This window comes from Streptomyces sp. NPDC058864 (genome assembly GCF_042742985.1).
Classification (GTDB): domain Bacteria; phylum Actinomycetota; class Actinomycetes; order Streptomycetales; family Streptomycetaceae; genus Actinacidiphila.
In genome coordinates this window covers 1-55,300 of the sequence record NZ_JBHYMQ010000014.1, presented here as the reverse complement: position 1 = coordinate 55,300, position 55,300 = coordinate 1, and the positions used below count along the sequence as shown (strand labels likewise).

Below are 55,300 nucleotides of genomic sequence, written 5' to 3'. Positions count from 1 at the left end.
AAGAAGCTCGTCTACCTGGACAACGCCGCGACCTCGCAGAAGCCGCGCCAGGTCCTCGACGCCCTCAGCGAGTACTACGAGCGCTACAACGCCAACGTCCACCGCGGTGTGCACACGCTCGCCGAGGAGGCCACGGCGCTGTACGAGGGCGCCCGCGACAAGATCGCGACCTTCGTCAACGCGCCGAGCCGCGACGAGGTGATATTCACCAAGAACGCCTCCGAGTCGCTGAACCTGGTCGCCAACATGCTGGGCTGGGCCGACGAGCCCTACCGGGTGGACGCCGACACCGAGATCGTCATCACGGAGATGGAGCACCACTCCAACATCGTCCCGTGGCAGCTGCTCTCGCAGCGCACCGGCGCGAAGCTGAAGTGGTTCGGCCTGACCGACGACGGCCGGCTCGACCTGAGCGACATCGAGCAGGTCATCACCGAGAAGACGAAGATCGTCTCCTTCACGCTCGTCTCCAACATCCTGGGCACGGTCAACCCGGTCGAGACCATCGTGCGCCGTGCGCAGGAGGTCGGCGCCCTGGTGCTGATCGACGCCTCGCAGGCCGCGCCGCATATGGTGCTGGACGTGCAGGCGCTGCAGGCGGACTTCGTGGCCTTCACCGGCCACAAGATGCTCGGCCCGACCGGTATCGGCGTGCTGTGGGGCCGCCAGGAGCTGCTGGAGGACCTCCCGCCGTTCCTGGGCGGCGGCGAGATGATCGAGACCGTCTCCATGCACGAGTCGACGTACGCGCCCGCGCCGCACAAGTTCGAGGCGGGTACGCCGCCGATCGCCCAGGCCGTCGGCCTCGGCGCGGCAGTGGACTACCTGAGCGCCATCGGCATGGACAAGATCGCCGCGCACGAGCACGCGATCACCGAGTACGCGCTGAAGCGGCTGAAGGAGGTGCCCGAGCTGAAGATCATCGGCCCGGACACGCCCGAGGGACGCGGCTCGGCGATCTCCTTCACCCTGGGCGACATCCACCCGCACGACGTGGGCCAGGTCCTCGACGAGCAGGGCATCGCCGTGCGCGTCGGCCACCACTGCGCGCGGCCGGTCTGCCTGCGGTACGGAATTCCCGCGACCACGCGAGCGTCGTTCTATCTGTACTCCACTCCGGCCGAGGTCGACGCCTTGGTCGAGGGCCTGGAGCACGTACGGAACTTCTTCGGCTGAGGGACGGACGGCGAAGCCTGTGAAGCTGGATTCGATGTACCAGGAAGTCATCCTGGACCACTACAAGAACCCGCACGGCCGCGGCCTGCGCGACGGTGACGTCGAGGTGCACCACGTCAATCCGACGTGTGGCGACGAGATCACCTTGCGCGTCAAGCTCGACGGCACGTCCATCCAGGACATCAGCTACGAGGGTCAGGGCTGCTCCATCAGCCAGGCCAGCGCCTCCGTGCTCAATGAACTGCTCGTCGGCCGCCAGGTCGACGAGGCCGTGAAGGTCCAGGAGGTCTTCCTGGAGCTGATGCAGTCCAAGGGCAAGCTGGAGCCCGACGACGCGATGGAGGACGTCCTGGAGGACGCGGTCGCGTTCGCCGGCGTCTCCAAGTACCCGGCACGCGTCAAGTGCGCGTTGCTGAGCTGGATGGCGTGGAAGGACGCCACCGCCCAGGCGCTGGGCGATGGCGCGGTCAGGGAGTCCGCATGAGCGACAACGCAGAAGTGACGACGACGAAGCCGGCGAGCGAGGAGGAGATCCGTGAGGCCCTCTACGACGTCGTTGACCCCGAACTGGGCATCGACGTCGTCAACCTCGGCCTGATCTACGGCATCCACATCGACGACACCAACGTCGTCACCCTCGACATGACGCTCACCTCGGCGGCCTGCCCGCTGACCGACGTCATCGAGGACCAGGCGAAGTCGGCCACCGACGGGATCGTCAGCGACCTGAAGATCAACTGGGTCTGGATGCCGCCGTGGGGCCCCGACAAGATCACCGACGAGGGCCGCGACCAGCTGCGCGCGCTCGGTTTCAACGTCTGACCCGCCCTGGGACCACGACCGCGGGACGCCGCTCCGGACAGGAGCCGCGTCCCGCGGTCGTATTTTCGTTTGCGCGTCTTCCCCCGGGTCGGCGAGTCTTCCGCGCATGAGCAGTCATTTCGCCGCCATCGGACTCGGCGTGACCGACCAGGACTCCTTCCGCGCGCTTGTGGCCGGGCTTCTCGAACGCGCCGACACACAGCAGGTCGAGGGTGAGCTGAGGCGGCACGTGTGGACGGGCGGTGGTGGCGCCCGGCTCGTCGTCGAGACGCACGGGCGCTCGATCGCCCAGGTGCTGCCCTGCCTGGAGCCCGCAGGTGAGCCGGTGCCGGTGGCCCGCGTGGCGATGGTGGACGAGGAGACCGCCCGGCTCGAGCTGCTGGACCGGCCCGGCGGGACGATGCTGTGCCCGCTCGCGGTGGAGCTGGAGGACCGCGCCGTGCTGCGCTCCCGGGGCGGTACGGCCTCCGAGGGCGAACTGCGGCTCGCCGCGCTGGCGGAGCGGCTCACCCTCCACACCGGGGGCAGGCAGGCGTACGACGCCGCGCAGGAGGAGGGCGAGATCGGTTTCGCGCCCGACTACCTCATTCCCTTCGGCCTGTTCGCGCCGGAGGGGGCGGGAGAGGACTGGGTGCCCTCGGCGCACGCGGCGTTCGCCGGGGAGGTCCTGCTGGCCGAGGTCCACGAGGGCGAGGCCGGGGGCGGCCGCTTCCACCGGCTGCGGGTGCGCACCATCGGCGGCCACGAGGTCGATGTCGCCGTGGCCGGCGAGGAGTTGACGGACACCCCGGCCCCGGGGCACTGGGTGGACGGGGAGTTCTTCCTGACGGGTTCGCTGGGCCTGGCCCCGGCGGCGTCGCCGGCGGCCGCCGCCCGGAAGCGTTGGTGGCCGCGCCGGTCCTGAGGGGGCCGCCATGCGTACGGGCGTACACATCGATGTGTACGCTTGTACGCATGGCATACGCATTGCTGGGCGGGGCGATCCTCGCCGAAGTGCTCGGTACGACGTCCATGAAGTACAGCGACGGCTTCACCCGGCTGTGGCCCTCCCTCGGCACCGCCGCCGGCTACCTCATCGCCTTCGCGCTGCTCGCGCAGACCCTCAAGTCGATGTCCGTGGGCACCGCCTACGCGATATGGGCCGGGGTCGGCACCGCCGCGATCGCCGCCATCGGCATGGTCTTCCTCGGCGAGGCGGCCACCGCGGCCAAGCTGACGGGGATACTCCTGGTCATCGCCGGGGTGGTCGTCCTCAACCTCGGCGGCTCCCACTGATGGCCCGCCGGTACGACCCCGAGCGGCGGCAGCGCATCATCGACGCCGCGATCCGCGTCGTCGGCGAGCGCGGCATCGCCGGCCTGAGCCACCGGGCGGTGGCCGCGGCGGCCGACGTCCCGCTCGGCTCGACCACGTACCACTTCGCCACCCTGGACGACCTCCTGGTGGCCGCCCTGCGGCAGTGCAACGAGGCCTTCTTCCGGGAGGTCGGGGAGCGCGCCCTGCTCGGCGCGCCCGGCGCCGACCTCGCCACGGAACTGGCCCGGTTCGTCGAGGAGACGGTCTCCCGGGACCGCCCCCGTGCGCAGCTGGAGTACGAGCTCTACCTGGCCGCGCTGCGGCACGAAGCCGTACGACCGGTCGCCGCGGAGTGGGTGGACCACATGGCCGACCTGCTCACCCGGTGGACCGACCCGGTCACCGCCCGTGCGCTGGCCGCCCTCACCGACGGGATGTGCCTGCAGGCCCTGCTGACCGGCCGCGACATCGACCGGGAGGCGGCCCGCGAGGTCTTCGCGCGGATCATCGGCGAACCCGGGCGGGACCGCTGACCTATACCGGCCGCGACCTGATCCGGCATCCTCACGCGCCGCATTCACGCCTTCACGTGATCGATTCTTGTAGAGCGTCGATCGGAGGCCAGTAAATGAAACAGGCGATGAAGGACATACCGAGGGTGGTGTGGCTCCTCGCCACCGGCATGTTCTTCGTGGCGGCGGTGAGCTTCACCTTCGTCTACCTCTTCGTCTACCTGACCGGACCTCGTGGGCTCAGCACCTCCCAGGCGGGACTCATCGCCGGTGTGGGCGGCGTCGGCATGGTCGCCGGCAACTTCACCGGCGGCTGGTTCGGCGACCGCTTCGGGCACCGCCGCACCCTCATCACCGGCATGGTCGTGTCCGGTCTCGGCCTCGCCGCCCTGCCGCTGACGCCGACCGCCGCGCTCGCGGTGGTCTTCCCGGTCGCCCAGTACGCCACCGGCGTCACCCGGGCCTCCAACTCGGCGCTCATCGCCTTCTCCGTGCCCGAGGGTTCCCGCCGCCAGGGCTTCGCCCTGCTGCGCTTCATGGCGAACCTCGGCGTCACCGTGGGCCCGCCGCTGGGCGCGCTGATCGCCACCACGATCTCGTACGACTGGCTGTTCGTCGCCGACGGCCTGGGCATGCTCTTCTTCGGTGTCTACGCGCATTTCATCCTGCCGGCGAACGGCAACCACCGGCCCAAGGGCGACGTCTCGCCCGACGCGCCCGGCCTGTGGTCCGCGCTGCGCGCCCGGCCCGCCGTCCTGGTGCTGCTCGCCGCGATCCTGGTCGCCGACACCATCTACCGCCAGCAGTACTCCACCCTGCCCGTGTACCTGAAGGACCACGGCATCGGCACCGGCGTCTACGGAGCCCTCATCGCCATCAACGGCGCCCTGGTCATCCTCCTCGAACTCCCGGTCACCGTCGCCCTGCGCCGACGCGCCCCGCTGCCGATCATCGGCCTCGGCGTGATCCTGGTCGGGCTAGGCTTCGCCGCGCTGACCACCGGCCACTGGTACGTGGCGGCCGCCGTCGTGATGATGATCCTGCTGACCATCGGCGACATCCTCTACAAGTCGCCGTCCACCGCCTACGTCGCCGACAGCGCCCCCGACCACCTCCAGGGCCGCTTCCAGAGCATGTACGCGGGTGCCTCCATCAGCGGCGTGGTGCTGGCCGCCCCGCTCGGCGGAGTGCTCTACGAGAGCGCGCCGGGCGTGCTGTGGCCGCTGTGCGCCGTCCTCGGCGTGGCCGCCGGCGCGGCGGTGCTCGGCGCCCGGCGGCTGCCGGGCGTACGCGACGCGGTCGCCGAACCGGACGCGGTCAGGGCCGCGACGCAGTCCTGACCGCCCCGAGCGCCTCCGCCACGCTCGCCGTGATGTCCGTGACCGGGTAGAACACCCGCCGGACCACCCGGTCCGCGCCGACCACCAGGGTCAGCCGCTTCAGCCGCACCGCGCCGCCCGCCCGGAAGGTCGGCAGCCGCAACGCCGCGGACAGCGTCAGCTCCGCGTCCGACAGCAGGGGGAAGGGCAGCCGCTCCCGCTCGGCGAACTCCGCCTGCTCGTCCGGGCGCTGGGCGCTCACCCCGTGCACGGCCGCGCCCTCCGCGGTGAACTCCGCCAGCCGGTCGCGATAGGTGCAGGACTCCAGCGTGCAGCCCGCCGCCCCCGGGATGTCGCCCCAGCCCGGTGGATAGGACGCGGGCCGCGCGTAGGCGCCGGGGAAGCAGTAGAGGACGGTGAACGGGCGGTCCGCGTCCACCGGGTCGCGCAGTCCCCCGTCCGGGCCCGCGGGCAGCAGCAGTTCGGGCACCCGGGTCCCGGTCAGCGCGTGGACGCGCTCCGCCTCCCGCGAGCCGTCCGCCGCGGTGCCGGTGGTCGTGCCGTCGCCCAGCACCCACTGGTCGCCCCAGTCCTGGAGGGCGATCAGCACCGGCAGCAGCGCCCGGCCGCGGGGGGTGAGCCGGTACGCGTACCGCACCGGGCGCTCCTGGTAGGGCTCGCGGGCCAGCACGTCCGCGTCGACCAGCAGGCGCAGCCGTTCGGCCAGCACCTTGCGGGAGACGCCGAGTTCGCGCTGCAGGTCGTCGAAGCGTTCCACGCCGCGGGCGGCGTCCCGCACGATCAGCAGCGTCCACCAGTCGCCGACCACGTCGAGGGCCTGGGCGATGGAGCAGTTCGCGTCACCTAGTTCTGTGCGGCGGGCCATGCCGCTATCCTGCCAGCCATAAGTGGGTTTCCAAAAGGAACTCACTAGGGCGGAGAAGGGGGTCGGGTATGCGCGAGGTGCCCAGGGTCGTCTGGTCGCTGGCCGCGGGGGTCTTCACGAACGCGGTCGTGAGCTTCACCTTCGTCTACCTCTTCGTCTGGCTGACCGCGGTACGGGACCTGCCCGTCGCGCAGGCCGGGCTGATCGCCGGCACGGGCGGGGTGGGCCTGGTCGCCGGCAACTTCACCGGCGGCTGGTTCGGCGACCACCTCGGCCACCGCCGCGTCCTGCTGGCCGGATCCGCCGTCTCGGGCGCCGGACTCGTCCTGCTGCCCGCCCTGCCCACCACCGCGCTGCTGCCCGTCCTGCTGCTCGCGCAGTACGCGGCCGGCACCGTGCGCGCCGCCAACTCCGCGCTCGTCGCCGTCTCCGTGCCCGAGGGCGCGCGCCGCCAGGGCTTCGCCGTGCTGCGCTTCGCCTCCAACGCGGGCTTCACCGTGGGGCCGCCGCTCGGCGCGCTGCTGGCCGCTCACACCTCGTACACCTGGCTCTTCGTCGCCGACGGCCTCGGCACCCTGCTCTTCGCCGGCTACGCCGCCCTCGCGCTGCCCGCCCAGGGCGTCCGCCGGGGCCGCGCCGCGCGCCCCGCCCGCACCGAGGGGCTGTGGGCGGCGCTGCGCGCCAGGCCCGCCGTCGTGGTGCTGCTGGCGACGATCCTCGTCACCGACACCGTCTACCGGCAGCAGTACTCCACCCTGCCCGTCTGGCTCGCCGACCACGGCATTGGCACCGCCGTGTACGGCCTGCTGATCGCCGTCAACGGCGGCGTCATCCTCTGCCTGGAGATCCCGGCCACCGTCGCCCTGCGCCGCCGCCCGCCCCTGCCGATCATCGGCACCGGGCTCGTGCTGGTCGGCGCCGGCTACGCGGCCCTGGCGGGCGGGCCGTACATCGCCACGGCGGTGACCATGATGCTCCTCCTCACGGCGGGGGAGATCCTCTACAAGACCACCGCCACCGCGTACGTGGCCGACAGCGCCCCGGACCACCTGCAGGGCCGCTTCCAGTCCCTGTACGCGGGGGCCTCCGTCAGCGGCACCGTCCTCGCCCCGCCCCTCGGCGGCGCCCTCTACGACGCCGCGCCGGGCGCGCTCTGGCCGGTGTGCGCGGTGCTGGCCGCGCTCAGCGGGGCGGTGCTGCTGGGCACTGCGGCGCGGTGGCGGCGCGGCGCGGGGGAGGCGGCCGCGGAGGCGGTGTCCGCCGGAGCCGTGCCGGGTGGGGCGGGTGCGACGCGGCGCCGTTCCGGATGGCGGGCCGGTTGGGCAAGCGCCGGGCGCAGCGACTAGCGTTCGACATATGACTGAAACGACCGCCACCTCTCGCGCCACCGGTGCCGTTGCCGCAGGCCTCGCCACGATCGCCGACGACGGCACCGTCCTCGACACCTGGTACCCCGCGCCCGAGCTCGTGGCGGCGCCCGGCCCCGCCGGGACGGAACGGCTCACCGCCGAACAGGCCGCCCAACTGCTGGGCGACGCGGCCCCCAAGGCCCTGGGGGCGGACCCGCGCCGCGGTGTCGAGGTCGTCGCCGTGCGCACCGTCATCGCCTCGACCGACGACAAGCCGCTCGACGCCCATGACGCCTACCTGCGCCTGCACCTGCTGAGCCACCGCCTGGTGAAGCCCAACGGCCAGAACCTGGACGGCATCTTCGGCCTCCTGGCCAACGTCGCCTGGACCTCCATCGGCCCCGTCCCCGCCGGGAACGTCGAGCGCGCCCGCCTCGCCGCCCGCGCCGAGGGCCTGCACCTGTCGGTCTACGGCGTCGACAAGTTCCCGCGCATGACGGACTACGTCGTCCCCTCCGGCGTCCGCATCGCCGATGCCGACCGCGTCCGCCTCGGCGCCCACCTCGCGTCCGGCACGACCGTGATGCACGAGGGCTTCTGCAACTTCAACGCCGGCACGCTGGGCACCTCCATGGTGGAGGGCCGCATCAGCCAGGGCGTCATCGTCGGCGACGGTTCCGACATCGGCGGCGGCGCCTCGATCATGGGCACCCTGTCCGGCGGCGGCAAGGCCGTCGTCTCCATCGGCGAACGCTGCCTCCTCGGCGCCGAGGCCGGCATCGGCATCTCCCTGGGCGACGACTGCGTCGTCGAGGCCGGCCTCTACGTCACGGCGGGCACCCGGGTCTGCCTCCCCGACGAGACCATCGTCAAGGCCAAGGAGCTCTCCGGCGCCAACAACCTCCTCTTCCGCCGCAACTCCATCACCGGCACGGTCGAGGTCCTCCAGCGCAAGGGCTCCTGGGGCGGGCTGAACGAGATCCTGCACAGCCACAACTGACCGCAGGCGGCCGTGACCTGCGGCCGCCACATCGATCATTGCTCTGACCTGCCGCCGAGCTGTCGGCAGTTGTCGGCGTTGGTCATCGTTGAGCGCCCTTCCACGGCCCCAGGACGGCCCGGGAGGGCGCTCGCGTGTTGGAGGACATCCGCCTTGTAAGCCTGGTGGTCAGTGTCATCGAGGGTGCACAGGTCAAGTCAGGTTTGTCGGGTCCGCAGCTCAGCGACGCATCTTGACTGCGGCGAACCATCGTTGACCGTGGCTTACCGCCTGATGTGGCACGGCTGTGGTACGCCGTCCTCCCGTCAGACCCATCCGTCATGCTCTGGATCGTGGATGAGAACGCCTTCTGGCAGTTGATCGAGGACTGCAAGCCGGAGCCACCGGACCCGGACGCGGAGCAACTCGTAGCTGCTCTGACGTCGCGCCTGGTCGCGGGCCCTTTGGGTACGGTCAAACAGTTCGCTGAACAGATGTCGTGGGCCCTCTACCGGTTGGATCGCAGAGAGTACGGGCTCAGCCTGTCGGGCGACGCCTTTCTGTACACCCGGACCGCTGTGGTTGCTGCGGGACGAGAGACGTACGACCGGGTCCTTCGGGATCCGGCGGAGTTCGTGCCGTTCGCCGCTGGTGGTGTTTGGGCCGAAAACTTGCTGTACGTTCCAGATCAGGCGTATGAGCGCATCACCGGCGAGGAGTGGGGACGCCGGACGCGCTACTCCTATGAGTCCTACTCCAACACCGCGGGCTGGGCCCGCTCCTAGAACCCGAACCCCAGCTCCGGTGCGCGTCGGCGCGAGTCCGGTTTCGATGAGGCGGCCGCCGGTGATGTCGCTGCGGTGCTGGATCTTTCGGAGTGCTGGACCACGGCGGATCACCGAACGCGGTACGCACGACCGACTGCTCGCCCTCGACGGCAGGTATGCGGCCCTGGTGCGTCGTGACACCGAACTCGCCCCTACGGCATGATCGTTTCCCAATGGGACCACTCGACGGTGCGGACCTGCCGGGCTACCGGCAGGTCGCCGAGCACGCCTGGACCGATGACCACGGCGATGTGATCAGCCTGCACTTCTTCGATCTGCCCCCGGACATACCGGCGCCCCTGGAGGAGCCGGACCGGCTCCGGCAGGCACTCGCCCGCTTCACGGCCGACGCGGGCGGCGGTCTCATCGAGGCCGACGTCGTCCGGGTCGCCGGACTGCCGGCGCTGCGCCAGGTACTCAAAGTGCCGCTGCCGGACCGGCCGAGAGGCCAGGCGTTCCTGGGCACTTACACCCTGCCGCGCGCGGCCTGCAGCGCGGTGGTCAAGGTGCAGGCCTTTGAAGACGGCGTCACAGGGATGCGCGAGGCCATGGTGCTCGCCGAACTCGGGCCCGAGCAGTACTTCCTGGAACATCCCTACGCGCCCGGGCTGCGCGGCGGGCTCCCCTTCCACCGCGCCGACGCCCAGGAGTACGACGCGCGCTTCCCCGGCCACCCGCTCACCCGGGTACGGACGGCGCTCGCCCACCTAGCCGGGACCCTGGGCGCCGAACCCGGCTTCGCGGAGCTCCCGCCCTTCACCGGGCCCGCCCGCCGCGGCCTCCTGGGACGGGTGAGCAAGCGCACACGCCGGGACCGGTGATCCGCCGCGCAGTGCCGGGGGTCGCCGCTACTGTCACGGTGCAGCTGGTGGACTCTGGCCGTCGACGCCTGCCTTGTAAGTTCGATCGCAGTTTCGCCCCGCCTGCAGAAATCCGCGGTCATCGGCGACATCAGGTCGTCCGGGCAGTTGATGCGATCCGTCGCCGTTCGGGTACGTTGATGTCACCCGTCGATGTCAGCCTTTGCCATCTTGCTCAAGCTCCCGTGCTTGCCGCCGCTTGGGCGAAGGGTGGGTGTGCTCCCAGAGCGAAAGGGCCGCGAGGATCAATCCCAGGAGCAGGACGGCGGCTGACTCCCCGTCGATGTCATCCATGGCGAGGCGGCGTTCGCCGAGACCGAGGACTGGGGATACGGCCCGCCTCGCTACCTACCCGCCGAGCGCGTCCGCCTGGGCGCAGAAATCCTTGCCCGTACGACGTACGACCAACTACTCGTTGGCCTCGACCCTCAGGAACTGAATAGGGCCGACGTGTACCCCCTGAGATGGGACACCCCGGACTCCCTGGAGTGGGGACGCGACTACTACGCCGGCCTGACCCGGTTCTTCGGTGCCGCGGCCCGAGACGGAGACGCGATTCTCGTTCGGGTCTACCGCTGACGGGAATCGAGGCTGCACTCTGAGCTTGGGAATCACCGGTCCTTATGGCTCCTGTCGTGCTCTCATTCAGGGCCTTCGGCGCCAGCCGAGCTGCGGGACCTCGTCCAGGTATGCAAGGTGTGTGGGATTCGTAGCCGCGACTTGGGCGTCTGTGTATCCAGGCTGATCGAACTCTTGATTGCGTAGATCCCGGATCGGATCAACTGTTGCGATAAGTGTGTCGCTCATGAAGATTCGACAAAAGGGGTTGTTGTACCAGCGCCATCCTCCGAAGGTGACTTCGGTCATTGGCGCAAGAACTTCTAGGAGAGTGTCGTCCGCCATAGTGCTCCACTGTCGGTACGGAGCGGTCCAAACAACTTCAAGTAGCGCGTTGTGGATAAGGACCTCCGAAAGGGACTCGGCGCTCCGCTCCCACTCCTCGTCGACCTCTCTCTCGTAGACGACATCAGGATCTTCCAAATCGAAAGCGGATTGCCAATCGCGGCTTCCGTCGCACAGGAAGATAGCTTTGCCGTACTTTGCGCTGATCCACTCAGGCGGAACCATGTTGTTGAGGCGCGTGAGTGGTTTGCTCCACCGGGAAAAGAGGGCATGGCATTCTTTTAGGGGGTCCGGAAGCCACTCACAGGCGGCAGGCAACTGCTTGGGTGGCCGATCAGGTATACCGTGCCAATTCGTAAGAAAACGGGGCAGATCAATCGCTGACGGGGAAGTCACGAGGTCATTCTCGTACCGGCCGCTCCCCTGGATCGTGCAACCTTAGCGATGCCCGCGCCTGAGCCGCGTCCTCAACTGATGGAAAATTGTCGGTCTCGGCGCTGCGTACGTTAAAGGCGTTGGGCCTGAGGCGGGTGGCCTAGAAGGGCGGGTCGTCGCTGAAGCCGGAGTGTTGGTCGTCGATGGAGGCCGCATCACCCCACGGCGATCCATCGTGTTCTGTCGGCCGGGGTGGACGGACGTCGGTGGGGCGCATGAGGTCTTCGTAGTGCTGGCCCCAGGCTTTGAGGCCGTCGATGGCGCTGTGTCGGTAGTACTGGGGGCGTTCGCAGGTCGTCAGCAGATCCCGGGCACGGATGGTCAGGTCAGGGCGGTGGCCTGTCAGGTCGGGGTGTTCGGAGAGGAAGACGGCTGTCACGAGGGCCGCGTGGCGCACAGCAGGCTTGCCGTCGTCCAGGAAGGGGGCGACTGCCTGGAAGAACAGTGGCCGCAAGGCCCGTACCGCCTCGATCTCCGGTGAGACTTCGCCCCGCCTCAGTAGCCTGCCGTACAACTCGTCGTCGGTGTCGTGGGCCAGCGACGCCAGCCATTCGAGCAGTTCCACACGGAGCAGGCTGCGCCGTTCCCCTCCGACTGGATGTTCCCAGGAGTAGTAGGTCCCTTCGACCTCGGTACTTGGCTCGGGAAGGATCGCGGCAATGAACAACGCCGCGGGCACCGTGGCCGGGGAGACGCTGTTTGAGTGGCGCAGGCAGTCGAGGTCCTTGTCCATGACGCGCGCGTGGACGACGGGATCGGTACCGCGCAGGGCCGCCAGCGAAGCGGGTATGTCGCTTGCGGGACCCCACAGGTGCTCCAGACCGGCCCAGTCGGTGTCGCGGAGTATCGCTTCCGGCTTGGGCAGATACCGCATCACCGCGGTCGTGGTGTGCTCTGGTTCGGTCGTCACCGGGACATGCTACGGAGGGCCATCCGACGGGATTCAGGTGCTTGCCATCGTGGCTCCGCACATGGGGAGCCTCGCCGTCGAGGGCGTCGAGCAGCCGGACCGCGAAGACTTCGGACATGCGCTCGGCGACTTCGTCGGGCGTGAGCCAGTCGACGGCTGTGGACTCGTCCGAGGTGCGTTCGGTGCCGCCGGCGGGCTTACAACGGAAGACCAGGGCAACGATGCCGCGGGTGGTGTTCTTGTAGACCCCCAGCGAGCCGGCCCTCTTCGACGTGGATGCCGGGTCCACCTGTCACGGCTTCACTGCTGTTCGTCAATGCGCGGAAGCAGTGGCTGCACCGGTTTCGCTTCAACCGCGCCGTGTGGCGTCCAGCGCTCGCCTCGGCCGGCATCGCCCTCGGACGGGAGAACGGCATGCATGCCCTACGGCATTTCTATGCCTCCGTGCTCCTGGACGCGGGGGAGAGCATCGAGGCGTTGACGTCTGACCTGCATCTCATAGAGCACAGCCACAACTGACCGCCGGCAGCCGTGACCTGGGGCCGTCTTGGCTCGCGCGGGAGCGCCCCGCAGCGCGTGGCTGCGGGGCACCCGGCGGGGGCTAGTCGACCATCTGCCCGTCGTACGTGCCGCCCTTGCAGGTGTTGGTCGCCCAATCGACCGTTCCGCCGCCCTGTTCGCACTCACCCGGGGTGGGGCTGGCGGTGGTGGCGGCGGGGGCGGCGGCGGTGGCGGTGGCTGCGCCCGCGAGGCCGAGTCCGGTGAGGGCTGCCGTGGCGATGGCGGCGGCGAGGATTCGTCGAATGCGCATGTGGTTCCCCTTTCACGCATTGCCGCAGTTGGGGCACTACTCAGCCTGATCTTCACCCATGTGGGTGGGCACGTCATGCTGCGCCATTCGGGTGACAGCGCTGTCGGGCGCGGGGCCGGTGACGCGGCCCGTCGGACAGGCCCTGGTGGGCGGTGTTGCGCGTGGCCACCTCGCGGTGAACAAGTTCAGTCGAGGGCTCGCGGGGGAGCCTGGGCTGCCTGCGATGTGGGGGTCTGGGTCCGGACCGCCGCCCGCGCCTCATGGCGTCGTACGGCTGGTGCCGGTGGGGTGAGCGGCGGATGACCGGGCGGGATCACCGCAGGCCGCACGGCTGGACTCGAACGTGTGCACGAATTCAAGCCGTCCCGTCCGTAGCTGCTGGCGGTTCGCGCGCCGGGTGATCGTGCCGCAGGTGACGGCCGCGCCCTGCGGCGGCCCTGATCCGCGGCCGCCCCGGCCGGACGTGACGAGCGCCTCACCCGGGGCCGGGCGGCCCGGGAGGGAGCTCGTGCGTTCGGTCCTCGTTCGGGCCGGAGGTCAAGTCGTACTCGTCGACGTCGAGTTCGGCACCGACTGCGGTGAGGAAGTCCATGGTCCCGCGGTCCAGGTGCCAACCGAAGAGGTTCGGGCCGTCCGGGACTCCGGGACGGTCCCCGGTCGCGTCGTCGAAGTAGCGCACCACCTGGGGCACGGCCCCGCCGCCTTCCGCAGCCAGGCGGCCGGCGAGTTCGGCCACGTCGTCGATGTGGGGCCGGAGCCTGTCGAGGACGCGGACGATCTGCTCGTCCACGTTCAAGTCCGGTTCCGAGCAGACGATCTCCCACGAGTGGTCGACCGGGACCACCGTCGGCCCGGTGCGGCGGCTGTCCCGGACCGACACCTTGTCAGGGCTGACGCCAAGCCGCCGGGTCATCTCGTCCGCCGGGGTGTGACGGCTGTACAAGGCGAAACAGACGTACTGACGCACCGGCATTCGCGAGATACTACCCCCGAGTTCGGGTGATGCCGTTGCCGGTCCCAGGGGAGGGCCGGCAGCGGGTGATCGCGCACGCCGGACGCTCCGCCGCCGCCTCAGCCGTGAGGAGCGTCGGCGGTCGCGGGCGGGAGGGGGAGCCGCAGGACGATCTCGCCGTCGTCGATGTCCCCGGTGGGCTCGAAGCCGAACTTCCGGTAGAAGGGCCAGGGCTCGCCGTCGCCGGGCTCGTAGCTGGTCAGCAGCTCCGTGGCGCCGTCCGCGCGGACCAGGTCGGCGATCTGCGTGAGCACCTCGCGGCCGATCCCGTGCCCCTGGTACCGCTTGTCGATCAGGAGGCGCCAGATGAAGTGCCGCCCCCGGTAGGGGCCGGACGGCGGTCTCCACGAGAGCATCACGAAGCCGACCGGCTCGTCGCCGCGGTACACGGCGCGGTACCAGGGGCCGGCGTCCGGCATCTTCGCGGCCTGCTTGAGGGACAGGGACACCGACGCGACGAACTGCTTCTGCTTGTGCCGGACGCGGAGGGCACGGACGGCTTCCCGGTTCTCGTCGGTGATCTCCCGGAGGTGCACGCCTGCGGACGTCATGCCACACCCTTTCCCGCCGGCAAGGTCGGACGTCTTCGCAGCGTATGCGGACCGGGCGGGACCGGCGCGGCGGGCACGAGCGTGGAGGCGGCACGCGGCGGTGCCGGCGGGCGGAACCGATGTCCGACCCCTGACGTTCACCGGCTGTCAGAGTCCGGCCCCGCCGGTTCCCGCCACCGTCCGATCGGACCGGGAAGGACAGCCATGGTCGAACTCGTACGAACCCTGGTCGAGGCACTCGCACAAGGGCTGCCGGGGCTCAGGGCGATTCGTGAGGAGAAGCGGCGTCGCAAGCTCGGTGCCGAGTTGTTCATCCTCTACGTGAGGCTCAACGAGGCGATGCTGGAGGCCGAAGGGATCGTCCGGAAACTGGAGGCCTACCAGGAGAGGATGGGCCGCCACCTCGAGCGTGGCGACGACGCCTACGCGCTGACCGCCGGGGACTGGGTCACCCGGGACGTGCAGCGGCAGATCGTGAACCTCACGCGGATCTCCGGTCTGATGAGCGACCGCGGTGTGGCGCTGCAGATCATCGATCCCGACGCCTACAACCGGCTTCAGCCGCTGCTCAGCGGGAAGTTCAACGCACTGCAACTGCTCCTCGCCGTCATGCGCTCCGGAGCCCTGCCGCTCGCCCCGACGCAGGAGGACCTCGCGAGGGCCATGGACGTCGGTCATCCCCGCAGCAGGGAGAGCCAGGACCGGATGATGGCCAATCTGCGGGAATTCTCGCCCCGGTGGTACGGCACCGCGCTGACCACGACGTCCGAATGGGGACCGGAGACCTACGAGTGCGTGGTCCGGTACCTGAGGGAGCGCAGGCCGCGCGAGCAGCTGGCCGAGATCCGAGCCGCGCTGGCGGCGCTGCGGAGCGCCCTCGAAGAGCACTTCACGATCTCCGACGTACTGCTGGAGGTCGGGGACGAGCGCCTGGGGACGCGGGGCGGCAGTTTCGTGGGCTGACGTCCCCGGGACGCTTGGGCGGAACCGGTCGCCTAGGGCACCATGTGATCCGCGGGGTTCGTGGTGCGGGCGGCCGGGGGGCCGCCGGGGAGGGAGCGTGTCATGGGTGGGGCGGAGCGGGACGGGTCGGGCTCGGGGGCGGTACGCGCCTCCGTACGCCCCGAGGAGATGATCGCGGAGGCGCGGAAGGCGTTCTTCGTGGTGTTCGGCTTCCTTGTGGTCGTCTGGCTGCTGCAGGTGGCCAACTACGCCGGCCACTACGCGCTGTCGCGGGACTACGGGGTGGTCTCCAGCGACGTCGGCTCCCTGCCGAACGTCCTGACCGCGCCCTTCCTCCACTGGAGCTGGGCGCACATCGAGAGCAACTCCGGTCCGCTGTTCGTGTTCGGCTTCCTCGCCGCGTACCGCGGGGTGGGCCGGTTCCTCGCGCTGAGCCTGCTCGTTGCCGTGACCAGCGGCCTCGCGGTCTGGTTCTTTGAGCAGGGCAACGCCGACACGGTCGGCGCCAGCGGCCTGATCTTCGGCTACTTCGGCTACGTCGTGGTGCGCGGGCTGTTCGACCGGCACCTGATCGACACCCTCATCGGCATCGTGATGGCGGCGTCCTTCGCCTACATGCTGACGGTGGCCGTACCCGGGACGCCCGGCGTGAGCTGGCTGGGCCACCTCGGCGGACTGGCCGGCGGCCTGGTGGGGGCCTGGCTCTTCCGCGACCGGCGCGCCCGCGCCGATCAGCCGGCCCGCGGGAGCGGCGGGCCCTCCGCCGCGACCCGAGCCGGTCTCCCGGCCCCCGCCGACAACCCGCGCGCCGATCTGCACAAGGAACTGGGCGACCTGGGACTGCTCTAGGGCCTGTCGTCCGCGCAAGGGCGCCGGGCGCCTCAGATCCAGGTGTCGAGCCACATCCTGGCGTGCCAGGCGTCGTAGGGGATCGTCCGCCCGGTGTAGATCGGGAAGAAGTAGATGAAGTTCCAGACGATCAGCAGGACGAGCACGCCAGCGGCCACCACCCCGTAGGCGCGGCGGCGTTCGGTCGCCCCTGCCGGGCCCAGCAGCGCGCCGAGCGCCATGGCGAGGGCGAGGCAGAGGTAGGGGAGGAAGACGACGGCGTAGAAGGAGAAGATGGTGCGGTTCTGGTAGTGGAACCACGGCAGGTAGCCCGCGGCGACCGCGCACAGGACGGCGCCGGCGCGCCAGTCGCGGCGCAGCGCCCAGCGGTAGAGCAGGTAGCCGAGGGCGAAGCAGGCCGCCCACCACAGCAGGGGAGTGCCGAGGGCGAGGATCTCCCGCGAGCAGTCGCGGGCGCCGCAGCCGTCCTGCCCCAGCTTGGGGGACTCGTAGAAGAAGGACACCGGACGGCCCAGGACCAGCCAGCTCCACGGGTTGGACTGGTAGGGGTGCGGGTCCTCCAGGCCGACGTTGAACTGGTAGACCCCGTACTCGTAGTGCCACAGGCTGCGCAGCGGCGCCGGGATCCACGACCACGTGCCGCCGCGGCCGTCGGCCCAGTGCCGGCCGTAGCCGTCGTCGCTGAGGAACCAGCCGGTCCAGGTCACCACGTACGTCACCACGGCGACCGGGACGAGGGACAGGAAGGACCAGCCGAGGTCGCGGCGGAGCACCGCGCGGTAGGGGCGGCGGGCCCCGGCCAGGCGGCGGGCGCCGACGTCCCAGAGCACGGTCAGCAACACGAAGAACGCCAGGTAGTACAGGCCGTTCCACTTGACGGCGGACGCGAGGCCCAGGAGCACGCCGGCCGCGAGCCGCCAGGGCCGCGGGCCGGTTCCCGCGCGGGCGCCGGTGTCCCGGTCGGGACCGGCGAAGCCGTCGCCGTCCACCGGGAGGGCCGCGGCGAGCCGGGCCCGCGCGCGGTCGCGGTCGATCAGCAGGCAGCCGAACGCCGCCAGCACGAAGAACATGACGAACACGTCGAGCAGCGCGACGCGGCTCATCACGAAGTGCAGCCCGTCCACCGCCATCAGCCCGCCGGCCAGGCAGCCCAGAGCGGTGGAGCGGAACAGGCGGCGGCCGATGCGGCAGAGCATCAGCACCGACAGGGTGCCGAGCACCGCCGCCATGAAGCGCCAGCCGAGCGGGTTCAGGCCGAACATCCACTCGCCGAGCGCGATCACCCACTTGCCCATCGGCGGGTGCGCCATGAAGTGGCCGGTCCCGGAGAGCGGGATGACCTGGGGGTCGCCCAGGATCTGCGGGTCCGAGACCTTGCGGTCGGGCCAGCCGCCCTCGTAGCCGAGCTGGAGCAGGGACCAGGAGTCCTTGGCGTAGAACGTCTCGTCGAAGACGATGGCGTGCGGGCTGCCGAGGCCCACGAAGCGCAGTACGCCGGCGAGGACGGCGACCAGGACGGGGCCGAGCCAGCCCATGGCCCGTGCGGCGCGGTGCGCACGGGCCGGTCCCAGGCCCAGGGCCCGCCACGTGCGGGTGCCCGGTTCGGGGAAGGGCGGGACCAGCCGCTCGCGGGTGTCGGTCCGGGGGCGTGGGCTGTGGCCGAACCGGCGCAGTCGCAGCGGCCAGTCGGCTGCGGCGGTCGCCGCCCGGGGGTCGCCGGCGTCGTCGTCGGTGCGGTCCGGCGTAGCGGTGTCCGTCGTCACCCGGACATCCTAAGGACGTTGTCGGATCGTCATACTGGCCCCCGTGTTCGAGGAGATCCTGGTGCCGGTCTCGCGCGACCCGGCGGTGGAGTTGTTCGTCGCCCTGGCAGGCGATCCGGCCGGTCCGCCGCTGCTGGTGGTGCACGGTGGACCCGACTGGGACCACACGTATCTGCGGCGGCCCCTGGACCGTCTCGCCGGGCACCGCCGGATCGTCCTGCCGGACCTGCGCGGCTGCGGTCGCTCCACCCGCGGGCTCGCCGACGGCCACTACACGCCGGACGCGGCCACCGCCGACCTCGCGCGGCTGCTGGACGCGCTGGGCATCGGGCGGACGGACGTGCTCGGCTTCTCGTACGGAGGGCTGATCGCGCAGCGCCTCGCCCTGGCCGCGCCCGGGCGCGTACGGCGCCTGGTGATCGCGTCGAGCAGCGTGCTGCCCGTGCCGCCGGACGCCTTCGACGGCTGGCGGGAGCGCGAGGAACGGCTCGCTGCGGAGGCCGCGGTGTGGTCCGACCCCTCGCTGTCCGGGGCGGCCCTCACCCGTGCCGCCGCCCTGGCCTCCGCGCCGGCGAACGTGTGGCGCGCGGCGGCACTGCCCGGTTACCTCGACGTCCTGCGCGGCGTCCGCTTCACCGCGGAGTGGCTGCGCCCCTTCGAGGCCGGGACGCTGCCGGGGCCGCGCCGCCCGGACGACCCCGAGCGGCTCGCGGCGCTCGGCCTCCCCGTGCTGCTGCTGCACGGACGGCAGGACATGACCTTCCCGGTCGGCCTGGTCGCACCGACACTGCGGATCCTTCCGTCCGCGCGGGCCGCGATCATCGAGGAGGCCGGGCACATGGCCCACATCGACCGGCCTGACGCCTGGCTGGAGGCCCTGGAGGACTTCCTCCGGGAGGGCTGACCCGCGGAGGGTACGGCGACGCGGCTCAGACGACCGGCGGACGGTGCAGGTCCGGCGGACGGATCCCCGCGTCGTCGAAGCGCTGCTCCAGTGCCTCCGTACCGTGCTCGCGGCGGTAGACGATCTCGGACGTGGTCACCGGCAGCAGCCACAGCAGGCGGGCCCTGCCGCCCGGCAGGTGGCAGACCTCCAGGTCGGACCCGTGGAGGTACGGGAGGCTGACCAGGATGTGGTCGCAGGCCGAACCGGGGACCCAGGGTTCGCCGACCGGAAGGCTGTGGCCCACGCCGAGCGGGTGCGGCCGGGGACCGCAGTGGTAGAAGGCGGTCAGGGCGATCAGGTCGGCGAAGAGGGGGTCGGGGACCGGGGCGGTCAGGACGAACTCGACGCCGTGGCCGTCGTGGTTCGCCCGGGACCGGCATCCGGCGGTCAGATAGGTCCAGTGGTCGCCGCGGGGACCCGGGCCGACCTCGTCGACCCGCAGCCAAGCACCGTGCGACGCCGGTCGTCGCCCAGGTCGTGGGCGGCCGTGCCCACCGGGTGGCCCGCGGGGCGGCGCGCGGGGGACGGTCGTACGCCCCGTCGCGCACCGGTGCTTCCGCGGGGGCGCGCGGCGCGGGGCGTGCGTACCCCGGGCCGGCTCCGGCGGTGGGGCGGAAGTGACCCCGCTGACGGGTGGAACGGCCGTACACCTTCCCCGGGGCCCGCCCCCGCACGTCAATACCGACGGATCGCACGTCCGTTGCGGTAACGGCGGGTGACGGAAGGCCGAAGCGCACCCGCCGGGCGCGCACACGTCTAGGCTGGTGCTGCGCCTTCAGGCGCCCCCAGGACACCGCTGCATTGGAGACCCCGCCATGGCCGCTGACCGCCTCGACCTGCCGCCGGTGAGGCTGCTGCCCGAGGAGGAGCTGGCGCGGTTCGCACTCGCCGTACCGCTCCTCGACCGCGCGGTGCGACTGGCACGCTGGTGCGCGCCGCACGTGAGCGTGGACGCGATGGGGGAGCTGACCGCGGAGGACGTCCCGCGTGCCGTCCGTGAGCTGGGTCTGGAGGGGCAGCCGGACGGCCCGGCGGACGCGGCGCAGGCCTGGGGCGTGGCCGTGGACGCCGGCCTCGTCGACCTCGACATCGAGGACGCAGCGGACGAGGACGACGAGCAGGCCGGCGCCGGGATCGTGGCGCTGGATGAGCCCGCGGGGCGCGCCGTGCCCGGCGAGGCGCTGCAGCGGCTGGACGCGGGCGGGCCGCGCGAGGTGCTGGAGGTGTGGCTGGCCGCACTGGACACGGCGCTGGCCGAGGCCGCGACCCCCGACCTCGACGGCCTGATGGAGGAGCTGGGCCCCGACGGCGAGGTCGACCTGGGCAGCCTGGACTGGGACCCGGAGGAGGAGGCCGAGTTCCTCGAAGGCGCGCTGGCCAACCTCTACCTCTTCACCGCCATGGAGGACTCCGGCGGTGACACCAAGGACGCCGTGCCGCTGCCGGTCCTGGCCGCGTCGCTCGTCGTCCCCGAGGACGTGGAGGAGCCGAGCGACGCCCTGCTGGAGGACGTCACCGAGGTGATGATGCGCCTCGACGAGCACTTCCGGCTGCTCACGACCACCGGGCTGCTGGAGTACCAGCCCCTGGACGAGGCCCTGATCGAGGAGGCCGAGTCCGAGGACGACGGCCCCGCCGAGGGGGCGGCGGTCTTCCCGGAGGAGATCGGGCCCGAGGAGGTCTCCCGTTACGGCCTGGTGCGGCTGACCCCGCTCGGGGTGTACGGCGTGCGCTCCCGGATGGTCGACGCCGGCATGCACGCCCCGGTCGCCGGCGACCTGGCCGGCGAGCCCGCCGCCGTCCTGCTGGAGGCACTGTTCCGGTACCCGGACCAGATCGCCCGCCGGGAGGCCGACGCGTGGCTGGGCAACCGCAAGCCGTACGACGCGGCCCGCGAACTGCTGGAGGCGGCGCGCGGCGAGGACCGCAGCGCGCCCGGCCGCCGGCTGGTGGCCCAGCAGACCCTGAGCCTGCTCGGCGACGAGGCCGAGCCGGCCCTGCGCGAGGTCCTGGCCGACCGCCAGCTCGGCGGACTGGCCCGGGTCTGGCTGACGGAACGCGAGGCGGCGGACGTCCCCGCGCCCGACGAGGACATGATCTTCTGGCTCACCGTCGACACCCTCGCCGCCCAGCTCGACGCCGACGACGACCCCGAGTTGCTGCGTGAACTGGTCACCGACCTCGTCGCCCGGCACGACGGGTTCTTCTCCGCCGCCTGGCGGGTGGACCACCCGGCGACCGCCGACGTCCTCGAGGCCATGGGGCGCATCCACCCCGACAAGCGGCTGGCCAAGGAGGCGCGCAAGGCGGCCTTCAAGGCCCGCTCGGCGGGCCCCGCGGCGCCCTGAACCATCCCCGGCCCCGCGGGGAGGGGCGCGGCGCGGGTCCGAACGCCTCAGGGAATGGGCGTCGGAATGTCCTGCTCAGTTCAACTTCCGTTCGCCGGGGGGCGGGAGCGTGACTGCGGCAGAGCAGTGACCTTGTGGCCTCAGGAGAGAACGATGACTCTCACCCGCAGAGACTTCGCCAAGCGCACGGCGATCACCGGTGCCGGAGTCGCACTGGCCGGAACCGTCGACGTCCTCGCGACCGCCCCCGGCGCCCTCGCCGCCGAGGCGCCGGCGACCGCCGCGGAGGCGGGCGCGTCCCGGCACCACGGCCGGCTGGGCTACGGCGAGCTGGTCCCGGACCCGAAGGGCATCCTCGCCCTGCCCGAGGGCTTCTCGTACCGCGTCATCACCCGGACCGGCGTCACCAAGCTGGAGTCCGGCGAGTCGACCCCCTCCAACCACGACGGCACGGCGACCTTCGAGGGCCTGCGCGGCGCCACGCTGCTCGCCAACAACCACGAGCTGGCCGGCGCCCGCGCCGACTGGCCGCACCCGGTCCCGCTGACCGAGGGCCTGGTCTACGACTCCGGTGCGGCCGGCGGCGTGACCATCGTCGAGGTCGCCAAGCACGGCGGCCACGTCGTGGAGTGGGTCGGTGTGGCCGGCACGGCCACCAACTGCGCGGGCGGCCGCACCCCCTGGGGCACCTGGCTGACCTGCGAGGAGACCGAGGACAAGGCCGGCAAGAACGGCTTCCTGAAGGACCACGGCTACGTCTTCGAGGTCGATCCGTACGACCGCAAGGCCAACCGCGACCCCAAGCCGATCAAGGCCCTGGGCCGCTACGCGCACGAGGCGGTCGTCGTCGACCCCAAGCGCGGCCACCTCTTCCTGACCGAGGACGCCTCCAACCCCAACGGCCTGTTCTTCCGCTGGACGCCGCCGGCCGGCTTCCACCACGGCCGCGGCAGGCTGCGCGCGCTGCCCGAGGACGCCGGCGTGCTGCAGGCCTTCAAGTGCTTCGACTCGGGCGGCAAGTTCGTCGACGACCTGTCCCGCGCCACGAAGATCGGCACGGTCTACGGCGTGGACTGGGTGGACGTCCCGGACCGCGACGCGAAGACGACCTCCGTCCGCAAGCAGTTCGCGACCGGTGAGGTCACCCGGGCCCGCAAGCTGGAGGGCATGTGGTGGGGCGACGGCGGCGTGTACGTCGTCTCCTCCTACGCCCGCGAGGAAAGCCCGGGCGCGTCCCACGACGGTGCCGTGTGGTTCTACGACCCCAAGCGCCGCACCCTGACCCTCAAGGTCCTCCTGGGCGTCAACCCCGACCCGTCGGCCGACGGCGCCTTCGACGGCCCGGACAACATCACCGTCTCGCCCTACGGCGGCCTGGTCATCGCCGAGGACGGCGCGGGCCGGCAGCACCTGTTCGGCGCGCTCGGCGACGGCCGCACCTACCCGATCGCCCGCAACGAGCTGAACATCGGCACCGCGGAGGAGCCGGAGTACAGCGAGTTCACCGGGGTGACCTTCTCGCCCGACGGCAAGACGCTGTTCGCCAACATCCAGGACCCGGGCATCATGCTGGCCATCACCGGCCCGTGGCGCCGTCAGGGCCACGGCGGCGCCTGCTGAACCGTGACCGCGTCACCCGAGCCCGGTGGTCCGTGCCCCGCACGGGCCACCGGGCTCGTCGCGTCGCTCAGAGCGCCTGCGCGGCGGGCTTGACCATGCCCTTGACGGTGCGGGAGTCGACGAAGTCGCCCATCGCGGTCATCTCCCACTCGCCGGAGAACTGGCGGATGAACTTGGCCATCATCACGCCGGTGCGGGGCTCGGCGCCGGTGAGGTCGAAGCGCACCAGCTCCTCGCCCGTCGTGCCGTCCATCAGACGGCAGTAGGCCTTGGCGACCTGGTTGAACTTCTGGCCGGAGAAGGAGTTCACCGTGAAGACCAGCCCGGTGACCTCGGGCGGCAGCCCGCCGAGGTGGACGGTGATCACCTCGTCGTCGCCCGCGCCCTCGCCGGTGAGGTTGTCGCCGGAGTGCTGGATCGCGCCGTTCAGGATGCTGAGCCGGCCGAAGTAGCAGGACTCGATGTGGTTGCGCTGCGGTCCGTACGCGATGACCGAGGCGTCGAGGTCGATGTCCTTGCCGCGGTAGGCGGGCTCCCAGCCGAGGCCCATGCGGACCGAGGCCATCAGCGGCTTGCCCCCCTTGACCAGGGAGACCGTCTGGTTCTTCTGGAGGTTGACCCGGCCCTTGTCCAGGTTGATCTTGCCGGTTCCGACCGGCGGGGCAGGCGGGGCGGGCGGGACCGGCGGCGCGGCCGGAGGAGCGGGGGGAGGGGTCATGGCGGCGGCCGGAGGAGCGGGCGGCGGGGGAGCCACGGGCGGCGCCTGGGGCGGTGCCTGCGGCGCGGCGGCCGCGGGCTCGTCGACGGAGACGCCGAAGTCGGTGGCGATGCCCGCCAGCCCGTTCGCGTACCCCTGGCCGACCGCGCGGGCCTTCCAGGCGCCGGCGCGGCGGTAGACCTCGACCACCACGAGCGCGGTCTCGGTGCGCAGCGCCGGCGGGGTGAAGGTCGCGAGGACGGTGCCGCTGTCGGCGTCCCGCACGGTCGCCGTCGGCTCGGTGCCGGCGAAGGTGGCCCCGGGCGCGTCGGGGCTCGCCGTCACGACGATCTTCTCGATGTCAGCCGGTACTCCCGCGGTGTCGACCGTGATCGCGTCGGGTGAGGTGCCGCCACCGGACCGGTAGGTCACTCCCGGTCCCGCGGGCTGGTTGTAGAAGACGAAGTCGTCGTCGGAGCGCACCTTGCCGTTGGCGGCGATCAGCAGGCCCGACACATCAAGCCGCACGGGCGCGGATACCTCCACCGTCACGCGCGCCGCGGAGAGCGGGATGTTCGAGCCGGGTGTCATTGCGGTCATGCTCCGCTTAACGATCGTTCCGGGTTTACGGTTCCATTACCGAACGGAGTTTTCACCCGTCACGCATCGTGGTCATCAGCGGCGGCGGTACGGGGATCGGCCTGGCCGTCGCGGAGGCCTTCGTCCGCGACGGGGACCAGGTCGTGCTCGGACGGGTCGGCGTTCCCGGGGACGTGGCCCCGCTCGTCCACTGGCTCGCCTCCCCGGGCGCCGCCCATGTCACCGCGCAGATCCACCAGGTGAACGGCGGGGCCGAACGCGGACGCCGAGCGCCGCCGCGGTCAGTGGGGCCAGATGGGCGGGTGCGTGGTGAAGTGGCCGCCGAGGTGGGCGTGGTCCGGGTTCGCGGGGTCGAGTTCGCCCTGCTCGGCGATGAGCTTCGCGGCGAAGGGCTCGGAATCGTCCTGCGGCTCGTAGCCCAGCGCCCGTGCGGAGGACAGGTCCCACCACAGGCGGGTGTTGGCCGAGCTGCCGTAGACGACGGTGTGCCCGACGCCCTCGGCGGTGAGGGCGGCGTCGAAGAGCCGGGCGCCGTCCTCGGGGCTCATCCAGACCGAGAGCATGCGCACCGACGTCGGCTCCCGGAAGCAGGAGCCGATGCGGACGGAGACGGTCTCCAGGCCGTGCAGGTCCCAGTAGAGCTGGGCGAGGTCCTCGCCGAAGGCCTTGGACAGGCCGTAGTAGGTGTCGGGGCGCCGCGGGGTGTCGACCGGGATGAGCGGGTCGTCCCCGACCGGGCGCGGGGTGAAGCCCACCGCGTGGTTGCTGGAGGCGAAGACGATCCGCGGCACGCCCTCCTCTCGGGCGGCCTCGTAGAGGTTGTACGTGCCCTCGATGTTGGCGCGCAGGATCTTCTCGAAGGGGGCTTCCAGGGAGATGCCCGCGAGGTGGATGATCGCGTCGACGCCACGTACGGCCTCGCGCAGGGCGGCGCGGTCCGCCAGGTCCGCGGTGATCGCGTCGGGCGCGCCCTCGACGGGCAGCATGTCGAGGAGACGCAGCTCGTAGCCGTGCGCCGGCAGCAGCTCGCGCATCAGGGTGCCCAGGCCGCCTGCGGCGCCGGTGAGCAGGACGGTGCGGGGAGCGGGCATGCGCGGGTCTCCTCGATCGGGCGTCCATGTTCATGGACGTTATTCATATTCATGGACACGCTAAAGAGCGCTTGTCGAAGCGTCAAGACTCCACCACCTGCGGCTGTCTTCCTTGACCCTTCCTCTGCGCTGCCTTAGCGTGAACGCGTTCATGAATATAGACATCGATCAGATGAGCGCACAGACGCCAGTCTTCAGGGAGAACCCGATGACCGATGCCGCCTCACTCTCCGCGCGCCTCGACGGCCTGCTGTTCTTCCCCGTGACGCCCTTCGGCCCGGACGGCGCCGTCGACCTGGAGGTCTTCCGCGCGCACGTGCGCCGCGGGATCGAGGCCGGGGCCGGGGCGGTCTTCGCGTGCTGCGGCACCGGCGAGTTCCACGCGCTGACGCCAGAGGAGTACGGCGCCTGCGTCGCCGCGGCCGTCGAGGAGTCCGCGGGCCGGGTGCCCGTCGTCGCCGGCGCCGGCTACGGCACCGCCCTGGCGCTCCAGTTCGCGCGCCTCGCCGAGGAGGCGGGCGCCGACGGACTGCTCGCCATGCCGCCCTACCTCGTCGTCGCCGACCAGGCCGGACTGCTGCGGCACTACGCGGCGCTCGCCGCGGGCACCTCGCTCGACGTCATCGTCTACCAGCGCGACAACGCCGTCCTCACCCCCGCGACCGTCGCCGAACTCGCCCGGATCCCGCGCATCATCGGCCTCAAGGACGGCGTCGGCGACCTCGACCTGATGCAGCGCATCATCAGCGCCGTCCGCAGCGCCGTCCCCGACCGCGACTTCCGTTACTTCAACGGGCTCCCCACCGCCGAACTCACCGGCCTCGCCTACCGCGGCATCGGCGTCACCCTCTACTCCTCCGCCGTCTTCTGCTTCGCGCCCGAGATCGCCCTCGCCTTCCACCGCGCCCTGACCGGCGGCGACGACGCCACCGCCAACGCCCTCCTCGACGGCTTCTACCGGCCCCTGGTGGAACTGCGCCAGCAGGGCCGCGGCTACGCCGTCTCCCTCGTCAAGGCCGGGGTCCGGCTGCGCGGGCTCGACGTGGGCGAGGTGCGCCCGCCGCTGTCCGAGCCCTCGCCCGCGCACATCAAGGAACTCGCCGAACTCATCGACCGCGGCCTCGCCCTGCTCGGCGAGGACTGACGTACGGTGACCCGCGACAACCACCGACCCCAGGAGCCGCGTTGAGAGCCTCCACCTTCGTCTACCCGTGGGACGTCGTCGGCGACCCGGAGGCGGCGGACCGCATGGCCGCCCTCGGCGTCCGGCAGGTCACCCTCGCCTCCGCCTACCACTCCACGCGGGCGCTCACCCCCCGCCACCCCCGGCACCGCATCGTCACCGCCCGCCACGCCGCCGTGCTCTACCCGCCGGACGAGCGCCGCTGGGCGGGACGCGCCCTGCGGCCGTACACCCAGGACTGGGCGGGCGCCGAGGACGCCTACGGCGAGGCCGCCCGGGCCCTGCGGGCGGCCGGACTGGACGTGCACTCCTGGGTCGTGCTCGCCCACAACTCCCGCCTCGGGGACGACCACCCCCGGGTGAGCGTGCGCAACGCCTACGGCGACCGCTACCCCTGGGCGCCGTGCATCGCCCAGCCGGAGGTGCGCGAGTACCTCGTCACGCTGGCCGCGGAGGCCGCGGTGCGGCCGGGGACGGGCACCGGGGGCACGGAACTGGAGTCCTGCGGCTGGTACGGCCTCGCGCATCTGCACGCCCACGACAAGACCGGCGGAGTGCCGATGCCCGGGGCCGCGCAATACCTGATGTCCCTGTGCTTCTGCCCCGAGTGCGAGGCGGGGTACGCCGGGGTCGGGGCGGACCCGGACGAACTGCGGGCGGCCGTGCGCGGCGCCCTCGCACCGGTGTGGGCGGGGGAGTGGGCCCCCGGGCCCGACGAGTGGGCCGACGTCGAGAAGCTGCTCGGGGCGGACCTGGCGGGACTGACCATGGCCTGGCGGGGTCCCGTGGCGAGGGACCTGCAGCGGGCGGCGGTCGAGGCGGTACGGGCCGCCGCGGCACCGGGGTTCCAGGTCCTGCTGCACGCGGACCCGCACGCGCACCGCTGCGGCGCGAACGCCGGAGTCGACCCGGGGTGGGTCCTGGCCCACGCGGACGGGCTCGTGCTCCCCAGGGCGGACCTGGTCGCGGCCTGCGTGCCGCACGCGCGGGCGGGGACCGTGCTGGCGGCCAACTTCCCCGTCGTCGCCGGGATGGGCGGCAGCCCCGGCACGCTCGCCGCGGACGCGGCCCGGGCACGGGCCGCCGGCGCGACGGAGCTGCGGCTCTACCACGCGGGGCTCGCCTCGGCGGGGGATCTGGCGGCGGTGCGGGGCTTTTTGGCGGGGTCAGAGGGCTGAGGCGTGCGCCGGGTGCGTTGTGGTTGCGGTCGGGGTTTTCCCCGCCTGCCCTCCCCCAGCCTTCGGCCGGGGGTGCCCCCAACTCCCCCACCCCCTCCGTATCACCAGCTACCAACGCCCGGTGGGGGGTAAACGGGGGGTCCCCTTCCGCCGACAGCAGCGCACCGGTATACCGGCGAGGTGAATGAACAGGTTCGCCCCGGGGGAGACACGCCCACATTCAAGGCCGTCCTACTGGACTGGGTGGGAACGCTCATCGTCCCCAAGTGGGGGCCCGACCACGCCGGTCCCAAGGGCGGGTCGTGGATCGAGGGCGCGCTGCGACGCGTTGGCCGGGAGGCCTCGCCGTCGGAGGTGCGGGCGCTCAGCGCGGCCCTCAAGAAGGCGATCGGCGATCCCGAAGTGGCGCGGGCGATGACCGGTGCGGACGCGTCCGTCGAGTCGTACCGTGCCGGCTTCTCGCGATGGACCTCGGTCGCCGGCATCGAAGAGGCGCTGATGGACGCCCTGTATGCCGAACTGGCGCAACCGGACGTCGATCTCTTCGCCGTGGACGTGGAGCCGACACTCGCGACGCTGAAGGCTGCCGGGGTACGGGTGGCCGTGGTCAGTGACGTCCACTTCGACGTCCGCCCCTGGTTCGTGAAGGCCGGTCTGGACGGCTACGTCGACCGGTTCGTGCTGTCCTTCGAGCACGGTGTCTGCAAGCCCGACCCAGCCATCTTCCGCCTGGCGTTGGACGAGCTGGGGGTGCGCCCTGACGAGGCGCTGATGGTCGGGGACCGTTCCGCCTACGACGGTGCGGGAGTCGAAGCCGGTATCGCGACCCTTCTGCTCCCGCCTCTCGCCGAGGCCACCGAAGAACGCCTGCACCTCGTGCTCACATCCTGCGGACTGCGGCAGCACGTGCGCCCTTGACCCCCCACTGGCCTCGATCACCGCGTCGGCGTGTCGGTGCGTTTTGGACGGCGGAGGGGGATTTCCCGTCCGACACCCCCCCACCGGCCGTCATGCGCCCACTCAACGGGAGGGGGTGTGGCGGGGTGCGCCCGTGGGGGTCCCCCCGGCCGAAGGCTGGGGGAGGGAGGGCGGCGGGGAAAAACCCCCAACCGCAACCACAACGGCGCCGCACACGACCACGGGCCACTCGCGCCGAACTGGGCGCAACCCATTGACGTACCCCGCCCCCCGCCCTACCTTCATCGCGTCGTACTTCGTACGTCATATATGAGACGCCATACGCGAGATCCGAAAGAGCCCCCATGGACCTGCTCGCCGGCACCGCGCCGACGCCGATTCCGTCCCGTACCCAGGTCGTGCTGGAAACGATCAAGCACGGGATACTGACCGGGCAGCTGAAGCCCGGTCAGGCACTCGTGGAAGCCGAGCTGGCCGCGCAGTTCGGGGTGTCGAAGACGCCCGTGCGGGAGGCGCTGAAGACGCTCGCCGGGACCGGGCTGGTCGTGATGAGCCAGTACAAGGGCGTGACCGTGCGGACCGTGGACGCGGCGATGGCGCGTCAGGTGTACGACGTGCGGCTGCTGCTCGAGCCGGAGGCCCTGCGCCGCACCGTCACGCACCGCGCCCCGCTGGACGCCGCGCGGGAGGCGCTGTCGCGGGCCGACGAGGCGGCGGACCGGGCCGACCGGTCGCTCGCCAACCGGGAGTTCCACCGGGCGCTGTACACGCCGTGCGGCAACCCCCTGCTGGCCCGGATGCTGGACGACGTGCGGGACCAGGCGGCCCTGGTCTCGGCGGTGGTCTGGCAGGAGACGCCGTCGTGGGAGCAGGAGGCCCGCGAGCACCGGGAGATCCTGGCGCACGCGCTGGACGGGGACGCGGACGGCGCGGCGCGGCTGCTGCACGACCACATCGCGAGCTTCGTGGCCCGGGCGTTCCCGGAGGGCCGCGACGGCGGGGAAGGACCGGCCCGCTGAGCCGCGGGCGCGCGGAGGTGAGGGGACGGCCCCCCGCGCGCCCGCCCCCCCGCCCGCTTCCCGCCCGTGCCGTCCCCACCGCACCCCGCAACCACCCGAGTCGAAGGGCAACCGAATGTCATTCGCAGAGCAGTCGTCCGCGCTCGCCGATGTCGTGGCGATCCCGGTGACCCCGTTCGACGCGGAGGGGGGCGTGGAGCGCGCCGCGTACCGTGCGTTGCTGCGCAGGCTGCTCGACAGCGGGGTGCGGACGGTCACGCCGAACGGCAACACCGGGGAGTTCTACGCCCTTGACCCGGCCGAGCGGCGGCTGGTCGTCGAGCTGACGATGGCGGAGGCGGACCCGGGCACCCAGGTCGTGGTGGGCGTCGGCCACGACGTGCCGACCGCGGTGGCCGCCGCGCGGCACGCATGCGACGCCGGGGCGCAGATGGTGATGGTGCACCAGCCGATCCACCCGTACGTGTCGCCGGAGGGGTGGGTGGACTACCACCGGGCGATCGCGGAGGCCGTCCCGGAGACCGGGGTCGTCCCGTACGTCCGCAACCCGGCGCTGGGCGGCGGGCTGATAGCCCGCCTCGGCGAGCTGTGCCCGAACGTCATCGGGGTGAAGTACGCGGTGCCCGACGCCGCCCGTTTCGCGGCGGTGGCGCGGGACGCGGGGCTGGACCGCTTCACGTGGGTCGCGGGCCTCGCCGAGCTGTACGCCCCCGCCTACTGGGCGGTCGGCGCGACCGGCTTCACCTCGGGCCTGGTCAACGTCGCGCCCCGGGTGTCCCTGGAGATGCTGCGCGCGCTGCGGGACGGCGACTACGCGGCGGCGATGAAGGTGTGGGAGCAGATCAGGGAGTTCGAGGATCTGCGGGCCGAACAGAGTTCCGCCAACAACGTGTCGGTGGTCAAGGAGGCGCTGGCGGTGCTGGGACTGTGCCGCCGCGAGGTGCGCCCGCCCAGCCGCCTGCTGACCGGGGACCGGCGCGAGCGGGTGGCCGCCCTGCTCGCCGGCTGGGACCTGTGAGCCGGGACGGGACGGAGGGCCGCCATGAAGAAGCCGGAAGAGCTCCGCAGCCACCAGTGGTACGGGACCGACGGCCTGCGCTCGTTCAGCCACCGGGCCCGCACCCGGCAGCTGGGCTACCTGCCGGAGGAGCACCTGGGCAAGCCGGTGATCGCGGTGCTCAACACCTGGAGCGACATCAACCCCTGCCACGTCCACCTGCGCGAGCGGGCCCAGGCGGTCAAGCGCGGGGTCTGGCAGGCGGGCGGCTTCCCCCTGGAGTTCCCGGTCGCGACGCTGTCGGAGACGTACCAGAAGCCGACGCCGATGCTCTACCGCAACCTGCTCGCGATGGAGACCGAGGAGCTGCTGCGCTCCTACCCCGTGGACGGGGCGGTCCTGATGGGCGGCTGCGACAAGTCCACGCCCGCGCTCCTGATGGGGGCCGCGAGCGCCGACCTGCCGGCGGTGTTCGTGCCGGCCGGGCCCATGCTGCCCGGGCACTGGCGCACCGAGGTGCTGGGCTCCGGCACCGACATGTGGAAGTACTGGGACGACAGGCGGGCCGGGCTCATCGGCGACTGCGAGATGGCCGAACTGGAGAGCGGGCTGGCCCGTTCGCCCGGTCACTGCATGACCATGGGCACGGCCTCCACGCTGACCGCCGCGGCGGAGGCGCTGGGGATGACGGTGCCGGGCGCGTCGTCGATCCCCGCCGTCGACTCCGGGCACGACCGCATGGCTGCGGCGTCCGGGATGCGGATCGTCGACCTCGTCCGGGAGGACCTGCGGCCGTCGGCGATCCTGACCCGCGAGGCGTACGAGGACGCGGTGGCCACGGTGCTCGCGCTCGGCGGGTCGACCAACGCCGTGATCCACCTGATCGCGATGGCGGGACGCAGCGGCGTCCCGCTGACGCTGGACGACTTCGACCGCATCGCCCGTACGGTGCCGGTGCTGGCCAACCTCCGCCCCGGCGGCCGCTACCTGATGGAGGACTTCCACTTCGCGGGCGGCCTCCCGGGGTTCCTGACCCGGCTGCGGGACGCCGGCGTACTGCACCTCGACCGGCCGACCGTCGCGCACAAGACCCTGGGCGAGCAACTGGCCGGGGCCCTCGTGCACGACGAGGACGTGATCCGCCCGCTGGACAGGCCGCTCGCGGCCGAGGGCGGCGTCGCCGTCCTGCGCGGAAACCTCTGCCCGGACGGCGCCGTCATCAAGCACATCGCCGCCGAGCCCCACTTGCTCGAGCACACGGGTCCCGCGGTCGTGTTCGACGACTACCGGACCCTGCAGCGCACCATCGACGACCCCGGCCTCGGCATCACCGAGGACAGCGTCCTGGTGCTGCGCGGCTCCGGTCCGATCGGCGGACCGGGCATGCCCGAGTACGGGATGCTGCCGCTGCCCGGCCACCTCCTGAAGAAGGGGGTGCGGGACATGGTGCGGATCTCCGACGCCCGGATGAGCGGCACGAGTTACGGCGCGTGCGTGCTGCACGTGGCGCCCGAGTCGCACGTGGGCGGCCCGCTCGCGCTCGTCCGCACCGGGGACCTGATCACCCTGGACGTCGGGGCGCGCACCCTGCGCCTGGAGGTCGACGACGCGGAACTCGAACGCCGGCGCGCGCGGTGGCAGGCACCGCCGCCCCGCTACGGACGCGGGTACGGCGCGCTGTACCAGGACCAGATCACCCAGGCCGACAGTGGCTGCGACTTCCGCTTCCTGGCCCGGCCCGGAGAAGTGCCGGAGCCCTACGCGGGCTGACGCACCGCCGCGCACCACCCCGCCCCGCCGCGCATCACCCCGCACCGTCCGTACCGTCACCGCGCCCGTGGCGGCCCCGCACCATTCGGCAAGCGCTTTCCGTACCCGTACGAAGGAGTACCGGTCATGGCCACAGCCGTGGCGAAACCACCCAGGCCCCCGCGGAGCCGGCCGTCCCGCGCGGCCCGGCGCACCCCGTACCTCCTGATCGCCCCGGCCGTCCTGCTGATGCTGGGCTTCATCGCCTACCCGATGCTCAGCGTCCTCTACTACAGCCTGCGGGACCACAACGTCACCAAGCCCTGGCGTAACGGCTTCGCCGGCTTCGGCAACTTCCACCGGATCCTCTTCGACGACCCGCTGTTCTGGCAGAGCCTGCTCTTCAGCCTCAAGTGGGTCGTCGCGGAGGTGGGACTGCAGCTCGCCCTCGGACTGGCGCTGGCCCTGATCGTCAACCAGACCTTCGTCGGCCGCGGCCTGTCGCGCGCCCTGGTCTTCTCTCCCTGGGCCGTCTCCGGCGTGCTGACCACCACGATCTGGATGCTGCTGTACAACCCCGCCACCGGCATCAGCCGCTATCTGGCGGACGCCGGCATCGGCGAGTACGGCACCTCGGTGCTGTCCGACCCCGACACCGTCTTCCCGGCCGCGGTCCTGGCCGAACTGTGGCGCGGGGTGCCGTTCTTCGCCATCCTCATCCTCGCCGACCTGCAGTCCATCCCGAACGAGCTGTACGAGGCGGCCTCGGTCGACGGCGCGGGCCGCTTCCGGCGGTTCTTCCACATCACGCTGCCCCACCTGCGGGACGCCATCGTGCTGTCCACGCTGCTGCGCGGGGTGTGGGAGTTCAACAACGTCGACCTGCTCTACACGCTCACCGGCGGAGGTCCCGCCGGGTCGACGACCACGCTGCCGCTGTACGTCGCCAACACCGGCATCGACGGTCACGACTTCGGCTATGCGTCCGCGCTCACCACCGTCGCCTTCGTGATCCTCCTGTTCTGCTCCATCGTCTACCTGCGTCTCAGCAAGTTCGGGGGCGACCGCACATGACCACCACCGTGCCGGAGACGAACGGCGTCCCCCTTTCGCGCGTGGCGACCGCCGCGCGCCCCGACGGCGGCGGCGCCGGGCCGCGCCGGGGGCGCCGCGCGCTCACCGCGGGTGCGCCCCGCTGGCAGATCTACCTGCCGCTCGGCCTGTACCTGCTCTTCACGCTCGTCCCCTTCTACTGGATGCTGCTGTTCGCGCTGCGCCCCTCGGGATCCACCTCGCTGGTGCCGTGGCCGGCCACCACGACGCACTTCTCGAAGGTGTGGAACGACCTCGGCTTCGCCGTGTTCTTCAAGAACAGCCTGCTCATCGGCGTGGCCACGCTCGTGATGACCACCGTGATCGCCCTGCTCGGCGGCTACGCGCTGGCCCGCTTCGACTTCCGCGCCAAGCGTGCTTTCCTGCTGGCCCTGCTGTGCTCGCAGTTCATCCCGGGCGCGCTGATGCTCGTGCCGCTCTTCCAGATCTTCAGTGAACTGCGCATGATCGACTCGCTGTGGAGCGTCATCGTCGCCGAGACGGTCTTCCAGCTGCCCCTGTCGATCATCCTCATCAGCGGCTTCATCAAGAACGTGCCGGTGTCGCTGGAGGAGGCCGCCTGGGTCGACGGCTGCGGCCGGGTCCGCGCCTTCTGCGCGGTGGTGCTGCCGCTGCTGCGCCCGGGGCTGATCGCGGTGGGCTCCTTCGCCTTCGTGCACAGCTGGAACCACTTCCTCTTCTCGCTGATGTTCCTCAGCACGCAGGAGAAGTACACGATCCCCGTCGGCCTCAGCTACACCATCGGTTCCGGCGAGAGCGTCGAGCTCGGGACGCTCGCCGCGGGGGGAGTCGTGGCCGCCGTGCCCGTCGTCATCGTCTTCGCCTTCATCCAGAAGTGGCTGGTCACCGGCTTCAGCGCGGGCGCGGTCAAGGGCTGACGCCCGTGCCGGCACCGCAGATCCCCCACGGACGAGGAGGTCCGAACCGTGCGTGATGCATCCCCACGGCCCGCCGGCGGCGGCCCGCCCGTGACGCCGTCCGTCGCCGCGCCCGTGCCCGTCGTCCTGGCCGGGGCCCGCGGTCACGGCGTCTGGCACCTGGAGAACCTGCGCAGGCTCTCGGCCACCGGGCTGGTGCGCCTGGCCGGGATCTGCGACACCGTCCCGCTCGCGCCGGGGGAGCCGGCCGGGTTCCCCGGGCCCGCCCACGGCACCGACCTGGGCGAGCTGACCGCGCGGACCGGCGCCGGGATCGTCATCGTCTGCACCCCCATCCACACGCACACCGACCTGGCGCTCGCCGCGGCCGCGCAGGGCGCCCACGTGCTGCTGGAGAAGCCGCCCGCACCCTCCTACGCCGCGTACGAGCGGCTGGTCGCCGGGGTCGAGGCGAGCGGGCGGGCCTGCCAGATCGGCTTCCAGTCGCTCGGTTCGCACGCGGTGGCCGCCGTGCGGGCGCTCGTCGCCGACGGTGCGATCGGAGCCGTGCGCGGCATCGGCGCGGCCGGCAACTGGGTGCGCGAGGAGCACTATTTCCGCCGGGCTGCCTGGTCGGGCCGGCGCCGGCTCGGCTCCACGGACGTCGTCGACGGGGTGCTCACCAATCCGCTCGCGCACGCCGTCGCCACCGCGCTCGCCCTGGACGGCAGCGAACGTGCCGAGGACGTCGGGGAGATCGAGCTGGAGCTCTTCCGCGCCAACGCCATCGAGGCCGACGACACCTCCGCGCTGCGGCTGCGCACCGCGCGCGGCACGGTCGTCACGGTCACCGCCACCCTGTGCGCCGAGCGCAACAGCGAGCCGTACGTGGTCGTCCACGGCGACCGCGGCCGGGTGACGTTCTGGTACAAGCAGGACCGCGTGCTGCTGCAACGCGCCGGGCACGGCCCCCGGGAGCGGCGGTACGGGCGCACGGACCTGCTGGAGAACCTGGTCGCGCACGTGCGGCAGGGCGAGGAGCTGCTCGTGCCGCCCCGCGCGACCGGCGCCTTCATGAAGGTCGTCGAGGCCGTGCGGACGGCCCCGGACCCGGTGCCGCTCCCCGAAGGTGCCTGGCGCAGCGAGCCCGGCGAACGGTCCGCGCGGCGCGTCGTCACCGGGGTCGACGGCATGGTCACCGCGGGCGCCGAGCGCCTGGCCCTCTTCTCCGAGCTGGGCGCCCCCTGGGCCGCCACCGACGGGGTGGTCGCGTGATGACGACCACGACCCTGCACGCCGCCGGGCGTACCGTGGGACGCTACGTCCACCGTCCCGAGCTGCCCGGGCGGCTCTCCCCGCGCCCGTACCTGCACCCGCTCACCACCCTGGCCGGGGTGCCCGTCACCGAGTTCATGCCCGGCGACCACCTCCACCACCTCGGCGTGAGCGTCGCCGTCCCGGACGTCGAGGGACGCAACTTCTGGGGCGGCCGCACCTACGTCCGCGACCGAGGCCCGACCGAGCTGGACGACCACGGCGTCCAGGAGCACCTGGGACTGCTCCGCGGCGGCCCGGACGGCTTCACCGAGGAGCTGTCCTGGCGCTCCGGGGACCGCGAACTGCTCCGTGAGCGCCGGACGGTCGCGGCCCGCGCGCTCGGCGCGGACTGCTGGGCGCTCGACGTCACCTTCGCGCTGGCCAACCCTGGCGAACGGGAACTGAGCATCGGCAGCCCCGCCACCAACGGGCGTCCCGGCGCCGGTTACGGCGGCTTCTTCTGGCGGGCGCCCGCCGGGCCGGAGCGGCCACGGGTGTTCACCGCCGAGGCGGAGGGCGAACGGGCCGTGCACGGCCGCGCGGCCGACTGGCTGGCCCTGTCCGGCGGGGGCTGGACGCTGGTCTTCGCCGGGGTGACCGCCGTGACCCGCCGCGACCCGTGGTTCGTGCGCGCCGCCGAGTACCCGGGCGTCGGCTCCTCCCTCGCGTGGGACCGGCGGCTGCCCGTCCCCGCGGGCGGCACCGTCACCCGGCGGATCACCACCGCGGTCGCCGACGGGCGGCTCGGACCGGAGCAGGCCGGCGCGCTGGCCCGCCGCCTCGTCGAGGGGAGCGGCTGACGATGCGCCCCTGGACCGCCGACCTCGGCGACGGCACCTACCGCAACCCGGTGCTCCACGCCGACTGGTCCGACCCCGACGTCATCCGCGTCGGCGACGACCACTACCTCACCGCCTCGAGCTTCGGCCGCGTCCCCGGGCTGCCGCTGCTGCACTCCCGCGACCTGGTCAACTGGCGGATCGTCGGGCACGCCCTGGACCGTCCCCCACCGGGGCGGCCGGCCGGCGCGCCGCGGCACGACGGCGGGGTGTGGGCGCCGTCGCTGCGGCACCACGAAGGCCGCTTCTGGATCTTCTGGGGCGACCCCGACGCCGGTCTGTTCCAGGTCAACGCGCCGGATCCGCGCGGCCCGTGGACCCGCCCGCACCTGCTGAAGGCCGGCAAGGGCCTGATCGACCCCTGCCCGCTGTGGGACGAGGACGGCACCGCCTACCTGGTGCACGCCTGGGCCAGGTCCCGCTCCGGGGTGAAGAACCGGCTCACCGGTCACCGGATGAGCCCGGACGGTCGGGAACTCCTGGACGAGGGCCGGGTGGTCGTGGACGGCGACCGCATCCCGGGCTGGTTCACCCTCGAAGGGCCCAAGCTCCACCGCCACGACGGCTGGTACTGGATCCTCGCCCCGGCCGGCGGGGTGGAGACGGGCTGGCAGGGCGCGTTCCGCGCACGCGACTTCTTCGGCCCCTACGAGGAGGCCGTGGTGCTCGAGCAGGGGCGCACCGCGGTCAACGGGCCGCACCAGGGCGCCTGGGTGCGCACCGCGCGGGGCGAGGACTGGTTCCTGCACTTCCAGCAGCGCGGCGCGTACGGGCGCGTGGTGCACCTGCAGCCGCTGCGCTGGACGGCGGACGGCTGGCCCCTGGCGGGCGACGGAGGCGAACCCGTCGCCGTCCACGTCAAGCCGGGCACCGCCGAGCCGCAGCCGCCCGAGGCCCCGGCCACCGACGACGACTTCCCCGGCGGCCGGTTCGGCCGGCAGTGGTCCTGGGCCGCCGCCCCGCGGCGCGGCTGGACCACCGCGCACGGCGGCGACGCGCTGCGCCTGACCTGCGTGCGCACCGCCGACGCCCACGACCTGCGCCGGCTGCCCAACGTCCTGGCGCAGCGGCTGCCCGCGGAGTCCTTCACCGTCACCGTCGACCTCGTGCTGGACGCCGCGGCCCACGGTGCGAAGGCCGGGCTGGCCGTGGTCGGCGACGCCTTCTGCTGGATCGGCCTGGAGCGGTCGGCGGACGGCGTGCACCTGGTGCACCGCTTCGCCGAGTCCGCTGCCGCGGCCGAACGCGACGCGGCGCACGCCCGCCCGGCGCCGGACGGCCGGGCCTCGCTGCGCATCGAGGTGACCCCGGGCGCCCGCTGCCGCTTCTCGGCGGACACCGGCGACGGCCCGCGCCCCTCGGGCCCGGCGTTCGCCGCCACGCCGTGGCGCTGGGTCGGAGCGCGGCTCGGGCTCTTCGCCACGGCGCCCAGCGCGCCCACCGGCCCCGGCGGCCCCGCCGGGACCGCGGACTTCACGCACTTCCGGATCACGGCGGGCACGGCGGGCACGGCCGCCCCGGAACCCGCCCCGGAACCCGCGCCGGACCCCCGGGCGCCCCGTACGTCCCCACCACCCGCACACACCCCGACAGGAGAGTCACCATGAGAGCACCGAAGGGCCGCGGAGCACGTCTCGCCGCCGCCGTCGCGGCCGTCTCCGCACTGGCGCTGACCGCGTCCGCCTGCGGCACCGACGGCAAGGGCAGCTCGGGCAGCGAGGGCAGCGGCAAGGGCACGGTCACCTTCTGGGACAACAACGGCGGTGTCCGCACCGAGGTGTGGAAGGAGATCATCTCCCGCTTCGAGAAGAAGAACCCGGACATCGAGGTGAAGTACGTCGGGGTCGCCGCCGCCGACGTGCAGTCCAAGTACGACACCGCCATCGCGGGCGGCAAGGGCCTGCCCGACGTGGGCGGCGTGGGCACCGCCATGCTCGCGAGCCTGGTGGCGCAGGGCGCCCTGGACCCGGTGACCGGCCGCATCGACGACAGCTCCCTCAAGGGCAGGTTCGACCCCAACCTGGTCAAGAGCGTGCAGGTGGCGGGAGGCGGCGACGAGCTGTTCTCGGTGCCGACCTCCGCGAACATGGGCGTCCTGTGGTACCGCACGGACCTCTTCGAGGCCGCGGGCGTGCCCGCGCCCACCACTTGGGACGCCTTCTTCACGGCGACGGAGAAGCTGACCGACCGGAAGAACAACGAGTTCGGCTTCACCTTCCGCGGCGGCGCGGGCTCGATCGCCCAGGCCCTGGACATGATGTACGGGCAGTCGGGCATCGACAGCTTCTGGAACGGCGACTCGACCACCGTCAACGACCCGAAGAACGTGGCGGCGCTGGAGAAGTACGTCGCGCTGTACAAGAAGACCACGCCGGAAGCCGACCTCAACAACGACTTCACCAAGATGGTCGCCGAGTTCGACAACGGCAGGATCGGCATCCTCCAGCACAATCTGGGCTCCTACCAGAACCACCTGGACGCCCTCGGCAAGGACAAGTTCGCGGGCGTGGCCATGCCGGTCGACGCGGCGGGGGTGCGCACCACGGTCTCCAACCCCGTGGACGGGCTCGGCCTGTTCAAGAGCTCCGGGAACAAGGAGGCGGCCTGGAAGTTCATCGAGTTCGCCGCCTCCGCGGAGGCCAACAGCCTCTGGAACGAGTCGGCCGGGGCCATCCCGTCCAACACCGAGGCGCAGGACGACGACTGGATCGCCTCCGCCGGGGCGACCAAGATCGCCATCGACGCGCTCACCGACCCCAGGACCAGGATCGTCCAGCTGCCGTACTACCTGCCGGACTGGAACACCCTCAGCAAGGCGGACACCGAACCGGAGTTCCAGAAGGTCGTCCTCGGCCGGCTGAGCGCAAAGGACTTCCTCGACGCCTTCGCCGGGAAGCTCAACGCCGCGCAGGCGGACTGGAAGAAGCACAACTCCTGAGCCACGCGCCCGGGAACGGGACGGCCGGCGGCGCCCACGCCGTGCCGTGAGCCGCCGGCCGTCCCCGCTCCCTCCCCCATCCCGCGACCGCGCAAGGAGCCGCGGCGCGGCCCCCTGCCGCGCGTCAGGCCGCGCGACCGCTGCGGTACGCACGGGGCGAGCTCCCCGTCACCTCCTTGAAGGCCGTGCTGAGCGCGCTCTCCGAGCCGTAGCCGACCGCCTGGGCGATGACGGCGAGGGTCTCGGTGCCCTTGCGCAGGCGCTGCGAGGCGAGTTCGATGCGCCACCGCCTGAGGTAGTCGAGCGGTGGGCAGCCCACGGTCCGCTTGAACCGCTCGGCGAGCGTCGACCGGGAGACCCCGCTGGTCCTGGCGAGTTCGGCGACCGTCCAGCCGTGCGCCGGCGCGCCGTGCAGCGCCGCCAGGGCGGGTGCCACGACGGGGTCGGCCAGGCCCGCGGGCCAGCCCGACGCGCCGTGGGACGTGCGCGCGAGGTGCAGGCGCAGCACGTGGACCAGCATGACGACGGCCAGGTGTTCCGCCACGAGTGCGGAGGCCACGGGCCGCAGCAGCAGTTCCTGCCCGATCTCTTCCAGCGCCCACCGCACGGTCCCGGCGTGGGCCGTCCCGGCGGGCACGTGGATCACCGGCGGCAGCGCGTCCAGCAGCAGGGCCCCCGCGCGGTCGCCGAAGGAGAAGCGGCCGCCGACGAGCAGGACGTCCTCCCCGCGGCCGGCCCTGGCGAAGCCGCCCTCCGCCGCGGCGAACAGCGGCCCGGCGTCGACCGGGACCACGCCGGGAGCGCTGCGCAGCACGAACGGCCGGGCCCGGGTGAGCAGGAAGCAGTCGCCCGCGGCCAGCTCCACCGGCCGGTCCGTCCCCTCGACCTCCAGGAGGCACCTGCCGTGCCGGACCGCGTTGAACTTCACCCCGGACGGCGCCCCGAAGCGCACGGCCCACTCGCCGCCCGCCACGAGGCCCGTCGAGAGATGGGCCCTGGTCTCCAGCAGCGCCAGCACGTCCTCCAGCGGGTCCATCCATGCCTCCCGGGCCTCTGGACGATGAATCAAGTTTTCCGGAGTTTTCGTTATGGAGAATACGTGAGGCCGTCCATAGCCTGGCTCGAGTACCAGCCGTTCCTCCCCCGAGAAGGTCCCCCGTGCTCGACCACCCCCTTCTGCAGACGCCCTTCTCCTCCCACGCCACGGCCTCCGAGGTCATCGGCGGAGCCGACCTCACCGGCCGGCGCGCCCTGGTCACCGGCGGCGCCTCCGGCATCGGCCTCGAAACGGTCCGGGCCCTGGCCGCGGCCGGCGCGGACGTCACGGTCGCCACGCGCGACCCCGCCGCCGCGGCACCCGCACTCCAAGGGCTCGCCGGCACGTCCCCGGCAGGCTCGGTCGACGTACGTGCCCTCGACCTGGCCGACCTCGCGTCCGTCGCGCGTTTCGCGCGCGGCTGGAGCGGCCCGCTCGACATCCTCGTCGCCAACGCCGGGATCATGGCCCTCCCCACCCGCCACGTCACCGAGCAGGGGTGGGAGCTGCAGCTCGCCACCAACCACCTCGGGCACTTCGCGCTCGCCACGGCACTCCGCCCCGAGATGCGGGCGGCGGGGTCGGCACGGCTGGTGGTCGTCAGCTCCGGCGCCCACCGGAACGCCGCGTTCGACTTCGCCGACCCCCACTTCGAGCGGCGCCCCTACGACCCCTGGACGGCCTACGCGCAGTCCAAGACCGCCGACGTCCTGCTCGCGGTCGGCGCCGCCCGCCGGTGGGCCGCCGACGGCATCACGGCCAACGCGCTCAACCCGGGATGGATCCTCGGCACCAACCTCCAGCGCCACATCGACGACGCCACGATGCGGGCGATGGGCGTGACGGACGAGGACGGCGCGGTCGTCCCGCAGCCCTACCACAAGACCGCCGAGCAGGGCGCCGCCACGTCGGTGCTGCTCGCGGCCTCGCCGCTGCTCGACGGGGTCACCGGACGCTACTTCGAGGACAACCAGGAGGCACCGGTCGTCGACGGCGGCGAGGAGCGCCCCGGCGGCGTCGCCGCGCACGCCGTGGACCCGGTCGCGGCGGACCGCCTCTGGGACCGCGCCGTGTGCGCCCTGCGGATGTGACCTTCCGCCCGGGGCCTCTCCTCCCGGTGCGGCCCGCGCACGGTTCCGCTCCGTACGTCCTGACCGCCCGCGGGGCAGGTCACGCCGCCGCGGCGCCCTCGGGGGCCGCGGCACGGGCCTTGCGGCCCTCGTACCAGAGGGCCGTGCCCGTCACCAGCGCGCCCACGCCCTCCCACACGCCGACCCCGAGGAAGCCGGACGGCGCCCGGCCGATCACCACGGCGGTGGTGAAGACGGTGAAGGTCAGCAGCCGGAACGGGACCGTCCAGCGGAAGAAGGCGCGCCAGTCGGCGAGGGCCGCCAGGACGTAGTAGACGCCCATGTTGAGCGCCGCCATCGAGGAAGCCGTGAGGAAGACAAGGGTGTAGTCGCCGGCCGCGCGGTGGTCCGGCCGGTGGAAGCCGAGCAGGGACAGCTGTACGGCGGGCGAGACGATCCCGACGATGCCGAGCGCCGCGGCGAGCAGACCGAAGACGGCCATGGTCCAGCCGGAAAGGGAACGGGGGAGACGCACCGGTCCTCCAAGTTTGGGGGCGGCGGCTTCGGCGCCCCAACTCCCATGATCCTAGGGGATGTTCAGGCCGACTCCCGCCGTACCAGCTCCGTCGGGAGGATCACCCCGGACGGCTCGTCGCCGGCGATGCGGGCGAGCAGCAGCCGCACCATCTCGGCACTGATCCGGTCCCACGGCTGACGGATTGTGGTCAGCGGCGGCAGCGTGGCCAGCGCCGCGGGGGAGTCGTCGAAGCCGCCGACCGCGACGTCCTCCGGGACCCGCCGCCCGGCCCGTTCCAGCGCCGCCAGCGCGCCCTGGGCCATCAGGTCGGAGGCGACGAAGACCGCGTCGAGGCCGGGGGCGCGGTCCAGCAGCGCGGCCATCGCCGCCTCCCCGCTGGCCCGGCTGTAGTCGCCCTCGGCGACCAGCGACCCGTCGGCGGGCAGCCCCGCGGCCGCCAGTTCCTCGCGGTAGCCCGCCAGCCGCTGGACGCCGCCGGGGGTGTCCAGCGGCCCGGTGATCATGGCGATGCCGCGTCGCCCGGAGGCCACGAGGTGCCGCACCATCCGGTGCGCGCCGCCCCGCTCGTCGGCCGCCACGTACGCGACCCGGCCGCCCTGGCCCAGCGGCTCCCCGCACGCGACGACCGGGACCCCGGCCTCCTCCAGCCGCTCGGCGACCGGGTTGCCCGAGTGGCTGGACACCAGCAGCACGCCGTCGACGTGCCCGGCGGTGATGTAGCGGGTTATCCGCCGCCGCTCGGGCTCGTCGCCGGCGATCATCAGCAGCAGCGGTATGTCGTGCGCGGCCAGCGCCTGGGTGCAGCCGCTGAGCAGCACGTTGAAGTTCGGGTCCTCGAAGAAGCGCTCCTGCGGCTCGGTGAGCAGGAAGCCCACCGAGTCCGACCGCCCGGTGATCAGGCTGCGGGCGTGCCGGTTCACCACGTAGCCGGTGCGGCGGATGGCGGCGTTGACCGCCTCCATCGCGGCCGGGCTCACGTTGTGCCCGCCGTTGAGGACGCGCGACACCGTGCCCCGTGACACGCCCGCCTCGCGGGCCACGTCGTGGATCGTCGGGGGACGGCGTCGTTCTGTGCGGCTCATACCGTTCTTCCTTCGGGGGCTCCTCAGGACTTTACGGCCCCGGAGAGCAGGTCCAGGCTCCAGAACCGCTGGATGACCAGGAACAGCGCGATCAGCGGCATTATCGCCAGCATCGCACCGGTGATCACCAGCGTGTAGAGGGCGGGCGCCGAGGCGCCCTGCTGGAGGAGGGTGAACAGGCCGAGCGTCACCGGGAACTTCTCGTCGTCGCCGAGCATGATGAACGGCAGCAGGAAGTTGTTCCAGATCGCCACGAACTGGAAGAGGAAGACCGTCACCAGCCCCGGCAGCATCACCGGCAGCGCGATCGTGCGGAAGATCCGCCACTCCCGCGCCCCGTCCACCCGGGCCGCCTCCACCAGCTCGTCCGGTACGGCGGCCGAGGCGTAGATCCGCGCCAGGTAGATGCCGTACGGCGCCAGCACGCTCGGCAGCAGCACCGACAGGTAGCTGTCGGCCAGACCCGCCTTCGCCATCAGCAGGTACTGCGGGATCGCCAGGATGACCGGCGGCATCAGCACCCCCGTCAGCAGCACGTTGAAGATCGCCTCGCGGCCCCGGAAGCGGTACTTCGCCAGCGCGTAGCCGCTCATCGCGGAGACCGCGGTGGACAGCAGTGCCCCGAAGCCCGCGTAGAAGAGGGAGTTGAGCATCCACCGCCAGTAGACGCCGTCGCGGTACGCCGTCAGCGCGGAGAGGTTGTCCGCCAGACCGGTGCCGGGCAGGAAGGTGAACGTCGCGAACAGCTCGCGGCTGCTCTTCGTCGACGCCACCAGCACCCATGCCACCGGCAGCAGGCAGTAGGCCGCGCCGAGCAGCAGCACGACGGTCGGGACCAGGCCGGCCCCGCGGCGCCGCCGCGGCGCCGCGGCGCGGGCCGCCGCAGGGGCGCCGGGCCGCCGGTCGAGGGGGGTTGCGGTGACGCTCATCAGGAGGCCCCCTGCCGGGTACGGGAGTTGGCCGCCCGCAGGAAGCCGAAGGACAGGACGAGGGTGGCGACGGCGAGGACCACCGACGTGGCCGCCGCCGAGTGGAGGTCGCCGCGGACGAAGGCGTCCTGGTAGACCTTCATCAGCGGGCTCCAGGTGGTGGAGATCGAGTTGGTCATCCCCTTCAGGGTCATCGGCTCACCGAAGACCTGGAAGGTCGCGATCATCGAGAAGAAGAAGGTCAGCACGAGCGCCGGGGCCACCGTGGGGATCTTGACCCGCAGCGCGATCTGCAGCTCCGAGCAGCCGTCGATCCGCGCGGCCTCGTAGATCTCGGCGGGCACCGCCCGCAGCGACGTGTAGATCACGATCATGTTGAAGCCGGTGCCGCCCCACACGGCGACGTTCGCCAGCGCGCCGAACAGCGCGCCGCCGTTCAGCAGGTCGGGCTCCGGCAGGCCCAGCGTGCCCAGCGCGTAGTGGACCGGGCTGAGCGAGGGCAGGTACAGGAAGCCCCACAGCAGCGCCGCGACCACCCCGGGCACGGCGTACGGCAGGAAGATCGCCAGGCGCGAGAAGCCGCGCAGGCGGGTCCGCCGGGCGTCCAGCATCAGCGCGAACAGCAGGGCGAGACCCAGCATCACCGGGACCACGATCGCGCCGTAGCCGAGGATGCGGGCGGCGCCGTGCAGGAGCTCGGTGTCGGACAGCACGGAGGTGTAGTTGGACAGCCCCGCCCAGGCCTCTCGGCGGGCACCCCTGCCCAGGCCCAGGCCCTTGACCTCGATCCTGCGGAAGCTGAGGTAGACGGCGTAGCCGATGGGGAGTGCGAAGGTCGCGGCGAACAGGACGACGGCGGGGACGAGGAATCCGTAGGGGGCGACGCGTCGGGTGCGCCGGGCGGCGGTCGGCGAGGGCGGCATGGGCGGCTCGATTCGGACGGGACGGGGAAGGACGGGCAGGTGACCGGGGGCGCGTGGTGCCCCCGGCCGGCCTGAGGGGCTGCCGCGCGCTACTCCGCGACCGGGAAGCCCTGCTTCTTCATGTCGGCGACCGTCGTCGACTGCACGGCGCCCAGCGCCGGGCCGAAGCCCGACTTGTCCTGGGCCGCCTTGCCGAAGGCGTCCTTGAACGCGCTGTAGGCGACGTTCACGTTCGGGCCCCATGCACCCGGGGCGGTGGTCTTCGCGATCTCGGCGGCCTTGGCGTAGAAGTCCGGCTGACCGGCGAAGAACTCCGGTGCCTGGGCGAGCGCGTCGCCGGTCTGGGCGGCCGTCGCCGCCGGGTAGATGCCGCCGTTCCTCACCAGGGCCGTCACGGCCTCCGGGTCGGTGTTGAGCCAGGTCGCGAACTTCACCGCCGCGTCCTTGTGCTTGGAGTCGTTGGAGACGCCGGTCGTGGAACCGCCCCAGCTGCCCGTGACGTGGTCACCCGCGTTCCACTGCGGCAGCGGCGCCATGGCCCACTTGCCCTTGGTGTCGGGGGCCGCCGTCGTCAGCACGCCCGGTGCCCACACGGCGCTGACCCAGGCGATCTGCGTGCCGGTGTTGAGCGCCTTGTTCCACGCGGGGGTGTACATCGGCTGGTTGTCGATGACGCCCTCCTTGACCAGGCCGCCCCAGAAGTCGGCGACCTTGGTGGAGGCGGCGTCGTCGATGGCGACCTTCCACGTGTCCCCGCCGGTGGTCCACCACTTCGCGCCCGCCTGCTGCGACAGGCCCGCGAACAGGCCGGGGTCGGTCGCGGAGAAGGTGGTCAGTGCCTTCTTCGGGTCCTTCTTCTTCAGGGCGCGGGCGGTGGCGGCGAACTCGTCCCACGTCGTGGGCACGCTCAGGCCGTACTTCGTGAACAGGTCCTTGCGGTAGTAGAACATCAGCGGCCCGGTGTCCTGCGGGATCGCGTACACCGCGTCGGAGCCGAGGGTCACCTGCTGCCACACGCCCGCGGCGAAGTCCTTCTCCGTGCCGCCCGCCTGCCCGGATATGTCGGCCAGGACGTCGTTGCTCACCAGGGTGGGGAGGGCCTGGAACTCGGCCTGCACCAGGTCGGGCGCCTTGTGCGCCTTCGCCGCGGTGATGATCTTGGTGACCAGGTCGTCGCCCGACGCCTGCTTCTTCACCGTGACCGTGATGCCGGCCTCCTTGCCGGGGCCGGCGTTCCAGATCGCGGCGACCTTGTCCAGACCCGGGGCCCAGGCCCAGTACGTGAGGCTGACCGGTCCGGACTCCGCCTTGCCTCCGTCCCCGCCGTCGTCCGACGAACCGCAGCCGGCCAGCAGCGTGGTGGAGAGCGCGGCCGCTGCGAAGGCGGCGACGAGGCGCTTGTTCATGGGTTCCTCCCCTGACGAGGGTGCGCGGGGGCGCTGTGAGCGTTCACAGTAGAGAAACATCTCCGACACTTGTCAATGCCTGTGGCCCTGCGGTTACCTTGGCCGAGCTGCCCCGCATGAGGCTGTGCACGTTCCCAGAATTGACCCAGGAGATCCCATGGCGCGCCTTGCCTACGGTGGCGACTACAACCCGGAGCAGTGGCCCGAGGAGGTCTGGCAGGAGGACGTCCGGCTGATGCGCGAGGCCGGCGTGACCATGGTCAGTGTCGGCATCTTCGCCTGGTCGAAGCTGGAGCCCGAGCCCGGCCGCTACGACTTCGGCTGGCTGGACCGGCTTCTGGACCTCCTGCACGAGAACGGCATCCGCGCGGACCTCGGCACCCCCACCGTCGTGCCGCCCGCCTGGTTCTACGCCGCCCATCCCGAGGCGCTCCCGGTCAGCCGCGAGGGCGTCCGCTACGGCTTCGGCTCGCGCGGCGCCATCTGCCACAGCTCCGCCGCCTACCGCGCGGCCGCCGCCCGGATCACCGAGCGGCTGGCCGAGCGCTACGGCCGGCATCCCGCCCTCGCCCTGTGGCACGTCCACAACGAGTACGGCGTACCGGTCGGCGCCTGCTACTGCGAGGCGTCCGCCGAGGAGTTCCGGCAGTGGCTGCGGGCCCGCCACGGCACCCTCGACGCCCTCAACGCCGCATGGGGCACCGCCTTCTGGGGCCAGACCTACGGCGACTGGGCGCACGTCGACGCCCCGCGGCTGACCCCCACCGTCGCCAACCCGGCGCAGCAGCTCGACTACGCCCGCTTCACGGACGAGACCGTCCGCGGCAACTTCACCGCCGAACGCGACATCCTGCACCGGCTGTCACCGGGCGTCCCGGTCACCACCAACTTCATGACCGCGCTCAGCCAGTGCGACTCCATGGACTACTGGGCCTGGGGCCGCGAGGTCGACCTCGTCACCAACGACCACTACCTGATCACCGACGGCCGCCGCACCCACGTCAACCTGGCCATGGCCGCCGACCTCACCCGCTCCGTCGCCGGCGGCGCCCCCTGGCTGCTGCTGGAGCACTCCACCAGCGGCGTCAACTGGCAGCGCCGCAACCCCGCCAAGGCCCCCGGCCAGATGGCCCGCAACAGCCTCGCCCACGTGGCCCGCGGCTCGGAGGGCGCCCTGTTCTTCCAGTGGCGGCAGTCCCGCTACGGCGCCGAGAAGTTCCACTCCGCGATGCTGCCGCACGCCGGCACCGACAGCCGGGTCTGGCGGGAGGTCGTCCGGCTGGGCGCCGACGTCGCCGCCCTCGCCGAGGTCGCCGGCACCCGGACCGTCGCGGACGCCGCCGTGGTGTGGGACTGGCAGTCCTGGTGGGCACAGAAGCTGGAGTGGCGGCCCAGCCAGGACCACGACGCGCGCGAGCGCGCCGACAGCTGGTACGAGGCCCTGTTCGACCGCCACCTGACCGTCGACTTCGCCCGCCCCGACGTCGATCTGTCGGCATATCCCCTTGTCGTCGTCCCCGCGCTCTACCTCACCACCGAGGCTGCCGGACGGAATCTGCGGGCCTACGTCGAGGGCGGCGGCACGCTGCTGGTCTCCTACTTCTCCGGCGTCGTCGACGAGCACGACACCGTCCACCCGGGCCCCGTGCCCGGCGCGCTGCGGGACGTGCTCGGGCTGACGGTCGAGGAGTTCGCGCCGCTGCTCGACGGGGAAAGGGTCCGGCTCGACGGCCCCGAGGGCTCCGAGGGCCCCGCGCTCACCGGCGACCTGTGGACCGAGGTCGTCGTGCCGCGCGGCGCCGAGCCGGTGTGGACGTACGCCGACGGCCCGGCCGCCGGCCTCGCCGCCGTCACCCGGCACGCCCTGGGGGCCGGCACGGCCTGGTACGTCTCCACCCGGCTCGGCCCCGCGGAGCTCGGCGCGGTCCTGGCCGCCGCGGCGGCGGACGCGGGCCTGCCGGACCGGGCCGAACTGCCGCGTGACGTCGAGGTCGTCCGCCGCACCGGTGAGCAGGGCACGTACCTCTTCGTGATCAACCACACCGGGTCCGAGGCGAAGGTGCCCCTCGACGCGCCGGGCACGGAACTGCTCACCGGGGAACGCGTCGTCGGCCGGCTCAGCGTGCCGCCGGGCGCGGTCCGGGTGCTCAGGGAGGAGTCCTGAGCGGCCGGCTCAGAGGCGGCGGGTCGCCATCGTGAGGCGGTCGCGCGCGTCGAAGAGGGCGTCCTTGATCAGCTGCTCGTGGGCCGGGGTCAGCCGGGCCACCGGCACCGAGCAGCTGATCGCGTCCCGGGCGGGCGTGCGGTAGGGGACGGCCACACCGAAGCAGCGCAGGCCGAGCGTGTTCTCCTCGCGGTCCACGGCGTATCCCTGCTCGCGGATCTGGTGCAGCTCCGCGATCAGCTTCTCGCGGTCGGTGTGGGTGTGCTCGGTGAGCGGCTCCAGCGTCTCCGGCAGCAGCTTGCGGACCTGCTCGTCGGTGTACGTGGCGAGCAGCGCCTTGCCCAGCGAGGTGGAGTGGGCCGGCAGCCGGCGGCCGACCCGGGTGAACGGCCGCAGGTAGTGAGAGGACTGACGGGTCGCCAGGTAGACGACGCTGGTGCCGTCGAGGCGGGCCAGGTGGATCGTCTCGCTGGTGTCGTCCGAGAGCCGGTCCAGGGTCGGGCGGGCCGCGGCCACGACCTCGTCGCCGTCGATGTACGAGGTGCCGACCAGCAGGGCGCGCACGCCGATGCCGTAGCGGGTGCCGGTGGCGTCCGTCTCGATCCAGCCCAGCTCCACGAGCGTGCGCAACAGCATGTACAGGCTGGACTTGGGGTAGCCGACGGCCTCCTGCACGGCGGCCAGGCTGTGCATGCCGGGCTGCCCGGCGAAGAACTCCAGCAGCTCCACCGTCCGCACCGCGGATTTGACCTGGGCCCCGCCCTCACCTGCAGCCATCTGGAGTGGACCCCTCTTGTTCGGCCGGGACCCGCGCAAGTAGGCTCCCGAACAGATTCACAGTTGCGGATGCTGTTCAGCATATCGAACGAAAGGCCTGGAGGTACCCGCGGTGGCCGTACCAGTGTGGAGCGTCGATCCCCGAACCGGGAAGCAGCGGGAGCAGGTCGCCGTCGAAGCCACCGCCGAGGAGGTCGACGCCGTGGTGCGCGCCGCCGCCGCGGCCGTCCCGGCGCTCGCCGACCGCGAGGTGCGGGCCCGGCTGCTGCGCACCGCGGCCGACTTCCTCGAGGAGGCCGGCCCCCGCATCCTGGAGGCCGCCGACGCGGAGACCGCCCTCGGTCCGGCTCGCCTCACCGGTGAACTCGGACGCACCGCCTACCAGCTGAGGGCCTTCGCCGAGATCGTCGAGGAGGGCGCCTTCCTCGACGTCATCATCGACCACGCCGACGCGACGCTCGCCCCGCCCCGGCCCGACCTGCGGCGCTACAAGATCCCGCTCGGCGTCGTGGCCGTCTACTCCGCCAGCAACTTCCCGCTCGCGTTCTCCGTCCCCGGCGGCGACACCGCCAGCGCGCTCGCGGCGGGCTGCCCCGTCGTCGTCAAGGCCCACCCCGACCACCCGGCGACGAGCGAGCTCTGCGCGGACGCGCTGCGCCGCGCCGCCGTCGAGGTCGGGCTGCCCGCGGACGTCGTCTCGGTGGTCCACGGCTTCCAGGCCGGCATCGACCTCATCAAGCACCCGCTGGTCTCCGCCGCCGGGTTCACCGGCTCCGTACGGGGCGGGCGCGCCCTCTTCGACGCCGCCGCGGCACGACCGGTGCCGATCCCGTTCCACGGCGAACTCGGCAGCCTCAACCCGGTCGTCATCACGCAGGCCGCGGCCGAGGAGCGCGCCGAGCAGATCGGCGCGGGACTCGCCGGGTCCATGACGCTCGGCGTCGGCCAGTTCTGCGTCAAGCCCGGCCTCGTACTGGCCCCGGCGGGAGAGGCGGGCGACCGCCTCCTCAAGTCCCTGGCGGCCTCGGTGGGCGACGTCGCCCCGGGCACGCTGCTCGACGCCCGCATGCGCGACAACTTCATCGCGGGCGTGCGCGAACTGACGGCGCTCCCGGAGGTGGAGGCGCCGGTCGAGCCCGGCGACGGCGGCGAGCACCTGGTGCGCGCCGGCTTCGTCTCCGTCCCGGCCGCCCGGCTGGCGGAGGGCGGCGAGCACGACGCGCTGCTGGAGGAGCACTTCGGGCCGGTCACGGTCGTCGCGCGGTACGCCACCGCGCAGGAGGTCGAGGGGGTGCTCGGGCGGCTCCCCGGGAACCTCACGGCGACGGCGCACCTGAGCGAGGCCGAGGCGTCCGGCGCCGACGAGGACGCCTCCGGTGCGGAACTGCTGCGCCGGCTCACCCCGCTGGCGGGGCGCGTCGTGGTGAACGGCTGGCCCACGGGGGTCGCGGTGGCCCCGGCCATGCACCACGGGGGGCCGTACCCGGCCACGACCTCGACGTCCACGTCGGTGGGCGGGACGGCGATCGAGCGGTGGCTGCGGCCCGTTGTCTACCAGGACGCGCCGGAGGGGTTGCTTCCGGCGGAGCTGCGGGACGGGAACCCGTTGGGGTTGCCGCGCCGCTTCAACGGTCACCGCGAGGCCTGACGGGGTCTTCCCGGGGCCGTCCGCGCGGGCCGGTTGTCGTGTGCGGGTGGGTTGTGGTTGCGGTTGGGGTTCTTTTCCCCGCCGCCCTCCCGTTGCCCCGGTCGGTCAGTGACCGCCTCGCTGCGTGCGTTGGGGGTCGGTGGCGCGCCGGCGCACGTCCTCAGCGCTCGCGGATTTGCCGGGTCGTTGCGTCACCGGCATCACCGCTCGTCGCTTCCGGGCGCACCCCGCCACACCCCCTCCTGTCGTATGGGCGCATGACGGCCGGTGGGGGGGGTCAGACAGGCGTCCGGGGTCACCCCGGTTCGCCTTCTCACCCCCCACCGGGCGTTGGTCGCTGGACCGGCGGAGGGGGTGGGGTCGTAGGGGTGGGCGTTCTGGACGCTGACGTGTATTTGTTGTGCGGCAGAGCGGTGCCGAACCCGGACCGCCCGCCATGCACATAAATATGCGGTACAGAATGCCCACCCCGGAGGCCCCGCCCCCGGCCCACCAACGAACAGGGCGCAGACCCGGACCAATCGTCCCGGGGCCACGGGCGGGCGGGCGGGGAAAAACCGCAACCGCAACCACAACGGACCCGCGCACAATGACGCGGCACCCCGGAGGGCTACCGCACGGGCGCGAAGTCGCGCGCCCCGATGAACTCGGGCCGCCGCACGGGCGCCGCGAACGGCTCGACGGCCGCGTTGTCCACGCTGTTGAAGACGATGAAGACGTTGCTGCGCGGGTACGGCGTGATGTTGTCCCCCGAGCCGTGCATGCTGTTGCAGTCGAACCACACCGCGGACCCGGGCGGCCCGGTGAAGAGCCGGATGCCGTGCCGGCCCGCCAGTTCCGTGAGGGCCGCGTCGGAGGGCGTGCCCGCGTCCTGCATCTGGAGGGACTTCCTGTAGTTGTCCTCCGGGGTCGCGCCCGCGCAGCCGAGGAACGTCCGGTGCGAGCCCGGCATGATCATCAGGCCGCCGTTGGTGTCGTGGTTCTCGGTCAGCGCGATCGAGACCGAGACCGCGCGCATCCGGGGCAGCCCGTCCTCGGCGTGCCAGGTCTCGAAGTCGGAGTGCCAGTAGAAGCCGGAGGCGCCGAAGCCCGGCTTGACGTTGATCCGGCTCTGGTGGACGTAGACGTCGGAGCCGAGGATCTGGCGGGCGCGGCCGACCACACGGGGGTCGCGGACCAGTTCGGCGAAGACCGGGCTGATCTTGTGGACCTCGAAGACCGAGCGGATGTCCTGGGAGGCGGGCTCCACGATGGAGCGCTCGTCCGCGCGCACCGCCGGGTCGGCGCAGAGCCGCTCCAGCTCGGCGTGGCAGCGGGCCACGTCCTCGGGCCCGATGATCGCGTCCACGGGCAGGAAGCCGTCACGGTCGAAGTCCCGGAGTCCGGACGGCTGGATCGGTCCGGTCGTGCCGGGTCCGCCCCAGACGACCGGGTCCTGACGTGGGGTCAGCACTTCCGCCGTGCCGCGGGTGGGGTAGAGGTCGGTGATGGGGCCGTTCGTCGTCGCGGTGGTCATCGGTGGTCACGCTCCCTCGGTGAGCAGGGGGTAGACGCCGTTCTCGTCGTGCACCTCGCGCCCGGTGACGGGCGGGTTGAAGACGCAGACGAAGCGCAGGTCGGTCTCGGGGCGCATGGTGTGCCGTTCGTGGCCGTCGAGCAGGTAGAGGGTGCCGGGGGAGATCCGGTGCCTCTCGCCGGTCTCGTCGTCGGTGAGCTCGCCCTCGCCCGCGACGCACAGCACCGCCTCGATGTGGTTGGCGTACCACATAGAGGTCTCGGTCCCCGCGTACATCACGGTCTCGTGCAGCGAGAAGCCCACGCGGTCGCCGGCGAGGACGATGCGCTTGCTGCGCCAGGTGCCGGTCTCGGCGGTGACATCGCGGTCGGTGCCCTCGATGTCCTTCAGGGATCGCACGATCACGGTGGGACGGTTCCTTTCGTCAGGCGGTCTCGCGGACGGAGCGGGCGAGGGTGCGCAGCCCCTCGTCGAGCTCCTCGGGGGTGATGGTCAGGGCGGGCAGCAGCTTGACGACCTCGCCGCGGGGGCCGGAGGTCTCCAGCAGCAGGCCCAGTTCGAAGGCGCGGGCGCACACCCGGGAGGCCCGCCCGGGGTCGGCGAACTCCAGGCCCCAGACGAGGCCGCGGCCGCGGTACCGGGCGCCGGAGCGCGTGTGTTCGGCGCAGATCTCGCGCAGCACGGCCTCGGTCTGCTCGCCGCGCCGCAGGGTCTGCTTCTCCATGCTCCCGCCGTCCGCCCAGTACGTGTCGAGGGCGGCGGTGGCGGTGACGAACGCCGGGTTGTGGCCGCGGAAGGTGCCGTTGTGCTCGCCCGGTTCCCAGATGTCGAGTTCGGGGCGGAAGAGGGTCAGCGACATCGGCATGCCGTAGCCGCCGATCGACTTGGAGAGGGTGATCACGTCCGGCACGATGCCCGCCTCCTCGAAGGAGAAGAACGGGCCGGTGCGGCCGCACCCCATCTGGATGTCGTCGACGATCAGCAGCATGTCGCGGCGCCGGCACAGGTCGGCCAGGCCGCGCAGCCACTCGGGGCGGGCGACGTTGATGCCGCCCTCGCCCTGGATGGTCTCGACGATCACGGCGGCGGGCTGGTTGAGGCCGGAGCCCTGGTCCTCCAGCAGCCGCTCGAACCACAGGAAGTCGGGGACGCGGCCGTCGAGGTAGTTGTCGAAGGGCATCGGGGTGCCGTGCACCAGGGGGACGCCGGCGCCGGCCCGCTTCATCGAGTTGCCGGTGACGGCGAGCGCGCCCAGCGACATGCCGTGGAAGGCGTTGGTGAAGGACACCACCGACTCACGGCCCTTGACCTTGCGGGCCAGCTTCAGCGCCGCCTCGACGGCGTTGGTGCCGGTGGGTCCCGGGAACATCACCTTGTGGTCCATGCCGCGCGGGCGCAGCACGACGTCCTGGAAGCGTTCCAGGAAGGCGCGCTTGGCGGTGGTGCTCATGTCCAGGCCGTGCGTGATGCCGTCGCGCTCCAGGTAGTCGAGCAGGGCGCGTTTGAGAACGGGGTTGTTGTGCCCGTAGTTGAGGGCGCCGGCGCCGGAGAAGAAGTCGAGGTGGTCGTGGCCGTCCTCGTCGAAGAGGCGGCTGCCCTGCGCGCGGTCGAAGACGGCGGGCCAGCCGCGGCAGTAGCTGCGGACCTCGGACTCGAGGGTCTCGAAGACGGACATGGCGGGCGGGGTGATGGTCACCGTGCATTCCTTCTGTGGGGGAGGAGGAGTCGTGCGGGGACGGCCGGGTCAGACGAGGGGCCCGATGCGGTAGAGGACTTCGGGCTGGTGACCGTCGGGGAACAGCGGCGCGTCGAAGAGCACCTCGCGCTCGGTCCGCGCTCCGTGGCGGGCGCCGAAGGAGGTGAACAGGCGGTGCGAGGCCTCGTTGTCCGGGGTGATCGTGGTCTCGACCTCGCGCACTCCGGACGCGGCGGCCCGTTGCGCGAGGTCGTCGAGCATGGCGGCCGCGAGCCCCCGGCCGCGGTGCGCCCCGTCCACGGCGACCTGCCAGACGACGAGGGTGCGGGGGCGCTCCGGGCGGACGTAGCCGGTCACGAAGCCGATCGGTTCGCCGTGCTCCGTACGCGCCACCACGGTGGTGCCGGCGAAGTCCCTGCACCACAGGAGGTAGCTGTAGGGGGAGTTCAGGTCCAGGGTCCGGGAATCGCGGGCAATGCGCCACAGTGCGGCGCCGTCCTCGATTGCCGGGGTGTCGAGCAGCAATTCCCTAGCGACGGTCATGCGGAAACAACGTAGCGGGCGGAATTTCTTATTGCATGCCACACGGGCCTTGTGATGGGCGGGTGTTGCTGATATCAGGCGCGCGGATGCCGTGAGGAAGGGGTGATTTGCCCGGATATTGGGGGACGGAACGGCGTCCTTGTGGGCTCGGTCACATCCTCGGAATCATCACGTGCTGTCGATGAAATCTTGGCGTTTGGAGCCGTGATCCCCGGGCAGGAGTTCAATGCGGAATACCCTCGCCGATGCTCCGGAGAATTCCCCGGAATTTCTCAGCCGTCACGTCGCGCATGGAATTCCGGGTATCGCTGAAAAGGGGCCGCCCGAGCCGTTCGCGAC

At 72.1% G+C, this 55,300-nt stretch carries 54 protein-coding genes and 3 pseudogenes (1 of these 57 cut by a window edge); 34 read left to right on the top strand and 23 right to left on the bottom strand.

Annotated features, from left to right (window positions below; translation table 11 throughout):
• The 7 genes from ACFW3D_RS13680 to ACFW3D_RS13650 form a co-directional block, all read left to right on the top strand.
• Positions 1–1,176 carry the 3' portion of a cysteine desulfurase gene (locus tag ACFW3D_RS13680; RefSeq protein ID WP_500504302.1) on the top strand. 84 nt of this gene lie to the left of the window's left edge, so only the last 1,176 of its 1,260 coding nucleotides appear in the window; its start codon lies off the left edge, out of view; the stop codon is at positions 1,174–1,176.
• 19 nt (positions 1,177–1,195) lie between these two features.
• The gene (sufU, locus tag ACFW3D_RS13675) at positions 1,196–1,660 is read left to right on the top strand and encodes a Fe-S cluster assembly sulfur transfer protein SufU (RefSeq protein WP_018560668.1); all 465 of its coding nucleotides are present in this window, start codon (positions 1,196–1,198) and stop codon (positions 1,658–1,660) included.
• A complete protein-coding gene (locus ACFW3D_RS13670) occupies positions 1,657–1,998 on the top strand; it encodes a metal-sulfur cluster assembly factor (RefSeq protein WP_500504301.1) in 342 nt (113 codons plus the stop codon). Before sufU ends, ACFW3D_RS13670 begins: the two co-directional genes overlap by 4 nt.
• Before the next feature lie 106 nt (positions 1,999–2,104).
• Positions 2,105–2,902, top strand: coding sequence for a hypothetical protein (locus ACFW3D_RS13665; protein ID WP_500504300.1), 798 nt, complete (start codon positions 2,105–2,107; stop codon positions 2,900–2,902).
• Positions 2,903–2,952: 50 nt separating this feature from the next.
• Positions 2,953–3,273, top strand: coding sequence for a DMT family transporter (locus tag ACFW3D_RS13660; RefSeq protein WP_026251297.1), 321 nt, complete (start codon positions 2,953–2,955; stop codon positions 3,271–3,273).
• Positions 3,273–3,827 carry a TetR/AcrR family transcriptional regulator gene (locus tag ACFW3D_RS13655; protein WP_500504298.1) on the top strand — a complete coding sequence of 185 codons (555 nt, stop codon included), beginning with the start codon at positions 3,273–3,275 and terminating at the stop codon, positions 3,825–3,827. The genes ACFW3D_RS13660 and ACFW3D_RS13655 overlap by 1 nt, the downstream gene beginning before the upstream one ends.
• Before the next feature lie 107 nt (positions 3,828–3,934).
• The gene (locus ACFW3D_RS13650; RefSeq protein WP_500504297.1) at positions 3,935–5,146 is read left to right on the top strand and encodes an MFS transporter; all 1,212 of its coding nucleotides are present in this window, start codon (positions 3,935–3,937) and stop codon (positions 5,144–5,146) included.
• Here ACFW3D_RS13650 and ACFW3D_RS13645 read toward each other — a convergent pair.
• The gene (locus tag ACFW3D_RS13645) at positions 5,124–6,011 is read right to left on the bottom strand and encodes a winged helix-turn-helix transcriptional regulator (RefSeq protein WP_500504295.1); all 888 of its coding nucleotides are present in this window, start codon (positions 6,009–6,011) and stop codon (positions 5,124–5,126) included. The two genes, ACFW3D_RS13650 and ACFW3D_RS13645, sit on opposite strands and share 23 nt — an antisense overlap.
• Positions 6,012–6,079: 68 nt before the next feature.
• Here ACFW3D_RS13645 and ACFW3D_RS13640 point away from each other — a divergent pair, with 68 nt between their 5' ends.
• The 5 genes from ACFW3D_RS13640 (at position 6,080) to ACFW3D_RS13620 (ending at position 10,605) form a co-directional block, all read left to right on the top strand.
• A complete protein-coding gene (locus ACFW3D_RS13640) occupies positions 6,080–7,357 on the top strand; it encodes an MFS transporter (RefSeq protein ID WP_500504294.1) in 1,278 nt (425 codons plus the stop codon).
• Positions 7,358–7,367: 10 nt separating this feature from the next.
• Entirely contained in the window at positions 7,368–8,360 is a 993-nt protein-coding gene (dapD, locus tag ACFW3D_RS13635; protein WP_500504293.1) for a 2,3,4,5-tetrahydropyridine-2,6-dicarboxylate N-succinyltransferase, read from the top strand.
• A 332-nt stretch (positions 8,361–8,692) separates the two neighbouring features.
• Positions 8,693–9,124, top strand: a complete 432-nt coding sequence (locus tag ACFW3D_RS13630; RefSeq protein WP_500504292.1) for a DUF4240 domain-containing protein — start codon at positions 8,693–8,695, stop codon at positions 9,122–9,124.
• 215 nt (positions 9,125–9,339) lie between these two features.
• Positions 9,340–9,987 carry a hypothetical protein gene (locus ACFW3D_RS13625; RefSeq protein ID WP_500504291.1) on the top strand — a complete coding sequence of 216 codons (648 nt, stop codon included), beginning with the start codon at positions 9,340–9,342 and terminating at the stop codon, positions 9,985–9,987.
• 327 nt (positions 9,988–10,314) lie between these two features.
• Positions 10,315–10,605, top strand: a complete 291-nt coding sequence (locus ACFW3D_RS13620; RefSeq protein ID WP_500504393.1) for a DUF1877 family protein — start codon at positions 10,315–10,317, stop codon at positions 10,603–10,605.
• Positions 10,606–10,671: 66 nt separating this feature from the next.
• Here ACFW3D_RS13620 and ACFW3D_RS13615 read toward each other — a convergent pair whose 3' ends face one another.
• The 3 genes and pseudogenes from ACFW3D_RS13615 to ACFW3D_RS13605 all read right to left on the bottom strand — a co-directional run.
• Complete coding sequence (locus ACFW3D_RS13615; protein WP_500504290.1) at positions 10,672–11,067, bottom strand: hypothetical protein; 396 nt, start codon at positions 11,065–11,067, stop codon at positions 10,672–10,674.
• Positions 11,068–11,464: 397 nt separating this feature from the next.
• A complete protein-coding gene (locus tag ACFW3D_RS13610) occupies positions 11,465–12,274 on the bottom strand; it encodes a hypothetical protein (RefSeq protein ID WP_500504288.1) in 810 nt (269 codons plus the stop codon).
• A gap of 22 nt (positions 12,275–12,296) precedes the next feature.
• A pseudogene (locus tag ACFW3D_RS13605) lies at positions 12,297–12,555 on the bottom strand (NUDIX hydrolase); the annotation flags it as partial.
• Position 12,556: 1 nt separating this feature from the next.
• Here ACFW3D_RS13605 and ACFW3D_RS13600 point away from each other — a divergent pair.
• Positions 12,557–12,766 (top strand): annotated as a pseudogene (locus tag ACFW3D_RS13600) (site-specific integrase); the annotation flags it as partial.
• Between the two features lie 109 nt (positions 12,767–12,875).
• On the opposite strand, the gene ACFW3D_RS13595 reads toward ACFW3D_RS13600, so the two are convergent.
• From ACFW3D_RS13595 to ACFW3D_RS13585, 3 genes are all read right to left on the bottom strand, one after another.
• Positions 12,876–13,085, bottom strand: coding sequence for a hypothetical protein (locus tag ACFW3D_RS13595; protein ID WP_500504286.1), 210 nt, complete (start codon positions 13,083–13,085; stop codon positions 12,876–12,878).
• Positions 13,086–13,560: 475 nt separating this feature from the next.
• Positions 13,561–14,058 (bottom strand): DUF4279 domain-containing protein, encoded by a 498-nt coding sequence (locus ACFW3D_RS13590; protein ID WP_500504285.1) that lies wholly within the window; start codon positions 14,056–14,058, stop codon positions 13,561–13,563.
• 98 nt (positions 14,059–14,156) lie between these two features.
• Positions 14,157–14,648, bottom strand: coding sequence for a GNAT family N-acetyltransferase (locus tag ACFW3D_RS13585; protein WP_500504284.1), 492 nt, complete (start codon positions 14,646–14,648; stop codon positions 14,157–14,159).
• A 204-nt stretch (positions 14,649–14,852) separates the two neighbouring features.
• On the opposite strand from ACFW3D_RS13585, the gene ACFW3D_RS13580 reads away from it, so the two are divergent.
• Both ACFW3D_RS13580 and ACFW3D_RS13575 read left to right on the top strand, forming a co-directional pair.
• Positions 14,853–15,611: a hypothetical protein gene (locus ACFW3D_RS13580; RefSeq protein WP_500504283.1), complete on the top strand. Its 759-nt coding sequence runs from the start codon at positions 14,853–14,855 to the stop codon at positions 15,609–15,611.
• Between the two features lie 102 nt (positions 15,612–15,713).
• Complete coding sequence (locus tag ACFW3D_RS13575; RefSeq protein WP_500504282.1) at positions 15,714–16,460, top strand: rhomboid family intramembrane serine protease; 747 nt, start codon at positions 15,714–15,716, stop codon at positions 16,458–16,460.
• Positions 16,461–16,492: 32 nt separating this feature from the next.
• Here the strand turns inward: ACFW3D_RS13575 and ACFW3D_RS13570 are convergent, their stop codons facing one another.
• On the bottom strand, positions 16,493–18,223 hold the full coding sequence (locus ACFW3D_RS13570; RefSeq protein WP_500504281.1) for a dolichyl-phosphate-mannose--protein mannosyltransferase: 1,731 nt from the start codon (positions 18,221–18,223) through the stop codon (positions 16,493–16,495).
• A 43-nt stretch (positions 18,224–18,266) separates the two neighbouring features.
• On the opposite strand from ACFW3D_RS13570, the gene ACFW3D_RS13565 reads away from it, so the two are divergent.
• Positions 18,267–19,127, top strand: coding sequence for an alpha/beta fold hydrolase (locus ACFW3D_RS13565; protein ID WP_500504280.1), 861 nt, complete (start codon positions 18,267–18,269; stop codon positions 19,125–19,127).
• A 25-nt stretch (positions 19,128–19,152) separates the two neighbouring features.
• Here the strand turns inward: ACFW3D_RS13565 and ACFW3D_RS13560 are convergent, their stop codons facing one another.
• Positions 19,153–19,923 (bottom strand): suppressor of fused domain protein, encoded by a 771-nt coding sequence (locus ACFW3D_RS13560; protein WP_500504278.1) that lies wholly within the window; start codon positions 19,921–19,923, stop codon positions 19,153–19,155.
• 61 nt (positions 19,924–19,984) lie between these two features.
• On the opposite strand from ACFW3D_RS13560, the gene ACFW3D_RS13555 reads away from it, so the two are divergent.
• Positions 19,985–21,517 (top strand): hypothetical protein, encoded by a 1,533-nt coding sequence (locus ACFW3D_RS13555; RefSeq protein ID WP_500504277.1) that lies wholly within the window; start codon positions 19,985–19,987, stop codon positions 21,515–21,517.
• A gap of 153 nt (positions 21,518–21,670) precedes the next feature.
• A complete protein-coding gene (locus ACFW3D_RS13550; RefSeq protein ID WP_500504276.1) occupies positions 21,671–23,137 on the top strand; it encodes an alkaline phosphatase PhoX in 1,467 nt (488 codons plus the stop codon).
• Between the two features lie 67 nt (positions 23,138–23,204).
• Here the strand turns inward: ACFW3D_RS13550 and ACFW3D_RS13545 are convergent, their stop codons facing one another.
• Together ACFW3D_RS13545 and ACFW3D_RS13540 are read right to left on the bottom strand one after the other, a co-directional pair.
• Positions 23,205–24,425 carry a TerD family protein gene (locus ACFW3D_RS13545; protein ID WP_500504392.1) on the bottom strand — a complete coding sequence of 407 codons (1,221 nt, stop codon included), beginning with the start codon at positions 24,423–24,425 and terminating at the stop codon, positions 23,205–23,207.
• Between the two features lie 68 nt (positions 24,426–24,493).
• Entirely contained in the window at positions 24,494–24,625 is a 132-nt protein-coding gene (locus ACFW3D_RS13540) for a hypothetical protein (protein ID WP_500504275.1), read from the bottom strand.
• On the opposite strand from ACFW3D_RS13540, the pseudogene ACFW3D_RS13535 reads away from it, so the two are divergent.
• A pseudogene (locus ACFW3D_RS13535) lies at positions 24,584–24,697 on the top strand (oxidoreductase); the annotation flags it as partial. The gene ACFW3D_RS13540 and the pseudogene ACFW3D_RS13535 overlap by 42 nt on opposite strands.
• Positions 24,698–24,715: 18 nt before the next feature.
• Here the strand turns inward: ACFW3D_RS13535 and ACFW3D_RS13530 are convergent.
• Positions 24,716–25,525 (bottom strand): NAD-dependent epimerase/dehydratase family protein, encoded by an 810-nt coding sequence (locus tag ACFW3D_RS13530; protein WP_500504274.1) that lies wholly within the window; start codon positions 25,523–25,525, stop codon positions 24,716–24,718.
• A 208-nt stretch (positions 25,526–25,733) separates the two neighbouring features.
• Between ACFW3D_RS13530 and ACFW3D_RS13525 the strand changes: the two genes are divergently transcribed.
• From ACFW3D_RS13525 to ACFW3D_RS13470, 12 genes are all read left to right on the top strand, one after another.
• On the top strand, positions 25,734–26,669 hold the full coding sequence (locus ACFW3D_RS13525; RefSeq protein WP_500504273.1) for a 5-dehydro-4-deoxyglucarate dehydratase: 936 nt from the start codon (positions 25,734–25,736) through the stop codon (positions 26,667–26,669).
• A 41-nt stretch (positions 26,670–26,710) separates the two neighbouring features.
• On the top strand, positions 26,711–27,886 hold the full coding sequence (locus ACFW3D_RS13520) for a hypothetical protein (RefSeq protein ID WP_500504272.1): 1,176 nt from the start codon (positions 26,711–26,713) through the stop codon (positions 27,884–27,886).
• A 180-nt stretch (positions 27,887–28,066) separates the two neighbouring features.
• Positions 28,067–28,804 carry an HAD family hydrolase gene (locus tag ACFW3D_RS13515; RefSeq protein ID WP_500504271.1) on the top strand — a complete coding sequence of 246 codons (738 nt, stop codon included), beginning with the start codon at positions 28,067–28,069 and terminating at the stop codon, positions 28,802–28,804.
• A gap of 344 nt (positions 28,805–29,148) precedes the next feature.
• Positions 29,149–29,823 (top strand): GntR family transcriptional regulator, encoded by a 675-nt coding sequence (locus ACFW3D_RS13510; RefSeq protein ID WP_500504269.1) that lies wholly within the window; start codon positions 29,149–29,151, stop codon positions 29,821–29,823.
• Between the two features lie 115 nt (positions 29,824–29,938).
• Positions 29,939–30,841 carry a dihydrodipicolinate synthase family protein gene (locus ACFW3D_RS13505; RefSeq protein ID WP_500504267.1) on the top strand — a complete coding sequence of 301 codons (903 nt, stop codon included), beginning with the start codon at positions 29,939–29,941 and terminating at the stop codon, positions 30,839–30,841.
• Positions 30,842–30,865: 24 nt separating this feature from the next.
• Positions 30,866–32,590, top strand: a complete 1,725-nt coding sequence (gene araD, locus ACFW3D_RS13500; protein ID WP_500504266.1) for an L-arabinonate dehydratase — start codon at positions 30,866–30,868, stop codon at positions 32,588–32,590.
• 126 nt (positions 32,591–32,716) lie between these two features.
• On the top strand, positions 32,717–33,643 hold the full coding sequence (locus ACFW3D_RS13495) for a carbohydrate ABC transporter permease (protein ID WP_500504265.1): 927 nt from the start codon (positions 32,717–32,719) through the stop codon (positions 33,641–33,643).
• Positions 33,640–34,560: a carbohydrate ABC transporter permease gene (locus ACFW3D_RS13490; protein WP_500504264.1), complete on the top strand. Its 921-nt coding sequence runs from the start codon at positions 33,640–33,642 to the stop codon at positions 34,558–34,560. The genes ACFW3D_RS13495 and ACFW3D_RS13490 overlap by 4 nt, the downstream gene beginning before the upstream one ends.
• 48 nt (positions 34,561–34,608) lie before the next feature.
• On the top strand, positions 34,609–35,814 hold the full coding sequence (locus ACFW3D_RS13485) for a Gfo/Idh/MocA family protein (protein ID WP_500504263.1): 1,206 nt from the start codon (positions 34,609–34,611) through the stop codon (positions 35,812–35,814).
• Positions 35,814–36,656, top strand: a complete 843-nt coding sequence (locus ACFW3D_RS13480; protein ID WP_500504262.1) for a DUF6807 domain-containing protein — start codon at positions 35,814–35,816, stop codon at positions 36,654–36,656. Before ACFW3D_RS13485 ends, ACFW3D_RS13480 begins: the two co-directional genes overlap by 1 nt.
• Before the next feature lie 2 nt (positions 36,657–36,658).
• Positions 36,659–38,302: a glycoside hydrolase family 43 protein gene (locus ACFW3D_RS13475; protein WP_500504261.1), complete on the top strand. Its 1,644-nt coding sequence runs from the start codon at positions 36,659–36,661 to the stop codon at positions 38,300–38,302.
• Positions 38,299–39,633, top strand: coding sequence for an ABC transporter substrate-binding protein (locus ACFW3D_RS13470; protein ID WP_500504260.1), 1,335 nt, complete (start codon positions 38,299–38,301; stop codon positions 39,631–39,633). The genes ACFW3D_RS13475 and ACFW3D_RS13470 overlap by 4 nt, the downstream gene beginning before the upstream one ends.
• Before the next feature lie 124 nt (positions 39,634–39,757).
• On the opposite strand, the gene ACFW3D_RS13465 is transcribed toward ACFW3D_RS13470, so the two are convergent.
• On the bottom strand, positions 39,758–40,669 hold the full coding sequence (locus tag ACFW3D_RS13465) for an AraC family transcriptional regulator (RefSeq protein ID WP_500504259.1): 912 nt from the start codon (positions 40,667–40,669) through the stop codon (positions 39,758–39,760).
• A 122-nt stretch (positions 40,670–40,791) separates the two neighbouring features.
• On the opposite strand from ACFW3D_RS13465, the gene ACFW3D_RS13460 reads away from it, so the two are divergent.
• Positions 40,792–41,760, top strand: coding sequence for an SDR family NAD(P)-dependent oxidoreductase (locus tag ACFW3D_RS13460; protein WP_500504258.1), 969 nt, complete (start codon positions 40,792–40,794; stop codon positions 41,758–41,760).
• Positions 41,761–41,839: 79 nt separating this feature from the next.
• On the opposite strand, the gene ACFW3D_RS13455 is transcribed toward ACFW3D_RS13460, so the two are convergent.
• The 5 genes from ACFW3D_RS13455 to ACFW3D_RS13435 form a co-directional block, all read right to left on the bottom strand.
• Positions 41,840–42,241, bottom strand: a complete 402-nt coding sequence (locus ACFW3D_RS13455; protein ID WP_500504391.1) for a hypothetical protein — start codon at positions 42,239–42,241, stop codon at positions 41,840–41,842.
• Positions 42,242–42,336: 95 nt separating this feature from the next.
• A complete protein-coding gene (locus tag ACFW3D_RS13450; protein WP_500504256.1) occupies positions 42,337–43,359 on the bottom strand; it encodes a LacI family DNA-binding transcriptional regulator in 1,023 nt (340 codons plus the stop codon).
• A 23-nt stretch (positions 43,360–43,382) separates the two neighbouring features.
• A complete protein-coding gene (locus tag ACFW3D_RS13445) occupies positions 43,383–44,288 on the bottom strand; it encodes a carbohydrate ABC transporter permease (protein ID WP_500504255.1) in 906 nt (301 codons plus the stop codon).
• Entirely contained in the window at positions 44,288–45,211 is a 924-nt protein-coding gene (locus ACFW3D_RS13440) for a carbohydrate ABC transporter permease (RefSeq protein WP_500504254.1), read from the bottom strand. The genes ACFW3D_RS13445 and ACFW3D_RS13440 overlap by 1 nt, the downstream gene beginning before the upstream one ends.
• An 89-nt stretch (positions 45,212–45,300) precedes the next feature.
• Positions 45,301–46,617 (bottom strand): ABC transporter substrate-binding protein, encoded by a 1,317-nt coding sequence (locus ACFW3D_RS13435; RefSeq protein WP_500504253.1) that lies wholly within the window; start codon positions 46,615–46,617, stop codon positions 45,301–45,303.
• A 157-nt stretch (positions 46,618–46,774) separates the two neighbouring features.
• Between ACFW3D_RS13435 and ACFW3D_RS13430 the strand changes: the two genes are divergently transcribed.
• Positions 46,775–48,781, top strand: coding sequence for a beta-galactosidase (locus tag ACFW3D_RS13430; RefSeq protein WP_500504252.1), 2,007 nt, complete (start codon positions 46,775–46,777; stop codon positions 48,779–48,781).
• 9 nt (positions 48,782–48,790) lie between these two features.
• Here the strand turns inward: ACFW3D_RS13430 and ACFW3D_RS13425 are convergent, their stop codons facing one another.
• On the bottom strand, positions 48,791–49,558 hold the full coding sequence (locus ACFW3D_RS13425; protein WP_500504251.1) for an IclR family transcriptional regulator: 768 nt from the start codon (positions 49,556–49,558) through the stop codon (positions 48,791–48,793).
• A 112-nt stretch (positions 49,559–49,670) separates the two neighbouring features.
• Between ACFW3D_RS13425 and ACFW3D_RS13420 the strand changes: the two genes are divergently transcribed.
• On the top strand, positions 49,671–51,206 hold the full coding sequence (locus ACFW3D_RS13420) for an aldehyde dehydrogenase (NADP(+)) (RefSeq protein WP_500504249.1): 1,536 nt from the start codon (positions 49,671–49,673) through the stop codon (positions 51,204–51,206).
• 610 nt (positions 51,207–51,816) lie between these two features.
• On the opposite strand, the gene thpD is transcribed toward ACFW3D_RS13420, so the two are convergent.
• The 4 genes from thpD to ectA are packed head-to-tail and all read right to left on the bottom strand — an operon-like array spanning position 51,817 to position 54,961.
• Positions 51,817–52,722: an ectoine hydroxylase gene (gene thpD / locus ACFW3D_RS13415; RefSeq protein ID WP_500504248.1), complete on the bottom strand. Its 906-nt coding sequence runs from the start codon at positions 52,720–52,722 to the stop codon at positions 51,817–51,819.
• Positions 52,723–52,728: 6 nt separating this feature from the next.
• Positions 52,729–53,127, bottom strand: coding sequence for an ectoine synthase (locus ACFW3D_RS13410; RefSeq protein ID WP_500504247.1), 399 nt, complete (start codon positions 53,125–53,127; stop codon positions 52,729–52,731).
• Between the two features lie 19 nt (positions 53,128–53,146).
• Entirely contained in the window at positions 53,147–54,418 is a 1,272-nt protein-coding gene (gene ectB / locus ACFW3D_RS13405; RefSeq protein ID WP_500504246.1) for a diaminobutyrate--2-oxoglutarate transaminase, read from the bottom strand.
• Positions 54,419–54,466: 48 nt separating this feature from the next.
• Positions 54,467–54,961 carry a diaminobutyrate acetyltransferase gene (gene ectA, locus ACFW3D_RS13400; RefSeq protein ID WP_500504245.1) on the bottom strand — a complete coding sequence of 165 codons (495 nt, stop codon included), beginning with the start codon at positions 54,959–54,961 and terminating at the stop codon, positions 54,467–54,469.
• Positions 54,962–55,300 lie beyond the last annotated feature (339 nt).

Excerpts from the sequence above, each read along its gene's own strand:
- ACFW3D_RS13670 (WP_500504301.1), top strand. The coding sequence starts at position 1,657 with ATGAGCGACAACGCAGAAGTGACGACGACGAAGCCGGCGAGCGAGGAG.
- ACFW3D_RS13665 (WP_500504300.1), top strand. The coding sequence starts at position 2,105 with ATGAGCAGTCATTTCGCCGCCATCGGACTCGGCGTGACCGACCAGGAC.
- ACFW3D_RS13660 (WP_026251297.1), top strand. The coding sequence starts at position 2,953 with ATGGCATACGCATTGCTGGGCGGGGCGATCCTCGCCGAAGTGCTCGGT.
- ACFW3D_RS13655 (WP_500504298.1), top strand. The coding sequence starts at position 3,273 with ATGGCCCGCCGGTACGACCCCGAGCGGCGGCAGCGCATCATCGACGCC.
- ACFW3D_RS13650 (WP_500504297.1), top strand. The coding sequence starts at position 3,935 with ATGAAGGACATACCGAGGGTGGTGTGGCTCCTCGCCACCGGCATGTTC.
- ACFW3D_RS13645 (WP_500504295.1), bottom strand. The coding sequence starts at position 6,011 with ATGGCCCGCCGCACAGAACTAGGTGACGCGAACTGCTCCATCGCCCAG.
- ACFW3D_RS13640 (WP_500504294.1), top strand. The coding sequence starts at position 6,080 with ATGCGCGAGGTGCCCAGGGTCGTCTGGTCGCTGGCCGCGGGGGTCTTC.
- dapD (WP_500504293.1), top strand. The coding sequence starts at position 7,368 with ATGACTGAAACGACCGCCACCTCTCGCGCCACCGGTGCCGTTGCCGCA.
- ACFW3D_RS13625 (WP_500504291.1), top strand. The coding sequence starts at position 9,340 with ATGGGACCACTCGACGGTGCGGACCTGCCGGGCTACCGGCAGGTCGCC.
- ACFW3D_RS13595 (WP_500504286.1), bottom strand. The coding sequence starts at position 13,085 with ATGCGCATTCGACGAATCCTCGCCGCCGCCATCGCCACGGCAGCCCTC.
- ACFW3D_RS13590 (WP_500504285.1), bottom strand. The coding sequence starts at position 14,058 with ATGCCGGTGCGTCAGTACGTCTGTTTCGCCTTGTACAGCCGTCACACC.
- ACFW3D_RS13585 (WP_500504284.1), bottom strand. The coding sequence starts at position 14,648 with ATGACGTCCGCAGGCGTGCACCTCCGGGAGATCACCGACGAGAACCGG.
- ACFW3D_RS13580 (WP_500504283.1), top strand. The coding sequence starts at position 14,853 with ATGGTCGAACTCGTACGAACCCTGGTCGAGGCACTCGCACAAGGGCTG.
- ACFW3D_RS13575 (WP_500504282.1), top strand. The coding sequence starts at position 15,714 with ATGGGTGGGGCGGAGCGGGACGGGTCGGGCTCGGGGGCGGTACGCGCC.
- ACFW3D_RS13555 (WP_500504277.1), top strand. The coding sequence starts at position 19,985 with ATGGCCGCTGACCGCCTCGACCTGCCGCCGGTGAGGCTGCTGCCCGAG.
- ACFW3D_RS13550 (WP_500504276.1), top strand. The coding sequence starts at position 21,671 with ATGACTCTCACCCGCAGAGACTTCGCCAAGCGCACGGCGATCACCGGT.
- ACFW3D_RS13545 (WP_500504392.1), bottom strand. The coding sequence starts at position 24,425 with ATGACACCCGGCTCGAACATCCCGCTCTCCGCGGCGCGCGTGACGGTG.
- ACFW3D_RS13530 (WP_500504274.1), bottom strand. The coding sequence starts at position 25,525 with ATGCCCGCTCCCCGCACCGTCCTGCTCACCGGCGCCGCAGGCGGCCTG.
- ACFW3D_RS13525 (WP_500504273.1), top strand. The coding sequence starts at position 25,734 with ATGACCGATGCCGCCTCACTCTCCGCGCGCCTCGACGGCCTGCTGTTC.
- ACFW3D_RS13510 (WP_500504269.1), top strand. The coding sequence starts at position 29,149 with ATGGACCTGCTCGCCGGCACCGCGCCGACGCCGATTCCGTCCCGTACC.
- ACFW3D_RS13505 (WP_500504267.1), top strand. The coding sequence starts at position 29,939 with ATGTCATTCGCAGAGCAGTCGTCCGCGCTCGCCGATGTCGTGGCGATC.
- araD (WP_500504266.1), top strand. The coding sequence starts at position 30,866 with ATGAAGAAGCCGGAAGAGCTCCGCAGCCACCAGTGGTACGGGACCGAC.
- ACFW3D_RS13495 (WP_500504265.1), top strand. The coding sequence starts at position 32,717 with ATGGCCACAGCCGTGGCGAAACCACCCAGGCCCCCGCGGAGCCGGCCG.
- ACFW3D_RS13490 (WP_500504264.1), top strand. The coding sequence starts at position 33,640 with ATGACCACCACCGTGCCGGAGACGAACGGCGTCCCCCTTTCGCGCGTG.
- ACFW3D_RS13480 (WP_500504262.1), top strand. The coding sequence starts at position 35,814 with ATGACGACCACGACCCTGCACGCCGCCGGGCGTACCGTGGGACGCTAC.
- ACFW3D_RS13475 (WP_500504261.1), top strand. The coding sequence starts at position 36,659 with ATGCGCCCCTGGACCGCCGACCTCGGCGACGGCACCTACCGCAACCCG.
- ACFW3D_RS13470 (WP_500504260.1), top strand. The coding sequence starts at position 38,299 with ATGAGAGCACCGAAGGGCCGCGGAGCACGTCTCGCCGCCGCCGTCGCG.
- ACFW3D_RS13465 (WP_500504259.1), bottom strand. The coding sequence starts at position 40,669 with ATGGACCCGCTGGAGGACGTGCTGGCGCTGCTGGAGACCAGGGCCCAT.
- ACFW3D_RS13455 (WP_500504391.1), bottom strand. The coding sequence starts at position 42,241 with ATGGCCGTCTTCGGTCTGCTCGCCGCGGCGCTCGGCATCGTCGGGATC.
- ACFW3D_RS13450 (WP_500504256.1), bottom strand. The coding sequence starts at position 43,359 with ATGAGCCGCACAGAACGACGCCGTCCCCCGACGATCCACGACGTGGCC.
- ACFW3D_RS13445 (WP_500504255.1), bottom strand. The coding sequence starts at position 44,288 with ATGAGCGTCACCGCAACCCCCCTCGACCGGCGGCCCGGCGCCCCTGCG.
- ACFW3D_RS13440 (WP_500504254.1), bottom strand. The coding sequence starts at position 45,211 with ATGCCGCCCTCGCCGACCGCCGCCCGGCGCACCCGACGCGTCGCCCCC.
- ACFW3D_RS13435 (WP_500504253.1), bottom strand. The coding sequence starts at position 46,617 with ATGAACAAGCGCCTCGTCGCCGCCTTCGCAGCGGCCGCGCTCTCCACC.
- ACFW3D_RS13430 (WP_500504252.1), top strand. The coding sequence starts at position 46,775 with ATGGCGCGCCTTGCCTACGGTGGCGACTACAACCCGGAGCAGTGGCCC.
- ACFW3D_RS13425 (WP_500504251.1), bottom strand. The coding sequence starts at position 49,558 with ATGGCTGCAGGTGAGGGCGGGGCCCAGGTCAAATCCGCGGTGCGGACG.
- thpD (WP_500504248.1), bottom strand. The coding sequence starts at position 52,722 with ATGACCACCGCGACGACGAACGGCCCCATCACCGACCTCTACCCCACC.
- ectA (WP_500504245.1), bottom strand. The coding sequence starts at position 54,961 with ATGACCGTCGCTAGGGAATTGCTGCTCGACACCCCGGCAATCGAGGAC.